Source organism: Cypionkella sp. PAMC25878 (genome assembly GCF_058135695.1).
The window spans coordinates 3102399-3155582 of record NZ_CM176871.1; the positions used below are offsets into that span (position 1 = coordinate 3102399).

Here is a 53184-nt window from a genome sequence, read left to right on the forward strand (position 1 = left end):
GTTTGTCGGTCAAAAGCTTCCAGCCTGCCCAATCGTCTTCGGAACAGCCATCTTCAATCGAGATGATCGGGTAGTCAGCAGCCAGACCTGCGAGGAAATCAACGTTCTCCTCAATAGACAAGGATTTCCCCTCGCCCTTCATCTCATACTTGCCGCCCTTAAAGTATTCGGTGGCTGCGCAATCCAAAGCGAGGAACATATCTTCGCCGGGGCGATAGCCCGCCTTCTCAATCGACTTCAGAATGAAATCAAGCGCATCGCGGGCAGAGTTCAGGTTCGGCGCAAAGCCACCCTCATCGCCGACATTGGTGTTATGTCCCGCCGCCGACAGCTCTTTCTTCAGGGTGTGGAACACTTCCGAACCCATCCGAATGGCCTCACGGATGTTTTCCGCGCCCACCGGCATGATCATAAATTCTTGGATATCAATCGGGTTATCCGCATGTTCGCCGCCGTTGATGATGTTCATCATCGGCACTGGCAACATCCGGGCCGAGGTGCCGCCGACATAGCGGAAGAGCGGCTGCCCGGTGAACTCTGCCGCAGCTTTCGCCACGGCCAAAGACACGCCCAGAATGGCATTCGCGCCCAGACGCGATTTGTTTGGCGTGCCGTCCAATTCGATCATGGTGCGGTCGATGCCGACTTGTTCGGTTGCGTCAAAGCCTACGATTTCTTCGGCCAACTCGCCGTTGACGGCGGCCACAGCCTCCAACACGCCCTTGCCCATATAGCGCGATTTATCGCCATCGCGGCGCTCATTCGCCTCATGCGCGCCAGTTGAGGCACCCGAGGGCACCGCAGCACGTCCCTGCGCGCCGCTTTCCAGCAGCACATCAACTTCAACGGTGGGATTGCCGCGGCTGTCGAGAATCTCGCGGGCATGGATATCAATGATCGTGCTCATGTCAGGCCTCCAAATGGGCGGAAATGGTGCTCTCTTGGGCGTCTTAGCCCAAGGGTGCGTTCAAGGAAAGCGCGTGTTTGCGGGCGCGTTCACGCGCAAAGGAATAAAGCCCCGAGGCGACGATAAGCCCCGAGCCGCACAGGGTTATGACATCGGGCCATTCGTGGAACACAAACGTCCCGATCAACACCGCAAACACCAGCCGGACATAGCGGAAGGGAGCCACCACCGACACCTCGCCCGTCCGCGTCGCACCAATAATCGCCCAATATCCGCCCGTGCCAAACACCAGTGCCCCGATTAAAGCATAGGTTTCCCAGAGGGTTGGCACAGCAACTTCACCTGATCCCGCCATCATCAGCGCGCCGAGCAGCGTGACCGCGATCAGCCCCCAAGCCGAGACTTGCGCGGTCGAGCTTTCCGGTGGGATCTTGCGCGCGGCCAAGTCACGCAGGGTCAGCCCCGCCACGGTGATCAGCACCCAGAGCGCTTCCGGGCGAAATCCGTCCAGTCCCGGACGGATCACCAGCAGAACCCCGGCAAAGCCCACCGCAATCGCCGACCACCGCCGCCAGCCGACCTGTTCTTGCATAAAAAGCGCAGCCGCCATCGTCACCGCCAAGGGCATCGCCTGCAACACGGCGGAAACCGTCGACAAAGGCACGGTGGCAAGTGCGGTGATATAGGCGAAAGTGCCAACCATTTCACCAAGCCCGCGCGCCAAAACCCATGGGTGCAGAGCCTGCTTGGTGAATACCTTTTGCCGCTGCTGCCACGCCATCAGCACGAACACCACGACGCCAAATACGCCAGAGACAAACACAATCTCACCCACCGGCAGGCTGGCGGCGGCCCATTTCAGGAACATATCCTCCAGCCCAAACAGGGCCATCGACACCACCATCAACAGGATGCCGCGTAGGTTATCCGAGGCCAAACTCTATCCCTTCTTGACCGGAACGCCGAGCAGTTCCAGCCGGTGCCCGATCAACCGATAGCCCAACCGCGCCGCGATGCGCTCTTGCAGGGCCTCAATCTCGGGGTCCACAAATTCAATGACTTGCCCGGTGTTCACGTCAATAAGATGATCATGGTGATCGCGCTCTGCATCTTCATAGCGGGCGCGGCCATCGCCAAACTCTAGCCGCTCCAGCAGGCCACATTCCTCAAACAGCTTCACCGTTCGGTACACGGTGGCGAGGGAAATCTTCGGGTCAACCTGTGCAGACCGCGCATAAAGTTCCTCAACATCCGGGTGATCCTCGGCCGCCGCGATCACCCTAGCGACCACGCGGCGCTGATCGGTCATCCGTAAGCCCTTGGCGACGCCGCGCGCGATCAGATCCGACATGACAAGGCCCCCTACATTGCCCGGTTTGTTATGGCGCGTGTAAGGGAAACCGCGCGGTGCTGCCAGCGATTTTGCACGGCTTGACTTCACCCTGCCGCCCCCAGAGGTTGGCGCGAAAATGAGGGCAAGATGCGCAAAGAGCGGCTGGATGGGGTGGGGTTGGCGGCGCTGATCGCGGTGACGTTCCTGTTGGCGGTCAACCAGATCGTGGTGAAAGAGGTCAACCGCGGCCTGCAGCCGGTGTTTTTCGCGGGCGCGCGCTCGGCTCTGGCGATCGTGTTCGTCTTTGCCTGGCTGAAGTATCGCGGGCTTTGGAGCCGGATTCGGCTGACCGATCTTGGCCCGGGGCTGGCGATTGGCGCGGTATTCGCCGCCGAGTTTCTGTGCCTTTTCATGGCGCTTGACCTGACCGCCGTGGGACGTGCCTCGGTGATCTTTTATTCGATGCCGCTTTGGCTGGCCGTGGCCGCGCTATTTCTGGCTGCCGAATGAGCGCATCACCCGGCAGCGTGGAATCGGGCTGGGGCTGGCTTTCATCGGCACGGCTTGGGCGATTCTGTCGAAAAGCCCGTCGGGTCATGCCAGCATTGCGGGCGATATCTTTGCTTTGGTGGGCGCTTGGGGCTGGGCCGGCACCGCGTTTCTGGCGCGCAAAACCCGGCTGCGTGACGCCGGCCCAGAAGCACAACTGTTCTGGATGGTACTGATTTCAGCACCAATTTTACTGGCAGCGGCCCCGTTCTTCGGCCCGCTGATCCGGGATGTAGAGCCCATTCACTGGGTCTGGCTGGTGTTTCAGGCGGGGGTGATTGTTGCCGGGGTGTTCATCACTTGGTTGTGGTTGCTGTCGGTCTATCCGGCCTCGACCGTCGCCAGTTTTTCGTTTCTGACCCCGCTGTTCGCCATCGTTCTGGGCTATTTTATTTTCGACGAAGCGTTGTGTTTTGGCCTCATCATGGCCGCTGGATTCGTCGCGGCGGGAATCGCACTGATCAACCGGAGGTAGTGCGCGGCTTTATCCACAGCCTGTGGAGGAATCAGCGTCCTGCCACGGCATCTGAGCCAAACCATGCAAGCATGCCGTGATACTAGGGTTTTTGCGGCAGTTACGACGCCACATTAAACGCGATTTTGCGGACAGAGCGGCAAAAAGGCTCACATCGGGGTGATGGCAGGGCTAGATATACGCCGCAGGTCAAGCACAAAATCTAGTGTATAAGTGTAAAAAATTCGTTGATGCGGCGCCAGAATTGCGACAGTTTGACGACGCGCCACCCGCAGCCACAAGATGTAGTGCGCCCAGCGGAATGCCCAACCCTATGTTTGTGTCCCTCAACGGGGCCATCGCGCCCGAATTAGGTGGTGCGGCAAGCATGGGACGGCGGGGCGCAGGGATTTTGGGACACAGACGCGGTGCAGCAGACACCGCGCGAAAACATGGGACAGGCAGATGAAAATCGAGCGGAAGTTTACCACCGAAGCAACCGGTGCCTATGGCGCGATGGCGTTTTCGACCACGGTATCGGAAATCCGAAATCCCGATGGCACCGTTGTGTTTCGCAATGAAGCCGTTGAGGTTCCGCAGGGCTGGAGCCAAGTGGCTTCCGATGTTCTGGCGCAAAAATACTTCCGCAAAGCGGGCATTCCGGCACGACTAAAGCGTATGGGTGAAAAGGATATTCCGAAATTCCTCTGGCGTTCGGTGCCCGACGAGGATGCTCTGGCATTGCTGCCAGTGGAGGAGCGTCTGGTCGGCGAAACCTCTGCCAAGCAGGTGTTTGACCGTCTGGCCGGGGCTTGGGTCTATTGGGGCTGGAAGGGTGGCTATTTCACCACCGAGGCCGATGCCAAAGCCTATTATGACGAGATGCGCTTCATGCTGGCCCGTCAGATGGCAGCGCCGAATTCTCCGCAATGGTTCAACACCGGGCTGCACTGGGCCTACGGCATTGATGGGCCAAGCCAAGGTCACTACTATGTTGATCATATGACCGGCGTGCTGACTAAATCTAGTAGCGCCTATGAGCATCCGCAGCCGCACGCCTGCTTCATCCAATCGGTGAAGGATGATCTGGTCGGCGACGGCGGCATCATGGATCTGTGGGTGCGTGAGGCGCGGCTGTTCAAATATGGCTCTGGCACTGGCACCAACTTTTCCTCGCTACGCGGTGAGGGTGAAAAGCTGTCGGGCGGCGGCAAATCCTCGGGCCTGATGGGGTTCCTGAAAATCGGCGACCGTGCGGCTGGGGCGATCAAATCCGGCGGCACCACGCGCAGGGCGGCCAAAATGGTGATCTGCGATATGGATCACCCCGATGTCGAAGCCTTCGTGAACTGGAAAGTCATTGAGGAACAAAAGGTTGCCTCGCTGGTCGCGGGTTCCAAAGCCCATGAGCTGAAGCTAAACGAAATTTTTACCGCAATCCGCCAGTGGGATGGATCAAGCGATGACTCGGTGGACCCGGCAAAGAACCCAGCCCTGAAAGCCGCAATCCGCTCGGCCAAAAAGGCGATGATCCCGGATACTTACACCAACCGCATCCTGCAATATGCGCGCCAAGGCTTCACCAGCATCGAATTCCCCACCTATGATGTCGATTGGGATTCCGAAGCCTACATCACTGTTTCCGGCCAAAACTCTAACAACTCGGTGCGCGTCACCGATGCCTTCCTGACCGCTGTGAAGGACGATGCCGATTGGGCGCTGATCCGGCGCACCGATGGCAAGACCGCGAAAACCCTGAAAGCCCGCGATCTTTGGGATCAGGTTGGCCATGCCGCCTGGGCCTGCGCCGATCCGGGCATCCAGTTTCATGACACCGTCAACGCTTGGCACACCTGTCCAGAAGATGGTGCCATTCGCGGCTCTAACCCGTGCTCGGAATATATGTTCCTCGACGACACCGCCTGTAACCTTGCCTCGATGAACCTGCTGACCTTCTTCAAGGACGGCAAATTTGACTCTGACGCCTATATCCACGCCACCCGCCTCTGGACAGTTACGCTGGAAATTTCTGTGATGATGGCGCAATTCCCGTCGAAGGAAATCGCGCAACTGTCCTATGATTTCCGCACGTTGGGTCTGGGCTATGCCAATATCGGCGGCCTGCTGATGAACATGGGACTGGGCTACGATTCCACCGAAGGCCGCGCCTTCTGCGGTGCGCTGACCGCGCTGATGACCGGTGTCAGCTATGCAACTTCCGCCGAAATGGCTTCCGAACTCGGCGCTTTCAGTGGCTATGCCCGCAACGCCCAGCACATGCTGCGCGTCATCCGCAACCACCGTGCGGCGGCTTATGGCAAGACCTCGGGTTATGAGGCCGTCAACGTCAATCCAGTCGCATTGGATGCCGCCAACTGCCCCGATCAAACGCTTGTGACACTGGCAAAATCGGCTTGGGACGAAGCGCTGACGCTTGGTCAAGCCCACGGCTTCCGCAATGCCCAAACCACCGTGATCGCGCCCACCGGCACCATCGGTCTGGTGATGGATTGCGACACCACCGGCATCGAGCCGGATTTCGCGCTGGTGAAATTCAAGAAACTCGCGGGCGGTGGCTATTTCAAGATCATCAACCAATCGGTGCCTGCCGCCTTGGAGAAACTTGGCTATACCACGAGCCAAGCCGCTGAAATCGTGGCTTATGCCGTCGGTCACGGCTCGATCGGCAACTGCCCCGGCATCAACACCACCGCGCTTGTCGGCCACGGCTTTGGCGCGCGCGAATTGGAGAAGATTGAGGCGGCTTTGCCCTCGGCCTTCGATATCCGCTTCGTGTTCAACCAATGGACGATTGGCGAGGATTTCTGCAAGAAAACCCTCGGCATCCCGGCGGAAAAGCTGTCTGATCCCAGCTTTGATCTACTGCGCCACCTTGGCTTTACCAAATCGCAAATTGACGCCGCCAACGATCATGTCTGCGGCACGATGACGCTGGAAGGCGCGCCGTTTCTGAAGCCCGCGCATTACTCGGTGTTCGATTGCGCCAACCCCTGCGGCAAAACCGGCAAGCGCTATCTCTCGGTCGACAGCCATATCTACATGATGGCCGCCGCCCAGTCGTTCATCTCGGGCGCGATTTCCAAGACCATCAACATGCCGAATTCGGCGACGATTGCCGAGACTTTGGCGGCCTATGAATTGTCGTGGTCCTTGGGCATCAAAGCCAACGCACTCTATCGCGACGGATCAAAACTCTCGCAGCCCTTGGCCTCGGCCTTGGTGGAGGATGACGAGGAAGCCGAAGAAATCCTGACTTCTGGCTCGAATCAAGAAAAAGCCGCCGTTCTGGCCGAGAAAATCGTCGAAAAGATCATCTACAAGGAAATCATCCGCACCAACCGCGAAAAGCTGCCGGAACGCCGCAAAGGCTACACCCAGAAAGCCATCGTCGGCGGCCATAAGGTCTATCTGCGCACCGGCGAATATGGCGACGGCCGCTTGGGTGAGATTTTCATCGACATGCACAAGGAAGGTGCGGGCTTCCGCGCCATGATGAACAACTTCGCCATCGCGATCTCGGTCGGCCTGCAATATGGCGTGCCGCTGGAAGAATATGTCGAGGCCTTCACCTTCACCCGGTTTGAACCTGCGGGCATGGTGCAAGGCAATGATAGCGTGAAAAACGCCACATCGATCCTCGACTATATCTTCCGCGAACTGGCTATTTCTTACCTTGATCGCACTGACCTCGCGCATGTCAAACCCACGGGTGCCTCGTTCGATGAGCTCGGCCGCGGGGTCGAGGAAGGCAAACCCAATCTGTCGGAAATCCCCGACCAAGCCGCCACCCGCGGGCTTGAGGTGCTGAAGCAAATCAGCTCAACCGGCTATCTGCGCAAGCGCCTGCCGTCGGAACTGGTGATGCTGCAAGGCGGGATGGGGGCGACAGCTTTGGCCAATGGCACCGATCCGGTCTCGGCGCTGAACATGCTGATCCCAGAAACCGCGCGCGCGATGGGGGGGACTATCAGTGGCGGCACGGCGCTGGCGACGGGCACCGTGACGATGGACCTGCGGGTGAAAGCCAAAATGCAGGGCTACGAGGGCGACCCCTGCGGCGAATGCGGCAACTACACGCTGGTGCGCAACGGCACCTGCATGAAGTGCAACACCTGCGGTGGGACGAGTGGGTGTAGCTGATCTCGCGTATTTCCTGTCGTGATCTGACAGGCAAAGTTTGTCCATTTTGGCCAGTTTTTTGTCCATCGTGTCAGAGTAAGTTTGTCCATCGGGCCATTTAAGGGCCGATGGCACCAAAAATCCGCCAAATTTCGATGCTGTCGGCGGTGACACCTAAAAAACCGATTACCTCCGCCAGAAAGCATGAAGATGACCAGTTTCTATCCCGAAGAAATGCTTGCTGAGATGTCTCGTGATCTGACAGGCAAAGTTTGTCCATTTTGGCCAGTTTTTTGTCCATCGGGTCAGAGTAAATTTGTCCATCGGCCCATTTAGGAGCCGATGGCACCAAAAATCCCCCAAAGCACGATGCTGAGGGCGGTGACACCAAAAACCACCGATTTGTCCCGCTTGACCTCTGCGAAAATCGGATGCATCCATAGGGCATGAACAGGATCATGCCCTCAAGGCTCATACGAGCGACCTCCATCTGACCCCGCTCGCCGGGGCCGGAAACGGTCGCGCATCCTGAACCCAACCATCCCGCAGAACCGCTTTCCGGTCCCGTCCCATCGCTATGGACTGAGGACGACCCATGACCCACACCAAATTTATCGACGCCCGCTTCTTCGAGGGGGATGTGACGGCGCTGGAAGATCGCCTACGTGAATTCCTGCAAAACTATCGGAAACGGAAAATGGCCCGCGCCCTTATGGTTGCGGATGATTGCAGGCCCGAAATTGATAAACTCGAAATCGACAATTTCGGAGATGACCTGCTGCGGGGCGTGAACATCTCTGTGGCCGAAAATCGCATGATCCGCAGGCGGGCCGCGCTGGTCTATCAGCGCCGCATGGCGGCGTCCGGTCTGGCTCACCTGAAGGCAGATGAGGTCAAGCGCCTGTCGGTCATGAAAGGTGGCGCCATCCTGACACCGCCCGGCAACGAGGCTTGGGCCGACGAACTGGCCGCCACCCTGCATGCAGAGATGCCGTGGATGGCACTGGCGACAGAAACGGCTTGGCACGCCCTCCGCCGCTCAGTTCAGCGCGGCGATCCGGGCCTGCGCCTGCCGCCAATGCTGCTGAACGGCCCGGCAGGCATTGGCAAGAGCGTGTGGGCGCGAAAGCTGGCAGAGCTATGCTCCGTGCCTGACTGCGTCGTGGAGGTCGGGTCTGGTTCTGCGGGGTTCCGGATCTCGGGTCTGGAACGCGGCTGGTCCTCGGCGGCCCCTGGGCGGCCGCTGGAAACCATCCTGCAAACCGGGATCGCCAATCCGATCATGATCGTCGACGAGATCTGCAAGATGCAGGCGCAGACCTCCGAGAAGGGGCAGAACTTTGGGATGGCGAACACCATGCTGGCATTGCTGGCACCCGCAACCAACACGGCGTGGGAATGCCCGTTCTACCGGGTCAAGTTCGACATGTTGCACATCAGCTGGGTGATGACCGCCAACGATGCCGAAAAGGTGCCGATGCCGCTGCTGAACCGTTGCACAGTGGTCGATCTACCGCCCATCGGGTTCCATGATCTGTGCGGTTTCGCCCGAGCGGAGACGGCGCGGCGTGGGCTGTCGGAGGATTCAGCGGAAGCGATCGTGCTTGCGCTGGCACATCCCCTAGCGCGCTCGAAATACATCAGCCTGCGGGGTGTGATCCGCATGATTGAGAAGGCGGAGGTGATGGAGGGGCGGCCGCGGTTGCATTGATGGATGTGACGAGGGGCATGCGAGTATGAAGCAGCGAGAGCTTATGTGGTTGTTTCAGCTAATCTTTCTGTTTCGCCGTTTCTGGATCCAAGCGGCTTTGCTGCGCAAATGCCGTGAAGGATTCACCTTGCGAATCCAGTCTGTTAGTCAGGGTGCATGAGCAGACCGAAGCCCCCGACCTACCGCACCTCGAACTGGCATGACTACAACGCTGCGCTGGCGAGGCGCGGATCTCTGGCAATCTGGTTCGACCCTGAGACACATTGGCTGGCCGCGCCGACCGGCAGGCGCGGTCGTCAGCCCGTGTTCACCGACGCGGCGATCCAGACCTGCCTGACACTGAAGGCGCTCTTCGGGTTGCCGCTTCGGCAAACGACCGGAATGGTTGCGAGCCTGCTTGATCTTACCGGGCTGGACTGGGGTAATCCCCCCCGAAAGTAAGGGGCTGCATAAGTAGAATTTTCTCGCCAAGATGAACGAGGAGATTCTGAATGAAGACAAGCAGATACACTGAGGCGCAGATTCTTGCGATCCTGCGTCAGGCCGAAGGCGGTGTGCCGGTGGCAGAGCTGTGCCGCGAGCATGGCATGAGCAATGCGTCGTTCTACAAGTGGCGGGCGAAGTATGGCGGCATGGATGCGTCGCTGATCAGCCAGATGAAGGCCATCGAGGACGAGAACCGCCGGCTGAAGCGGATGTATGCGGACCTGAGCATGCAAGCCGACCTGCTGAAAGAGGCTCTCGGAAAAAAATGACGCGGCCATCTCAACGCCGCGAGATGGCCGAGAAAGCGGTGGCGCGACACAAGGTCAGCATTGCGCTGGCCTGCCGGGCCTTCGGGGTCAGCGAGACCTGCTATCGCTATGGCCCGAAGTTAAAAGCCGAGAACGAAGAGATCGCCGACCTTCTGGTGGGTCTGACCGACGCCCGCAAGACCTGGGGCTTTGGGCTGTGCTTTCTGCATCTGCGCAACGTGAAGGGCCATCCGTGGAACCACAAACGCGTCTATCGGATCTATTGCGCCTTGGAACTGAACCTGCGGATCAAGCCCCGCAAGCGGCTGAAGCGGGACAAACCTGATGTGCTTGCTGTGCCCGAGGCACCCAACATGACCTGGTCCATGGACTTCATGGCAGATCGCCTCGGTGATGGCCGTGCGTTTCGGCTGCTGAACGTGCTGGATGACTTCAACCGCGAGGGGCTGGGTATCGAGGTTGACTTCTCGCTACCCGCCGAAAGGGTCATCCGGAGCCTGGACCGGATCATCGAATGGCGCGGCAAACCCGGCACCATAAGGGTCGACAACGGCCCGGAATACATCAGTGGCAAGCTGCTGATCTGGGCTGAGAGACAGGGCATCACGATCCAGCACATCCAACCCGGCCAGCCGCAGCAGAACGCCTACATCGAGCGATACAACCGCACCGTCCGGCATGAATGGCTCGACCAATACATCATCGAAACCATCGAGGAGGCACAGGATCACGCCACACAATGGCTATGGACATACAACAACGACCGCCCGAACATGGGCATCGGCGGCATCACACCCGCCCAGAAACTGAAAATGGCCGCGTAAGTTCTACGGATGCACCCCGTTAAAAATGGGGGGATTACCCTGGCAGGTGCCGGACTTCAGCACCCTGTCCCGCCGTCAGAAGACCCTGACGGTCCATATTCCCTACCGCCCTAGCACCGGCGCACTGCGCCTCTTGATCCCCTCACGGTTTGCAGGCAAACCGTAACCGGCCAGTTACTGCGAAGGTCATGCCGCCAGGCATAAATCTGCTGCCGCCTAAGATCATGGCGCTGAATAGCCCCTAGATTTGTAGACGCCTTGCTTGGTAATTTTGGAAGCAAGGAGGACGAGATGTCCGCAAGCAAATTCACAGACGAGTTCAAGCGCGATGCGGTGGCCCAGGTCGAGGATCGGGGCTATCCAGTGCGCGAGGTGGCCGAGCGATTGGGGGTTAGCACCAAGTCGATCTACACTTGGCAGAAGCAGTTTTCACGCCCAGCGAAGGTGATCAAAGAGGTCGATGCGCAGGCTGATGAGATCCGCCGGCTGAAGCGTGATCTGGCTCGTGTTATGGAGGAGTATCCGTCTTGGTCAAGTCGGTTTTGCGGCCCATTTTCTATCGTCGCGCAGCAGAGCATTTGCTAACACAAGAAGCTTTCGCATGACGGCTGTGATCGCGACCTTCTTTTCTTTCCCCGCAGCGATCAGGGCTGCGTATTTCAGCTTCATATCCAAATTGAACCTGATCGCGACAAGTGCGGGCATAAATATCGCATGGCGCAGGTTGGGACGTCCGCCCAAAATCCGCGCCTTGCCCTGCCATTTCCCCGAGCTTTGTGACATCGGAGCAAGACCCGCGAGGCTGCCGACTTGTTTGTTGGTCAGGCTGCCAATCTCGGGCATGTCAACTAAGATCATGAGCGCCGTATTTATACCGATCCCTGGTATGCTGATCAATTGCTCCATCCGCTTTGCCATGTTCTGATCTTTGCTGGCCACTTCCAACATTTGCGCATCGATCTTGCCGATGTCGTCTGCGATCTGGCGCAGCCTTCTGTCGAGTTGGACCTTGATCAACGCTACGGTGCTGGTCGCTCTTCGCGTCTTGGCGGCAGTCCGATCCTTGATCAATGCCCGCCGCGCTGCCAGTAACTCTTTAAGATCATACAGATTTTCCGCCTGTATTGTCTTTGGCGTCAACTGTAACGCCACGCCCATCCTTGCCAGCATTTCGCTGTCAACGCGGTCCGTCTTTGCCAACTTGCCGCTGGCTTGGGCAAACCGGCGTGCCTGCTTTGGGTTCACTTTTACAAAGGACAAAGCCTTTGCCCCAAGTCGCCGTTCAAGCTGTCGATGATATGCACCCGTCGCTTCATATATTACCAAGGGCAATGATGGCAGCGTCTCAAGCCATTTGAGCAATTTGCTATGGCCAACTGTCCCATTTGGAAACTGGCGGTTTGATCCATCTGCAAGCCGATGGACGTCAAGCGTGTCTTTGGAAACATCAATTCCGATGATATCATCCATGTGTCTTTTCTACCTTGTCTTGTCATACGGGCCCAAGGCCCCAGTATCCGTTCAGGTCAAGAGAAAAGACGAAGGCGACCATACTCCTCCACGGTCCAGCACGACCAAGCGGGAAACGATCCGACCCCCGTCGTTGCCCGGCATAAATGCCGTGCCGGGCAACGGCTCCAGTATCGCACAAGAGCTGGATTCAGGATAAGACAAGCGGGAAACGATCCGACCCCCGTCGTTGCCCGGCATAAATGCCGTGCCGGGCAACGGCTCCAGTATCGCACAAGAGCTGGATTCAGGATAAGACAAGCGAGACCTCATCATTCAACAGTGCGAGCCGAGGCATCTGAGAGACGATAAATTAGACGCAATCCTGTCGAAAACTGGAAAAACTTCAGATCTGTTGAAGATCATGCGTCTGCCCTTTTTGGTGGCCTATTGATCTGATCCCCAGATTCTGGGCCGTTTGAATCTGGAGTTTTCCGCTACGCTTTTCTGGCTGGGAGCGGAGCGGAATCGGATGAAGGCCTCGAAGTTCACGGACGCGCAGAAGGCGTTCATCATCAAGCAGGGCGAGGAAGGCACGCCAGTTGCCGAGATTTGCCGCAAGGCTGGGATCAGCCAGGCGACCTATTTCAATTGGAAGAAGAAGTATGCCGGGCTGCTGGCGACCGAAATGAAGCGGTTGAAGCAGCTCGAAGACGAGAACAGCCGGTTGAAGAAGATCGTGGCAGACCTGACGCTGGACCGCGAGATGCTGCAGGACGTTATCCGGCGAAAGCTCTGAAGCCTGACCGGATGCGCGAACGGGTTCGCGGGATGTATGAACCGCCCCGGGTTTGCCGGAGACCTTCAACCTGACTAAGGATGAGGGCTATGGAAAAGAGTAAGACATCAAATCGCTATTCACCTGAGATGCGGGCACGGGCCGTTCGCATGGTGCTGGAGCATCAAGGCTCCTATGAAACGCAATCTGCGGCAGTGTCTGCGATTGCGCCCAAAATCGGCTGTATCCCGGAGACCTTGAGGGTCTGGGTTCGGCAGGCAGAACGTGACAGTGGGGCACGCGATGGTGCCACCAGTGCTGAGCGTGACCGGATCAAGGAACTTGAACGTGAGGTGCGCCAGCTTCGGCAGGCAAACGAGATCCTGCGCAAGGCGTCTGCTTATTTTGCTCAGGCGGAACTCGACCGCCCGTTCAAGCCATGATCGGCTTTATTGATGATCATCGCGTGGTGCATGGGGTCGAGTCGATCTGCAGGGTGCTGCCGATTGCCCCATCTACTTACTATGCCTGTCTCGCTGTGCGTGCCGATCCGGCCAAAGCTTCCGCACGAAAGCAGAGGGATTTGGTCTTGCGACCCAAAATAACGAAAGTCTGGAATGATAACTGGCAGGTCTATGGGGTTCGCAAAACCTGGCGACAGTTGTGCCGTGAAGGTGAAGGTGCCGCGCGTTGCACCGTGGCACGCCTTATGACCAGCATGGGATTGCGGGGCGTTGTTCGCGGAAAGGCTATGAAAACAACGATCCCAGACACGTCAGTTCCATGCCCGCGTGACAAGGTGAACCGCGTGTTCCGAGCGCTAGCACCAAATATGCTATGGGTCAGCGACTTCACCTATGTCTCGACATGGCAGGGATTTGTTTACGTCGCCTTCGTGATCGACACCTTCGCCAACCGCATTGTTGGCTGGAAGGCGTCGCGGTCTGCCAAGACCGACTTCGTTCTTGATGCACTTGAGCAAGCACTTTATGCCCGCCGTCCGGCTCATCGGGGCGGGCTGATCCACCACAGCGACAGGGGAAGCCAATACGTCTCGATCCGATACACCGAGCGTTTGGGAAAAGCGGGCATCGAACCATCCGTTGGCAGCGTCGGCGACGCCTATGACAATGCTTTGGCCGAAACCATAAACGGCCTCTACAAAACCGAGGTCATCCGGCGGCGTAGTTCATGGAAAACCATGGACGAGGTCGAACTGGAAACCCTCAAATGGGTCGATTGGTTCAACAACCGCCGCCTGCTTGAACCCATCGGAAATATACCACCGGCTGAGGCAGAGGAGGCCTTCTATGCAAATCTGAACACACTCGATATGGTCGCGTAATACGGACTAATTGGTCTCCGGCAAACCCGGGGCGGTTCAGTTCATACTCTTTGCGCCATCGATAATAGGTCTGCACCGTCACGCCAATCTGACGAACCGCCTCCTGCACCGACTTGCCCTGACCCTGCAGCACCTCTACCTGCCGCAGCTTCAGCACAATATCTTTCGGCTTCTCTCGCTTTCCAGCCATCCTCTGATCCTCCAAAAAAATGGGATCATCATATCCCAGTTGGTGGACCACTTCAGTGGGGGCACTCCAATGGCGACATCGGATCGAGAATCTCTTCCAAAAGAGCTGGGAATACAGCTGGATCGCCATGTGCCGCTACAAAACAGATACAAGCTATGGCGCGTTCGTCGCCCGCGTTGCGACTGACATTCGATTGAACTGAACGGCAACAGACCCTAACAATGGGCAAGGTACAAATCCCTTATCTCCCGCCATTGTATAGAAAACGCGGCCTTCGGGTCGCGTTTTTGTAGTGGTACGGGGCCAGATTGGGGGCTTGTGCTGCTGCGGGGCATTGGCTATAGCGGCGGCGTGGGTTGTTAGCTCAGTTGGTAGAGCGTCTCGTTTACACCGAGAATGTCGGCGGTTCGAGCCCGTCACGACCCACCATTTTCAATGACTTAGCAGATCACTCGGCCTCTGTGTTCCCAATCCAAGCGGGCGTGTTCCCAATTTCTGGAATCAGCAGCATTGTTGCGGCGTTCATATGTTCACCTTTTGCCCGCCGCGTGTAGTGCTTCGCCATGCGCTCGGAGAGGTGGCCAAGCATAGATTTCACCCGATCAATCCCGCCAAAAATCTCGGGGTTTCGCGCTACGGCATTGGCGATCATCGTCGCGTTGGTGTGGCGCAGTCCGTGGAATGTCGGCTGGAAAGCACCCTCGGCATATTCTGCCACGGTGGCGGGACGCAGCTTCAGCCGGATCAATTCTTTGGTCCACGACGCGCCGAATCCTGAAGGCGTCCAGGGCTTGCCGCGCGAATTGGTCAGCAGGGGTCGCTTGGGGTCCACAATGGCCGCTTTGCGCCGTGCTGCGCGCTCGATGTCGATGATGGCCAGCACGACTGGATGCAGCGGCACCGGCACCGCCGTGCCTGTCTTGCCTTGCGACAGATACCACACGCCACCATCGACGGTGTGATCTTGCAGGCGAAGTAGCACATTGCCGCGGCGCTGGCTGGTATAGACCGCAGCCAGCACCACCTTGACGATCTCAGGCTTGCCCTTCTCGATCAGCGTGGCGAGATCTGCCTCTGGCCATGGTTCGTAAGATCCTGCGCTTTCGACGCGCTCGATCTTGCGGCAAGGGTTCACATCGGCAAAGCCGCGCGTGCGACCCCAGCCAAATACACTGCTGATGTCATCGAGGCGGCGGTTCGCAGTGGCGGGGCGATCTGACAGGCTGTCATAGAGCGCTTGCACATGGATCGGGCGAATCGCAGAGGCTTCGAATTTCCCCCATCGCTCGCCCATCAGATCCAGCGCCAGATTGCGGCCCGATTTCGACGCTGCCGGCAGGCGCTTGTATTTCTCGCTGAGGCGATGTTGGCGCACTAGCTCGGCCACGCCAGTGGGGCTTGCAAGAGCATTTGGCGCCATGCCGAACACCGCCTGGTGTGCTGCATCATAGGCGGCGCGGTATTCTGCTGAAAAGGGATGCGGCAGCGGCATGCGGGTCTCTTTGCCATCGCGCACGACGCGGAAATAAAAATACTCCCGATAGCCGCCGCGCTGCTTTCTGATGACGTAGTCTTCTAGCCGTAAATCAGCCGCCACGGCTTGCCCTCAATATCGGATCGTCATCATCTGCGGTGCCAGATCCGATTCCGTCCAGCTTTTTCTCGATCTCGGCCCATTTCCAGCGCAGCGTGCCACTGGGGATGCGCTTGGGTTTGGGAATATATCCGAGCTTCACCCAGCTGTGGATTGTCGCCTCGCTGGCATCCAGCAGTTCGCACAGCGTGCTGATCGAGACATAGCCGATCAGGCGCGGCACAGCCTCGCTTTGCTGCGGCAGGTTGACGATCGTGGCGTGTGGGTGCTGGCCCATTATCGCTGATCCTCGCTGTTGGCGGTTATTTGTGCGGCGGCAGCCCATCTGGCATCGACAATGGCCCAGTAGAGCCGACGCGCTTCTTCGACGGTGCGGCGCACGATCTCGGCTGGCGGGATGGGATAGAGTCCCCATCCGCCGCAATCGTTGCACTCGACAAATACGTGCCGATGATCGGTGATGGGGCCATAGCCATTGCTTTGGCCAATAATTCCCTCACGGCGCAGCGCGCATGCTGGGCAGGGCTCGCAGTTGCCGTGAAGGGTGTGGTCAGTCATTTGTTCGCCGTCTCCAACAGCACGTCGGCGTGGCAGGGCGTGTCGGGCTTGCACCAGCAGGCGAGGTTCTTGCCGCGCAGCTCGGCTCGGATAGCCGCTACAAGGGCGGATTGCTCTGGGCGCGAGAGATAGTCGCGGAACAGGCTGACCAGATATTCCTGGCTGCCGTCGCCATCTTGCCCCGCTTGATAGGGATTACCCCATCGTGTGCTACGGTCGACCTTTGCGGTGTTCTCTGGCATCCGCCAGCCTTTGGCGCGGGAAAGCTTAATCCGTTGAGGCATCTTGGCCTCCAATGTGATCTCGATCGGAAGCGGGCGGCGCGAATGGAGCGGAAAAGAGCATGATCCACATCAGGCGGATGGGCGCGATGAACACTGCGACGGCGCAACCCAACACCAGCGCGCGGCCAATGATTTCGACGCCCGTCATGCTGCCACCTTGGGGAACTGCGACCATTCCACGCCATCCAGTAAGCGGCCTGCGCGTTTCTTGCCGACGCGAGTCATCAAACACGGGGTGAGTTCACCCCATCGCCGTTGAAGATCGGCGGGAACATTGATCGTGTTTTGAAACAGGTGGCCTTCGTTGGTGACGATAACGGCAGCGCGTGTCGGCTGACTGCCATCCATGTATTCCCCCCACTGCTTGAACAGGATCGGCACGCCAGCGGCTACGCATTGATCGCGCAGGGATCGCGCCCAGTCGGGGTGCATCGGGCGGGCATGGGGGCCGCTCTCGCCGCCGACGATCACCCAATGCGGGCAACCCGGAGGGCCATCAAGGCCACCAGTGCCGCGCAGCGCGTCAAGGATGACGGAGGCCCGCAGGTCTGGACGTGCTATCGCAATTTCGGTCAAATCCACCGGCCCCAGCAACGGCTCGGCGCTGATGAAGCGGATGGCGGCGGGGGTGGCCAGTAGGTGGGGGATGCGCAGATCGGCGCTGGCTTGGTCACTGACTGAGGTGCCGAGCCAGACGTTTGGCAGGGGCCAGTGATCGCGCTGTGCTTCAGAAGTGCCTTGCGCGAGGATCTCTGTCGGCAATACCGCAGCCCATCTTGCCGAATAGTTCAGATACTCCCGCGCGCTCTCGGGGCGTTTGGTCAGCACCTGAAACGTGTGCTGCGAGGCCAGCGCCATGACTGCGAAAACCTTGTCGATCCATTCATCCGGCACCGAGGGGTGAAACAGATCGCCGTGGGCGCACACGAAGATCCTGCGGGGTTTCTTCCAGCGCAGGGGTTGATCCAGCCATCCCTCGTTGAAGCGCACCTCGCCGGTGAACTTGGATTCGCCCGCCGCGTTCTTGCGGGCAAGTCCGTTACGGCTGGGGTGGTTGCCGATGGCGGGCCAGCTGGTGATCAGGTGGGCGGCGTAGCAATGGCGGCACCCCTCATCCGTCTTTCGCCATCACCACCCTGCAAAACAAGCTGCTCTGGCTGGATACGATCCCGGCCTTTTTGCAGGGCACGATCACCATCACCTCCGGCGCTGGCTTGCTCGCTGGTCTGATCAACCCCGTATAAGGAGCCGCAACGTGGCCAAGATTACCAACCCCTCCAAGCGCCCGCTTACGCTCAACACGGGGCACGTTGTCCCTGCGGGTGGCGAGCTGACAACCACCAATGACGTTCTGCGCAGCACCGACAATGCGCCGATGCTGGGTGGCCTTGCCCGGTCCGGGCAGATCTCGCTCGAGTACGACCCCGAAATCGACCCTGACGGTATCGCAGTTCCGCTGACTGTCATCGAGGCGCGGCCGGAAGCTGAGGCGCAGGCCGAGGCAGATCGCCAGCTTGCGATCGCGGCAGAAGAAAATGCGGCCGGTTTGAAGGCTCTTGCTGAAAAGCTGGAAGCCGATGCCGCTCCGCGCAAGAAGTAACCACCCCAACCCCACCACATAAAGGGAGCCTGACATGGCTGCTATTTCCTACATCGGGGCGGTTGTTGCCGTCTCCGCCGCTACGCCCGCGACCGAGGACGCCTCGGGCTTCGGCGCTCTGACCTATACCACTGTCGGTCAGATGATCAGCTTCGGTGAAACCGGAGACGAAGCCGAGGACATCACGATCCCGCTGCTGGCAGGGCGCACCCTGCACGTCAACGGCGCCAAGAACGGCGGCTCGCGTGCCTTCGCGTATCAATATGAGGTCGCCGATTCCGGTCAGGTCATCCTGCGCGCGAACAACAACAGCAACGTCACCGTCTCGGTCAAGATCACCGACCCTGACGGCAAGATCGAATACTTCCACGGGCGCGTTGCCAACATCAAACGCACCGAGCGCACCTCGTCTGCCTACAAGGGCGAGGCTGGCGAGTTCCGCGTAAATAGTAACGTGATCACCGTCTAAGCCATTCGATCCGACTTCGGTTGGGCCGATAGGGCAGAGGCGACATGGTTCACCGTCTCTGCCCGCCATGAACCAGAACCCAAGGATATGAGATATGGATTTCTCGACCATCAACGCCAAAGCCGACGCCGAAGAAGGCGCGATCCTGCACTTCGCGCACCCGCAGCTGGGCCACCCGCTCTACACGGGCGAAGGCGCGGACAAGCTGGGCGTGCTAATCAACGCCGATCTGCCACACGAACCTGTCACCGCCCTTGTGCGCGGCATGGAAAGCGCGTCGGTGCGAGCCGAAGCCATTCGTATGGAAAAGGTGCGGATCAAGACGGGCAAGAACGACGAAGCCGGGATGAACTTCCTCTGCTCGCTGATCATCGAAATCAGCGGCGTCATGGATGGCGCGCGGGTAATCACCGCGACCCCGGCTGATCTGAAATGGTTCTTCGGTCGTTCCGATGATCTGGGCAAACAGGTGCTGAACTTTGCGCAGGAAGCGTCCAATTTTTTCAAGGACGCCTCGCACAGCTAAAACTGGCGGCGAGGCAATACGGCTTTCTGCATTCCAAGCCCAAGCTGTTCAAAGACACGCGCGGTGCAATACTGAAGGAGTTGGGCAGGCCTTTGGGTCTGCCTGACATTCCAGCCGGAAACTACCTGCTGACGGCCCTATTCGATGCGGGGCCGTCAGAGCAGCACCCGATGGGCGATGAGGTCGGGCTGTCGTGGGTGTCGCTGGACGCCTTCGGGCGTGCCACGGGTGCTATCAGCGAGGCTTGGGAATACCAAGCCCTGCATGACATGAGCGCTGCTTATGTCGCTGCCAAGATTGAAGGTGCGGACGTGTTTGCGATCCCGCCGGTTGAGCAGGATTAGGAGGCACCTCAGAACGACCGGTTAAGCCCGCTTAAGCTGTCCGGCTTGCGCTAGATGGTAGGGCCTCACAAGCGGATCAGCCGGAATATGCCACTCTCGACTGAGTTTGTGGATCATTTCTACGGTCAATGCGCGCCGCTTATTCAGCACCTCAGACGCACGAGGGGCTGACCCTAAGAGAGCCGCAAAGTCAGCTTGGCTATGACCGGCACTTTCCATATGCGCGCGGATGACTTCAACCGGGTCAACTTCCGGCATGGGAAAATTCTTGTCCTCGTAGTGCTCAACGAGGTCAACAAGCACGTCGAGTTCGTTGCCGTTTTCAGTGCCAACTTCTGCGCCCCAGAGGGCTTCAATGCGGGCTAGAGCAGCGTGGTGATCTGCTTCGGTTTTGATGGGTTTGATGTCCATTGTGTGGTGACCAATGATGTATATGGGAAGTGGTAGGGTTTGGTAGCTGGGCCAGATAGATTGGATGTTGGTAGGTTCCTTAGAAGATTGATACGGTTAGCGCATCAACGCGATCATACTCGGCATGGGTGCCGAGGAACTTGATGAAGGCAATCCCTCGAATGAAGTCGAAGGCGCAGATTAGGCGGAAGTCCCCACCACCGATCTCAAAGCGCACACGCTCACCGTTGAGAACGCGCGCCTTTGAAAAGGTGGCCTGAACGTCATTTGTCGTTGCCCAAGTGGCAGCTGCGGTCACGCGATACCAGTGTTCCAAAGAAGCGCGCGCCAACGGGTGAGTGTTTCCAAAGGTGATAAGTGTGTGGCGCGCAATGATCCGCATGGCTGATATCCTGTTCCCGTATTGGGAATATGCGCCTTGCGAGAGGTGATGTCAATACGTTTTCTCAAAATGGGAAAATACAGTGGGGCCTGTCTACCCGGAACAGGTGCGAACACGGGGGGGGGGGGGGGGGGGGGGGGGGCGATCATGCACGGCGTGCGCAAGATTGGTGATTACTACCGGAACCGGATCGGAACTATTGGAGAACGTTAAAGAACCAGCCCGCAGTACTCACACTTTTTTCAACGCACTATATGTTGTGTCAAGTGACCTTATTCCTCGACAAAGGCGCGCTATCTAGGGGCGAAACCGGGTCAGGTCAAGCAATCTTTGTGCTTGTCAAAGCGCGTAGATGTGCCACCGTAACAGGGTGAGATGCATGGAAAGGAGGCTGAGTATCGGTACTAAGCAGGGTTACTTGGGGCGGGAAACAGCCAAGCATGTTCTTCTTTAAGCACCTCGAACCTCCGAGCCAGCTCTGTAGGATCTTGCTTGGGGTCCTTATAGCCCGCGATGATTTCACCCATTTCGGCGAGGATCTCCCCTGATCGACGCATACGAAATTCATAGTCAGTTTGCGGGTCAGGCTCGGGATACTTTTCGTCCAATATCTCCACGACTAGGGAGTTTACAGACGCTTCGCCAGCAGCAGCCTTCACCCGCTCGTAAAGGGGAGTGGGAATGCGAACCGTATATCGGGTGTAGCCATCATCTCTGCTCATGCGGCTTCATCACGGGATTCGTGTAAAAAGTCAACAAAGAGGATTGACCACGAATTTCGTGAGGCATATATGTTGTTCACGAACCTCGTGAAAGGAGTGCCATGTTTGAGAATGATGAAATGACGCGCATTACCATCGCTGTCCCCGCAACGTTGCGGGCGCTGATGAAGGCGAGTGCGGCGAAGAACGACAGATCGTTCAGCGGTGAGATTGTTCATTGCTTGAAGATCGGGTCCGGGTGGAAACCGGACGGTGCGGCAGCGGGGGGTTCGTTTGGCGACCAAGCCCCCGCTGCCGGAAGTGAAGCCGCCGCGCACTAACGCGGCAAAACCTCAACACGCTGACGAAAGGACTCATCAGCATGTCTATCTATGAACGTAACATCGACGGCGGCGCATTTGAAGCCACCGCGAATATCAATCCTCTCCTATTCGAAAGCGAACATCTGGTTCGTCAGATCGACTTGGACGGCGGATTGTGGTTCGTCGGCACTGATGTTTGCAAGGTTCTCGGGCTTGCAAACCCGCATTCTTCACTTGCTCTGCTCGATGAAGACGAAAAGTGGGTCCATACTATGGATACCCTTGGCGGCAATCAATCGCTGACAATCGTATCTGAGGCTGGCGTGTACCGGCTGGTGTTCAAATCTCGCAAGCCTGTCGCTGAACGTTTCAAGCGGTGGCTGGCCCATGAGGTTATTCCATCTATCCGCAAGACGGGCAGCTACGGCGCTAAGGCCGAGGTCATGGTGGATACCGACGCGCGACCCTTCCCGCATTGGTCGATGGAAGAAATGCGGACCAAGCGTGGTATCGTTGACATGAACCGGATGCTTTACGGCATCATGGCTGCGCAATGGATCGCACCGCAACTCGGGTTCCCCGTGCCGCCCGTTGAACTGGTGGAAAATGGCCGTCAGATGCGGATGGTTCTCGTCCCGCAGGTGGATGGCGAACAATGAGTGGCCCGGAAATCGTAGACGTTGACGCCAACGGAGAGCGTCTGGACGGCGCATCGATGCTCACTGCAACCAGAAAGGCAATTCGCGCTGGTTTCATGGTCAATGTACCAATCTTGCGCCGGTATCCTGATGGACGCTTGGTCGATGGCCACGAGGCGCGCATAACGGCCAAAGGCATGGCCGTTGCTTCGCGGGAAATGACCAAGGGCGAAGTTCGCCACTAAAACAAATCGGCCCCCGGCTGCGCTGGCACGCGACCGAGGGCCTCAACCCCAACAGGTCAGTCCTTGGATGCTGCAACAAACTCGCGGATTTGCCTCTGCTTCTGGTCAACTTCGGTCACCAAAATGTTGCGATATTTTACGAGGTCAATTTCTTCCGAGAAAAAAGCGTCAGCATCAATGTTTGGGTGCCGACGCGCGAGATACTCGCGAAACACTTCCCGATCATGCTTCGCACCTAGAAGCCTCGGGTCGTCTTTCGGGTATAGGTCCGGATACCTCGCCGGGCTTTGCGAATAGTAGTAGGCGGCCTTCGTGAAAAATAAATCTCTTTCATTGGAGAGGTCATCCGGTAGGGCCTGTTCCAGCAGGTCAACTATGAATGAATTCATAGACTTGCCTGATATCTTGGCGGCATCAGTGACGCGTTGCTTGAGGTCGGCCGGGAGGCGGATGCCGAGGGGGGCTATATCCCTTACGCGCGTGGAATCGGTTTTCTTTTCTGACATGCTCACTGTGTAGCAAGTTTTCTATTGACGGCAATAATAACACTGTGTAGTCATTTGTGTAGCTACACAGTGTAGGAGGTTGTATGCAAAGACAGGGTCACCCACCGTTAGGAGTTCGGATGCCCGCCGATCTAAAGGAGTGGATTAAAGAAAAGGCAAAGCGCGAGGGGCGCTCGGCAAACAACTTGGTCGTCCACCTTTTGAATACGATCAGGTCGCAGGCGGAGGCCGCAGACCAAAAATAAAGGCCGCCAGAGGGTGCAACCTCCAACGGCCTTCGATGAAACCCCATCTGCAAAGAAAGGCTCTGCGCATGAATATGCCAGCAAACCCAGCCATTTTCAATGGCGACGTTATCACTATGTCCAGCCGCGAAATCGCCGAACTCTGCGACAAGCGCCACGACCACATTTTGCGTGACATCGAGAAGATGCTGCAAGATATCGACGCCCCCAACTTTGGGGCGGTTGATTTTGAGGGCAAGTATCAGGACAGCAAGGGGGAGTGGCGCAAAGAATACCGCCTACCCCGCGATCTGTCTGTGACACTGATCACTGGCTACCGCGCCGATCTGCGGTATCGGGTGGTGAAGCGGCTGGAAGAATTGGAAGCCGAGAAGGCTAAAGGTGCGTTTCAGATTCCGCAAACCTTCGGGGATGCACTTCGCCTTGCGGCTGATCAGGCCGAACAGATTGAAGCAATGAAGCCAGTTGTCGCCGCGATGGAGCGTTTGGGGGCGTCGGAAGGTTCGGTTATCCCGCGTGTGGCGGCAAAGGCGCTGGAAGTGCAGGAAAAAAAGTTCTTCCAGTGGCTTTATGCGCACAATTGGGCGTTCAAGCAGGGCAAGACGTGGCAGGGATATGCCGAGAAGATCAAGCAAGGCTATCTCGAACACGAGACGATCACCTACACCGTGGAGGAAACAGGGCAAGAACGCACCAAGGTTCAGTTGAAGATCACGCCGAAGGGCATGGCGCGGCTGGCGCAGATTTTCACCAAGGAAGGGGGTGCAGCATGATCCGCCTTTCCGACCTGTTCCGCGATCCGCGTATCGCTAAGGCATTCCGCCGTGCCGAGCGCGACAACGGCGAGGCCTTCGCGGTGCCGGAAGCCCCGAAGCCCGTCAGCCCGATGGGCGCATTGGTGGAGGAAATGGCATGAACCGCCGTCAACTCTTGAGTGCAGCCCCGCTGGCCGCAGTCGTTGCTGCCATCCCCGCGATTGCATCAGCGGGTGCTGATACGCCGATATCTATACTGTTCGCTGAATGGCAAAGGCTGATTGCGCTGGCCAGCGATGAGGGGCTTCCCGAAGCTGATTTCCAAATTCTTTATGAGAACTGTCGCGAAATCGAAACGAAACTGATCATTTTGCCAAGTGAAAACGCAGCCGATCTGGCGCGCAAAATCTTCGCTTTCACAAACGATGGCGACCACACGCTGGACGGACCAAATGCGGAGCCGATCTGGAAAGAACTGCGCAGTCTGGCGCTGTGAGTATACGAAATATAGCAAAGCGCGGGGCGGCTCAGGTCGCCCCGTGATGCGGTTAGGGGATCGGTGCGCCGTTCACGTCGAAGGCCTCAACGATTTCGACAGAAATTGTGAGAGGCTGTTTTGCTTCGATAGGTAATTGCGGCCCATAGAGTAGCACCGTTGAAGTTTCAGAAGGCTCAATGCCGCCAGGTACATCCGTTTTGCGGCTCTTAGCCTTACCCCAAGGCACAGTTCTGCCTTTTCCGACTACCGTCACGTTGTAGCGTAGCGCTGCAATAGCCACCAACCCTTCGTTTTCTACTTCGCACTCAACCAGCATACGCGAAGGCGTCTCATGTTCTGTGAGACGACAATTCACCGCCTCGAGCGCAGATGCGCTGGTTGGCACAAGCAAGAACACACCCAAAAGCAACCTGACCATACTGAGCTACTCCCCAACTCTTGGACAGATTTCCGGGTGAGTTAAGCTACTGCCTGCCTCTGCTGATCGGTTTCGATTGCGTTGAAGTAGACCACGGCGGGCGGTTGTCCGCCATGGGCGGCGTGGGGCCGCAGGTGGTTGTAGAAGGTGATCCAGTGCCCGACGCCGGCTTTGGCCTGTGACCCGGTTTCCCAGGCGTGCAGGTAAGTGATGTCGGCGCACCAGACTTGGTTGGGCCGGTCGATCCGCAGCCCACCCAGCAGATAGGGGTAAGTCTTGTGCCCCTTCGCAGGCCTGCTGGTGTTGGGTTTTTGGTAGATCGGCATCAAGCGCATAAGGCGCATCAGACGCCGGATGCGCTTTTCGTTCACGGCATGACCTTCATTCTGCAGGTGCCATGTCATTTGCCGGACGCCATAGAAGGGCGTCTCCAGAAACTGCTTGTCGGCCAGCAGCATCAAGTCGAGGTTCATCGCAGTCTCTCCTTGCGGCGCGTAGTAGAACGACGACCGCGAGATCGATAGCAGTCGACACTGCGCCCCGACCGACAGCGTGGGGTGGGTCCGTTCGATCATGCCACGCCTCACTTCCCGGTCCAGGGCTTGAGCTTTCTTGCCAAAAAATCGTTGGCGACCGCCAGTTCTCCGATCTTGGCATGCAGCTCGCGGACCGTATCCTCGGCGACCTCAGCGGTGGCGACCGCCTTGCTGCCGCGCTCAAAGATGCCCGTGGCACCTTCCAGAAGTGCCTTTTTCCATTGATGGATCATCGTCGGATGGACCTCATAGGCGGTCGCCAATTCCGACACCGTGCGCTCACCCTTCAACGCCTCCAACGCCACACGCGCCTTGAAGGCTGCGTCATGGTTCCTGCGTTTCGACATCTCTGTTCTCCTCGTGCTTGGAGACCAGCAGACTTCAGATCGTAGCTTCCGTCACTGTCCGATTTTCGGGGGGTAGCTCATACGTCCCTCCATCAATGGAGCGGACGATGCGGGCCTTTGCAAAATCCAGCAAGGATAATCTCGATGAGCAGCTTTGCCGAACTTGACTTGGTGGCGGACACCTCTGGGCTTCTAAAGGGTGAACTAGGTCTCGATTCAATCACACGCAAAGCCAAAACGACTGAAGCCGCAACTGTCAAAATGGCCGACCGGATTAACGATGCAGCGCGCCGAGCCGCAGTTGGTTTGGGAGCGATGGCCGCAAGCTTTGCAACCATGAGGACGATCAGCGCAGCAGTTGATGCCGCGCGTGATTTCAATGCAGAAATCGCCAACACCGCAACTCTGATCGCAGGAACGCCACAGCAAATTAAGGAGCTTGAGGAGGCGGCTCGGGGCATGGCGCGGACCTTCGGCACAGATGCGGTGTCTCAGGTAAAGGGCTTCTATGAGGCGCTGTCTGCGGGTTCTGCGACCGTTGCAGATGCTGCGCTTGTCATGGATGCGGCCAACAAGCTGGCGGTTGGTGGCCAAACTCAGGTTGCTACTGCAGTCGATGTGCTGACAACGGCAATGAACGTATACACCAAAGAGGGACTGACTGCCGCATCTGCATCTGATGCTCTTTTTGTCGCGGCCCTTGCTGGTAAGACCACAATCGGCGAATTGTCCGAGGCGCTTGGCCGCGTTTTGCCGTTGGCGCAAAACCTTGGAGTCAGCTTCGATGAAGTCAACGCAGCAGTAGCGGCTCTGACCAAGGGCGGCATTGCCACCAGTGAGGCCGTCACGGGTCTGCGCGCGGCAATGACGGCCGTGCTTGGTCCATCGAAAGAAGCGCGCGATCTTGCCAAACAGCTTGGTATTGATTTCAGCGCAGCAGGCCTGAAAGCAAAAGGCTTCTCTGGCTTCATGGCTGATGTGGTTCAAAAGACCGGCGGCAGTTCAGAGGCCATGCAGAAGTTGTTCGGGTCGGTCGAGGCCACCACTGTCGCGCTTTCCATGGCGGGTGCTGCAGGCGGCTTCATGTCTGAAATCATGGTCCAGATGGCAGAAAAGCTGGGGGCTACGCAGGCAGCTTATGACAAAGTCGCCGACAGCCTTAGCGGTCGCCTGAACATCGCCACAGCGCAATTCAGTGATCTGTTATTGCACCTTGGCATGATGATCTTGCCCCCTCTGGTGACGCTGATGGAGGCCGCGGCGGCAGTTGCTACGCTGGTCAGTGACAACCTCGAACGGCTCTCAGTTTATGCCGCCGTGGCTGCCGCTGCACTTGTGATTTCAATGACGCCAGCCATCATCGCGGCGACGCGCCTCGGCATCGGGTCCGTTAACGGCGGCGGGGCTATCACCCTAGGCGGCGCTCTGACGCAAGTACGCATCACCCGCTCTGGCGCAAACACATTCGACGCCGGCAGCGTCTCCATCATGTGGGAGTAAGCCATGCCCAACACCTTTGACATCAGCACGGGCGTTTTCACCGCTGATCCTGATTATGTCGCGCCCTCCTTCCCTGAGCAGATCGCGAACAAGCGTGCGGGAGCAACCCTGCCTCGGTCCAGCTTCTGCATCGCCTTGCGGCAGGCCGGGGTGCTGTCAACTGCGGATGCCATCGCAGCGGCCAAGGGCGACTGGCCTGCATCTTTCGCGTCAGCGTTGTCCGGTATGCCGCAAGGTGATCAGGACGATGCTCAAATCCTCTGGGCTGCGGCGACACAGATCGAGCGCAATCACCCGCTGCTTGCCATGATGCAGGCGGTCATTGGCTGGTCGGATGAACAGATCGACGCGCTGTTTGGGATCGAAGCATGACACATGAAAGCAAACCCATGATTGAAAATTCCGACCGTGGCATCACGATGGCGAAGCCTTTGGCTCTAACCATCGTTCTCAGTTTTTCTAGCCTTATTTGGTACGGCAGCGCAACGATCTCGAGCCTGAGCAATACGACGCAGGCTGTCACTACGGCGCTCACAGTCATGCAGGCATCCAACGCCCAAGTCGAAGGCCGGGTGCGGATCCTCGAGAACAACGCCGCTGCTGGCCTCGCCCGCTATGACGCGCTCAAGCAATCGCTGGATGAGGTCAAAGAGCAGCAGCGCGAAACCAACGATCTGCTGCGGCAGATTCTGCAGGGTGGCAAGAAATGACCCGCGCCATGTTTTACCGGGCTGTCAGGCCGATGTTTCATGGCATCCTATCACAGGCTCAGGTGGACGGCATAGAGGCTCTGCTTGCCGCCACCGAGGGCCTGCCGATCACGCACCGCGCCTACCTGATCGCGACGGCGAAGCATGAGACCGCCGATACAATGCAGCCCATCGCCGAATATGGCAAAGGCCGTGGCAAGCCCTACGGCAAGCCGGGGCGGCACGGGCAGGCACAGTATGGGCGCGGCTATGTGCAACTGACATGGGATGAGAACTATGAGCGGGCGGACAAGGCTTTGGGCCTGAACGGCGCACTGCTGAAAGATTTCAACCTTGCCATGCAGCCGACTATCGCCGCGAAGATCCTCGTGCGCGGCTGTATCGAAGGCTGGTTCACAGGTAAGCGGCTTTCCGACTTCCTCCCCGGCGATTATCGCGGCGCGCGGCGGGTGATCAATGGCACCGATAAGCAGGACATGATCGCAGGCTATGCGCGCGAATTTGAGGCGGCGCTGCGGCTGTTGCCGGAATTAGTGGCCATCCAAACCCCGGAAATTGCACCAACTACGCCAAAAATACCAACGATTGTTGGAAATTCTAGTGGCCAACCTACCCCCTCATTCTTCGCCCGCTTGATCGCGTGGCTAACTGGCAAAGGAGCCTGACCATGTGGGATAAAGCCCGCCTGACGTTTTACACCGCCACCGCTCTAGGCGCTGTCGCGGCTCTCGCTGCGCATCTGGGGTATGCTGCCTATGACGCGGCATCGAATACCGTAGACCTTGGCCCGATCAACCTCAACGCTCTTGCGGCGCTGATCGTGGGCGTGATTGGCGCTCCGGCTTTGGCTGCCATTGCGCTGGTGAAGGGCTGGGGGGCGCGCAAATGATCAAGCGCCACAGTGGAATGATCGTATCGGATTGGGACGTGACACCTTTTAGCCATCGCGCTGAAGGATATTGTCCGCAGCCCGATGTTGACGAAAGCCGACATGATCGGGTTAGCGCCTTGCTTGGTCCGGATGGTAAGCCGCTGATGGTGGGCTACGCGCGGCCTGCGCTGGGGTTTGATCTGCGACCGCGCAATGGGGGCCGCAAATGATCCTCTCAGCCATCATCGCCAAGGCCATCCCCTACCTGCTCGGCCTCGTAGGGCTGTTGGGCGTCTATTGGCGCGGGCATCACAATGGCGCAGTCAAAGCCACGCGCGAAGTGATGGAAAGCTACCGGAAAACAGCAAAGGCGATTGACCATGCAGATTTGGGCACTGGGGCTAGCGATATTGAGCGTGTGCGGCGGCTGCGTGAGTTCGCGGATAAGCGATGATGCGCTTGCCTCCGCTCTGGACGCGCCCTTGCGGCGGTGTGCGGGCGCGCTTTCGGGCGAGGACATGCCAACCGCGCGGGAATTTTGTTTGCCCGTGGTGGCGATTTATGAAGCCGCAAGGCAGTAGGAGTTAGCTATGCAATACGGTTTTGGCATCAGCCTGACAATGCAGCGCCCTGCGGCGGGGGGCGGGGGGGGGGGCCAACTCTTGCTGTTCTGCCGACAACCCCGACGGCGCGCTGGCATCCGCAATTCTCGTCGGTATCCCTGACAGGCGGGCGCGTTGTGTCTGCCTCGGATATTCAAGGGCTTGCTGGGCTTACCGAAGGCGGCGTAGGCATTGGGCCGAAGGGAATGACGGATCTGAATGGCCGCAAGTTCTGGCGGTTCGAGGGCGCTGAATTTCTCAATGTCGCCACGGCACTTGCCGCAGCAGACAATAGGGCCTTTGCTGTATTCATGGTTGGCCGGGTTCACCGCGCTAGTCCTGTCCCAGTTAATAACATATTTGGGCTTGGCAATGTTGCTGCGGGTACGGTTGTTAATACGGGTAATGCCGAAATGACTTCCGCAGTTGCAGCTAATAGCGCGCCTCTATTACGGTCGCACGGAAGCGCAGGGTCTCTAGATGCCACTAACGCGCCGTGGATGGTTTGCGGGGCGCAGCTACAAGTTCTTGGCGTTGTATCTCGCACAACTGCCAACGGAGGAATACGTCTAGCAACTGTATCTGTCAGGACGTCGGGGTTGCCCATTTCTGACGGCTCTTGCACAACGCATTAGCGATGGTGACCAGCTTTCTGGCGACGGCGGTGATGATGACCTTGTGCGGTTTTCCGGCCTTGCGGAGGCGATCTGCGAAGGATCTCAGGCTTGGGTTATGATGTGCCGCGACCAAGGCTGCTTGGAACATCACATGCCGCAGGGCACGGCGACCACCGGCGATGGCCCGTTTCCCGCGAAGTGTTCCGCTGTCATGCGCGACCGGAGCCAATCCGGTGAGTGCGGCAGCTTCTTCGCCGGTGATGGTGCCGATCTCAGGCATTTCGGCGATCAGCATTGAGCTGGCAACCGGGCCTATCCCCGGGATGGAGCGGAGAACGGTGGCCATTTCCGACAGGTGATCATCGCTTGCGATGGCCCGGGTGATCCTGTCTTCCAGTTCCTTGATCAGGATATCGAAACGTTGCTTCAACTCAGTGTCGATGTCCTCGAACATTGCGGCGGTGCCGAGTTTCTGAAGCGCGCGGAATTGGGCCAGCAGCCGTTTGCGCATCTCAACCAGCTGGGCTCGTTTTGACGTCAAAGCTCTAAGAAGGCGCAGCTTTTCGGCGGGACGACGGCGGCCTGCTTCGGGCCGGAAAGCGAAAAAGCGGGCGATGAGTTCCGCATCTATCCGGTCGGTCTTGGCGCGCGTGCCGCGGCTTTGCGCAAACGCTTTCACCTGAGCGGGGGGCACCTGGCGGGCTGCAACGCCTTCTACCTCCAGAAGCGCCCAGAGCTGCCATTCTTGACCGCCACTCGACTCAAAACAGACGACGGCATCTCTGTCCCGGGCAAGATCCGCCACAACAGCATGACCTGCCGGAGCGTTTGGCACTCTGCAGCGATGCCCGTCGGGCAGGCAATGAAGGTCCAGCCAGTCGCGGCTAACATCTATGCCGATGATGCGGCCATGTGATAGATTATCCATGCTCTCTTCCTTCTGGTGCGCGGTCCTGAAAAGGCCGCAATCAACTGTTCGAGACGATGAAGAGAGGCGGTGCCGACAGGCTAGAAAACGTGGTCTTGCCACAAGGGTCAGACGTCGCGCACCACCCCGCCATCGGCCCTGGCCGGGACCGGTGACGGGGCCAGTTTAGCAGAACGCAGATACAGAAGGGTCAGGACCTATTGATTTTGCAACGCAGCCGTGATTCAGGCTCCGCAAGGAGACTGAGCAATGAGCAACCTTTACTGGCTGACGGACGAGCAGATGGCTCGACTTAAACCCTTCTTTCCCAAGAGCCACGGGGTGCCGCGTGTCGATGATCGTCGGGTCTTGAGCGGCATTATCTTCATCAATCGCAATGGCTTGCGTTGGTCTGACGCGCCGAAGGAATACGGCCCGGCGAAGACGCTTTACAACCGTTGGAAGCGATGGGGCGACATGGGCGTCTTTGCCCGGATGATGGAAGGGTTGGCCTCCGAGGCGGCGGTCCCGAAGACGGTGATGATCGACGCGACCTATCTCAAGGCGCACCGCACGGCTTCAAGCCTTGGGGTGAAAAAGGGGGGCGCGGTCGTCTGATTGGCCGGACCAAAGGTGGCATGAATACCAAACTGCATGCCGTCACTGACGAAAACGGCCGACCGATCCGCTTCTTCATGACCGCAGGTCAGGTCAGCGATTACACCGGCGCTGCGGCCTTACTGGGCAGCTTACCCAAAGCGACGTGGCTGCTGGCTGACCGGGGTTATGACGCCGACTGGTTCCGAGACGCCCTGAAAAACAAGGGGATCACGCCTTGCATCCCCGGCCGGAAGTCACGCGCGAAGCCTGTCAAATACGATAAACGCCGATACAAACGCCGCAATCGGATTGAGATCATGTTTGGCCGTCTCAAAGACTGGCGGCGGGTGGCAACACGTTACGACAGATGCCCAAAAGTCTTCCTCTCCGCCGTCGCTCTCGCCGCAACCGTCTTGTTCTGGCTTTGACGATCAATGAGTCTGGACCCTATGCAACCTGATGTTTTCTATGATTCTGAGCGACTTGTATCGCGGATTAAACGCTATGTTCGCCATCGGTTCACGTCTTGGTAGGTTCCCCGAACCAAGGAGCGGTTTGTAGATTCACCCCGCCCCCTGAAACGCAAAAGCCCCCGCCTGTTACAGCGAGGGCCTAGCGGGCTGGCAGGAATCGGCCACAGCCATCGTTGGCGCAATGCTCTCCTGCTGAGTGGGGCGAACCCCTGCCGCGTTTCCGCGACCTGCCTAGTGAACGCTATCCGCGCTCTGGGCTGTTGCGCCACGGGAGGGCTAGCCTCCGTATTCTTGCAGCGTGAGGTTTACAACGTCTCACAAGGCAATAGGCGCAACAGGCCAGAAAGCGGTTGCACGGATACCCGCCGTGCCGGGTAGATTGGCTGAGTTTGAGGCGCATGGTCCATAGGTGGCCACCATCACCATTGCCGTCTCTTTGGCGCACCAAACGTCTCCACAGCATCCCTGTGGTCGCCGGGGCTATGGCTGCCCCACTGAGCCTTCGCTCGCCTATCACCCTAGGCGCGGGGTTTGTTTGCGCACGATGTAGGATTCGAACCTGCGATGCGGTTGATGGCAATCGCCCGCATGGCCACTTTTGACGGTGACTGCAATGGGCCAACTCTGCCAATCGCGCCCGCCCACCATAGCCCATCTCAGCGCGCGGGGGAATCCCCTACATGATCACCCACCACCAGCACGCCCCGCCGCCGATGATGGCGGGGATGATCCACCAGCTTGTCATAGCCCGTAAGCGATGCCATATGCCGGAGTGTCTGCTCCAGTGACACGATACACCGCACCAATGGGTGTCGGGTGTGTGCTGTCGCCCTGATAGTAGGTTGCGCTGCCAGCATCGGCGACATCCTCAAAAATGGTTGCGCCTGCCACTTGGATCAGATCAGTGCTGATGATCGACAGCTTGCCATCGTAGGATTGACCTGCGTTTGTCAAGGTGTCAGTGAGAAACTGTGCCGCCCGGATGAGTGGGCGATACGCATAAATTTCTGTACCTGCGCTGGCGATATTTGCCATTACTCGCACCGTCCACCCTCGCTGCAAAACGCCTGTTGTTGTGGTGTTCAAGTAGGCCACTATATTTGCATAATGCTGCGCGGCAGTTAGCCCCCCGGACGCAAAATCATTTCGCCCGATCTCAAAAGCCAAGGCGTTTTGACCGCCAGACAATGACATTGCCGCCCAACTGCTAACTGCATCGCGCTTTGTAACAAGGTTAGAAACTTGGTTGCCTGACGCACCCATGTTGACCACGCGCCAGTTTGCTGGGATGCGGTTTGCGCCCGGTTCGGAAAGTATCATCCCGGAGGATATGCCAGAAGTTACCGCTGTTGTGCCTTGGGTGATGCTATCGCCCTCAAGCACGATCTGGTTAACAATTGTTGCAATATTATAGTTAGCTTGAAACGCAGCCTGAATGGCGTCTTGCTGGCCGTTAGACAGTGTGCCCGAGTAAACTGCCATCTCGTAAAGGTCGAAGCAGCCCCAATTGCCCGAGGTGCTGGGGCTGAATGGGTAGCGGCCAATCTCAGCGCCATTGATGCCACTAGCCGCGATACTTGACTGGGCTAGGTTCACCGTAGCTTTATCGTTTATTGCTAGGGTCCAGACTCATTGATCGTCAAAGCCAGAACAAGACGGTTGCGGCGAGAGCGACGGCGGAGAGGAAGACTTTTGGGCATCTGTCGTAACGTGTTGCCACCCGCCGCCAGTCTTTGAGACGGCCAAACATGATCTCAATCCGATTGCGGCGTTTGTATCGGCGTTTATCGTATTTGACAGGCTTCGCGCGTGACTTCCGGCCGGGGATGCAAGGCGTGATCCCCTTGTTTTTCAGGGCGTCTCGGAACCAGTCGGCGTCATAACCCCGGTCAGCCAGCAGCCACGTCGCTTTGGGTAAGCTGCCCAGTAAGGCCGCAGCGCCGGTGTAATCGCTGACCTGACCTGCGGTCATGAAGAAGCGGATCGGTCGGCCGTTTTCGTCAGTGACGGCATGCAGTTTGGTATTCATGCCACCTTTGGTCCGGCCAATCAGACGACCGCGCCCCCCTTTTTCACCCCAAGGCTTGAAGCCGTGCGGTGCGCCTTGAGATAGGTCGCGTCGATCATCACCGTCTTCGGGACCGCCGCCTCGGAGGCCAACCCTTCCATCATCCGGGCAAAGACGCCCATGTCGCCCCATCGCTTCCAACGGTTGTAAAGCGTCTTCGCCGGGCCGTATTCCTTCGGCGCGTCAGACCAACGCAAGCCATTGCGATTGATGAAGATAATGCCGCTCAAGACCCGACGATCATCGACACGCGGCACCCCGTGGCTCTTGGGAAAGAAGGGTTTAAGTCGAGCCATCTGCTCGTCCGTCAGCCAGTAAAGGTTGCTCATTGCTCAGTCTCCTTGCGGAGCCTGAATCACGGCTGCGTTGCAAAATCAATAGGTCCTGACCCTAGACACGTCTCGTTTACACCGAGAATGTCGGCGGTTCGAGCCCGTCACGACCCACCATTTTCAATAGCTTAGCGCAGCATTTGACCCGGTGGTTCCCAATGGCAATCCGGAACGGCGTTGCTGTGGATCAGCTGATTTCTGCATATCGGCGGTTCGGGCGCGCATGAGTGTTGGCGCGATAGCCTGTTCCCCATATGGTTGCACAATATTTGGTCGGCACGTGTATGGCAGCAGGAGTCATCATGACGGTTTACGCAGGCAGCAACTCTCCGGACACTTTGTTTGACGGGGCGGGCGATGATATTATGCGCAGCTGGCTGGAGGGCAATGCGACCGGAGATTTCGGACCCGTCAGCGATGCTGATCTGCTGGTGGCGGATCAGGGGCAGGATACGTTGTTGGGGGGGGCTGGCAACGACGCGCTGTATGGCGGTGCCGAGAATGACAATCTGCACGGCGGCACCGGTGAGGACACGCTGTATGGTGGCGCGGGCAATGACCTGATCCAAGGCGGCACCGACAATGATTTGATCTTCGTCGGCGCGGATGAGGGGGCCGACAGCATTGATGGCGGCTCTGGCTTGGATTTTTTGGTGTTTGACCGCAGCGGCTCGGCTTTGGCGCTGAATTTCTCGATTGCAGAGCCGGGAATCGCGCAAAGCTTGGCGGATGGCAGCTGGTTTTTTGGCATCGAGCGGATGCTGTTTCGCGGTGGTGAGGCGGCGGACTTCGTTGGGGGCGGCGCCTATATGGATCAGCTTTTCGGCAATGGCGGCAGGGATGTGTTGCGCGGCGGTGGCGGCGTGGATGAGCTTTATGGCGGTGTGGGCGGGGATAACCTTTATGGCGGCGGCGGCGATGATCTGATGGTGGGATCGGGCGGCACCGACGCGCTTTATGGCGCGGCAGGCAATGATCAGCTTTATGGGGGTGCTGCGCGTGACATGCTGCATGGCGGGGAAGGGGCCGATGCTTTGGCCGGGGCCGCGCAGAACGATAGGTTGTTTGGCGATGGCGGCGCGGATTCCTTATGGGGCGAAGATGGCGATGATCAGCTTTACAGCGGTTTGGGCGATGATCAGGCCGTGGGCGGCGCGGGTGATGATTTCCTGAGCGGTCAGGGCGGCAATGACAGCCTGTGGGGTGAGGTCGGCAATGATACGCTGGAGGGTGGCAGCGGAGAGGATTATCTTTACGGCGGGGCGGGCAATGACGTGGTCTATGGCCGCGACGGCGAAGATCTTCTGTTCTCGGACAGCGGCGATGGCATTGATCTGCTGAACGGCGGTGCGGGTCTGGACTACGCCTATGTCAACCGCAGCGCCGCGACGCAGGCGATCAGCTTCAGTCTTGCGGCCTCGGTGACATTGTCGGATGGCACCGAGCTGACCTCGATTGAGCGGGTGTTTTTCACTGCGGGCGCGGGGGATGATGCGCTTGCAGGCGGGCGTTACGATGATGTGCTGGTGGGCGGGGTTGGCAATGACACCTTGGTCGGGGGCATGGGGGCGGATACGCTGACCGGGGACAGCGGTGCGGATATGTTTGATTTTGTGGTGCGGCCGCTGGCGACCATGGTGGATGTGATCAGTGATTTCGAGGTGGCAGATGATACGATCCGGCTGGATCATCTGGTGTTTACTGGAACTGCGGTGGGTTCGCTGGCGACTACCGCTTTTGTCAATGGCAGCGTGGCGTTGGATCAAGATGACAGGGTGCTCTATGACGCCACGACGGGCGCGCTGTGGTATGATCGTGATGGCACCGGGGTCGCAGTGGCTGTGCAGTTTGCACAAGTTACGGCGGAGTTTGGTCTGACGGCGGATGATTTCACCATCCTCTAAGGGTTGCGCGATCACGCACAGAAGCCGCGCGCAAAGCGATCTATGGTGCGACGATGGTTGGGCCTATCTTTGCTTCAACAGATGGAGGCGAATATGAGTTGGAATCCTTTGCTGGATGCGTCGATCCCGATGGGCGATCAGGTCGATGCGATTGAGGCGCTGATCATTCCGCGTGCGCGGGATTTGGGCGGGTTTGAGGTGCGTCGGGCCTTGCCCTCGGCGCAGCGGCAAATGGTCGGGCCGTTTATTTTCTTTGACCAGATGGGGCCTGCCGAGTTTCTGACCGGCAAGGGCGTCGATGTACGTCCGCATCCGCATATTGGTTTGTCCACCGTGACCTATCTGCTGCAAGGCCGGATGCACCACCGTGACTCGCTAGGCAGCGATGCATGGATCACGCCGGGAGAGGTCAATCTGATGCAGGCGGGGCATGGCATCACCCATTCCGAGCGCACCGATGGCGCTTTGCCGCAGACGTTGTTTGGTTTGCAGACCTGGCTCGCCTTGACCAAAGCACAGGAGGATGCGCCGCCCGCGTTTCACAATCTGGGCGTGGATGCGCTGCCGTTGTTAGAGGCAGAGGGCAAGCAGGTGCGGTTGATTCTGGGCTCGGCTTGGGGGGCGAAGGTGCCTTTGGATCTGTCATCGGAGACCTTCTATGCCGATGCGACGCTGTCGCCGGGGGCGTCGCTGCCTCTGCCGGATGAGCATGAGGATCGTGGGGTATATGTGCTGCAAGGTGAGCTCAGCCAAGGTGGGCAGACCTATGGCGTGGGTTCGATGCTGGTGTTCCGGCCCGGTGATGGCATCTCGGTGAAAGCGGGGGCAGAGGGCGCGCGGATCATGCTGCTGGGGGGGGCCACGATGGATGGGCCACGCCATATCTGGTGGAACTTTGTCGCCTCCAGCAAAGAGCGGATTGAGGCCGCGAAAGAGGCGTGGCGGGCGGGGGATTGGGCGCATGGGCGCTTCCAACTGCCGCCTGCGGACCACGATGAATTCATCCCGGCACCAGATCATTGAAAAACCCAGATCGTTGAAAAACATCGGTGAACCTGCTTGACGCCGCTTGGCCCCTTGCGTAATACCCCCACACGCCCGGGCAACCGGGACGATGCGCGGTGGTAGCTCAGTTGGTTAGAGTACCGGCCTGTCACGCCGGGGGTCGCGGGTTCGAGCCCCGTCCACCGCGCCACTTCAAAGCCCCCGCAAGGGGGCTTTTTGGTTTTCCGGGGGCAAGTCCCGAGTTGGGACCATGATCAAGGGCGTTTGGAATCAAGGGTTTGGGTTTTGGCGTTAGGAGATCATTAAGGATTCACTCCGGCCGCTTATCCAGATCGCGCTGTTTCTCACATTGCTTGCGCAGGCGCAGATGGCCCGGTAATCCCCCCATTTTTAACGGGGTGCATCCGTAGAACTTACGCGGCCATTTTCAGTTTCTGGGCGGGTGTGATGCCGCCGATGCCCATGTTCGGGCGGTCGTTGTTGTATGTCCATAGCCATTGTGTGGCGTGATCCTGTGCCTCCTCGATGGTTTCGATGATGTATTGGTCGAGCCATTCATGCCGGACGGTGCGGTTGTATCGCTCGATGTAGGCGTTCTGCTGCGGCTGGCCGGGTTGGATGTGCTGGATCGTGATGCCCTGTCTCTCAGCCCAGATCAGCAGCTTGCCACTGATGTATTCCGGGCCGTTGTCGACCCTTATGGTGCCGGGTTTGCCGCGCCATTCGATGATCCGGTCCAGGCTCCGGATGACCCTTTCGGCGGGTAGCGAGAAGTCAACCTCGATACCCAGCCCCTCGCGGTTGAAGTCATCCAGCACGTTCAGCAGCCGAAACGCACGGCCATCACCGAGGCGATCTGCCATGAAGTCCATGGACCAGGTCATGTTGGGTGCCTCGGGCACAGCAAGCACATCAGGTTTGTCCCGCTTCAGCCGCTTGCGGGGCTTGATCCGCAGGTTCAGTTCCAAGGCGCAATAGATCCGATAGACGCGTTTGTGGTTCCACGGATGGCCCTTCACGTTGCGCAGATGCAGAAAGCACAGCCCAAAGCCCCAGGTCTTGCGGGCGTCGGTCAGACCCACCAGAAGGTCGGCGATCTCTTCGTTCTCGGCTTTTAACTTCGGGCCATAGCGATAGCAGGTCTCGCTGACCCCGAAGGCCCGGCAGGCCAGCGCAATGCTGACCTTGTGTCGCGCCACCGCTTTCTCGGCCATCTCGCGGCGTTGAGATGGCCGCGTCATTTTTTTCCGAGAGCCTCTTTCAGCAGGTCGGCTTGCATGCTCAGGTCCGCATACATCCGCTTCAGCCGGCGGTTCTCGTCCTCGATGGCCTTCATCTGGCTGATCAGCGACGCATCCATGCCGCCATACTTCGCCCGCCACTTGTAGAACGACGCATTGCTCATGCCATGCTCGCGGCACAGCTCTGCCACCGGCACACCGCCTTCGGCCTGACGCAGGATCGCAAGAATCTGCGCCTCAGTGTATCTGCTTGTCTTCATTCAGAATCTCCTCGTTCATCTTGGCGAGAAAATTCTACTTATGCAGCCCCTTACTTTCGGGGGGGATTACCGGTTGACTTAAACCGGTGGCATCCTACGCTATCCCTATGAGCGCGGAATTGAAATATTGCGACGGAACCATCATCGCAGTTGGTGACAGAGTGGCATTGGGAAACGGACAACTTGGGACAGTAGTCGAGCTATATGCTGATGTGGACTCGCTATTCACGCTGGAAAAATCGTCGTCATCACTTGGCACCCCGGGTTTACTTATCGAGACTGACAGCGGTGCCTCCGTAGTTCTTAGCAACCTTCAAGCAGATGATCTTTATCCAGTCCGAAACTAACGATCAAAAAGTCGACCAGATTGCTACGCTGCAGATTGCGATCACTTCCATGTATTGCGCGCCGACAAGGGCTCAGCTTTGGCCTCAAAGCCCCGTCACCCGTCCCACCCGCACTGGGGCATTGCTTGGGGCGGTTCTGCCAGCTGCCGCCTCACCACTTGCCTGAACTTCAGTTGTAAGCCGCTCAGCGAGATGTCTGATAAGTCTTTGACTACGAACATAACCCTGCAATGGCAGTGCCATCACGTTAGGTCTGACTTTGATCTTGCGGAAAATTTGGCTGGGGCGGGAGGGATCGAACCTCCGTATGTCGGTACCAAAAACCGATGCCTTACCGCTTGGCGACGCCCCAACTGCGGCGGTTATTAGCGAAGCCATCGGGGGGGTGCAAGGGGGTTTTTGCGAAAATCTTCATGTGGTTGTCAGGCGCGGGCTTGGCGGCGTATGAGGGGGCATGGAACAGGTTGATGTCATCGTTTTGGGGGCCGGGGCGGCGGGGATGTTCGCGGCAATTGAGGCCGGACGGCGCGGGCGGCGGGTGCTGCTGGTCGACCATGCCAAGGCGGCAGGCGAGAAGATTCGCATCTCGGGCGGCGGGCGGTGCAATTTCACCAATCTCGGGATCGCGCCGGATCGGTTCATCTCGCAGAACCCGCGCTTTGCTTTGTCGGCGCTTAAGCGGTTCACCCAGTGGGATTTTATCGCGCGGATGGATGGCGCGGGGATTGCTTGGCATGAGAAGGCCTTGGGGCAGCTGTTCTGTGACGGCTCGGCCAAGCAGGTGGTGGATCTGTTGCTAGGCGATATGGCGCGAGTTGGGGTGGCTTTGTGGCTGGGCTGTGGGGTGACGGCGGTGCGGCAGGCTTCTGTGGGGTTTGAGGTCGATACTGCGCGGGGGGGGGTGCGGGCGGCGTCGGTGGTGGTGGCGACCGGGGGCAAGTCGATCCCGAAGATGGGGGCGAGCGGGTTTGGCTATCAGGTGGCGGAGAGTTTTGGGTTGCGGCTGGTGGAGACTCGGCCCGGGTTGGTGCCGCTGACCTTTGCGGCGCAGGAACTTGACTGGATGGTGCCCCTGGCGGGGGTGTCAGTGCAAGGGCGGGTTTCGGTGGGCAAGACCGGGTTTGACGAGGCGGTTTTGTTCACCCACCGCGGGTTGTCGGGGCCGGCGGTGTTGCAGGCGTCGAGCTATTGGCGCGAGGGGGGCGAGGTGAGCTTGGATCTGGCACCGGGGCGGGATGTGGGGGTGGAACTCGGGCAGGCCAAGCGGCAGCAGGGCAAGATGGCGCTGAGAACGGTCTTGGGCAGGATCGTGCCGGAGAAGCTGGCGCGGCATATTGAGGCCAGCTTGGGGATCACCGCGCCCTTGGCGGAGTTGGGGCGGGGTGAGTTGGAGCGGGTGGCGGGGCTGCTGCGGGACTGGCGGCTGCGGCCGGTCGGGTCGGAGGGGTATCGGACGGCGGAGGTGACGTTGGGGGGCGTCGATACCGATGGGCTGGATGGACGCACCATGATGGCGCGCGGGGTGCCGGGGTTGTTTTTTGTCGGCGAGCTGGTGGACGTGACCGGCTGGCTGGGGGGGTATAATTTTCAATGGGCGTGGTCGTCGGGATGGGCTGCGGGGCAGGTGGCCTGAGGCGGTCCCAACTCGGGACCATTTTTTGTTGTTTTATATCAGATAGATGACTTGGTGCCGTTAAGGGATTTTTAACGCTTATCGCTAAAATCTGTCTAAAATTGTCATCCTCTGTGCGCAAATATCCTGGGGGTGCGGGGGCTAGCCCCCGCTCCCGATGCCCACAAAGAGCACAAGCTTAGACGTGCAGCGGATCGGCCTTGGCCAAGCGGTCAAACGCCATCAGGCTGGCGACCAAGGCGGCCATCTTGTTGAGTGGGATCATGTTGGGGCCATCGGAGGGCGCGGTATCCGGGGCTTCGTGGGTTTCAATAAACACCCCAGCGATGCCCAAAGACACTGCTGCGCGGGCGATCACCGGGGCAAATTCCCGTTGACCGCCGCTCGATCCGCCAAGGCCACCGGGTTGCTGCACCGAATGGGTGGCGTCCATGATCACCGGATAGCCGGTGCGCACCATGATCGGCAGGCTGCGCATGTCGGTGACAAGGGTGTTATAGCCGAAACTCGCGCCGCGCTCGGTCAGCAGGATGCGCTCATTCCCGGTCGAGGCGACCTTTTCGGCGACATTGGCCATATCCCACGGTGCCAGAAACTGGCCCTTTTTGATGTTCACCACGGCCCCGGTTTCGCCTGCGGCCAGCAACAGATCGGTTTGCCGACACAAAAACGCCGGGATCTGAATCACATCGACGACATGTGCCGCCTCGCGCGCCTGTGCGATGTCGTGAATGTCGGTCAGCACCGGGATGCCAGAGGCGCGTATAGCCTCCAACACCTTCAGCCCTGCGGCCATCCCCATGCCACGACGGCCCGTGAGCGAGGTGCGGTTGGCTTTGTCATAGCTGGCCTTGAAGACATATTGCGCGCCGAGAGCGGCACAGGCCTCGGTCATCACGCCCGCAATCATCTGGGCATGGTCCAGACTTTCCAGCTGACAGGGTCCTGCAATCACCAGCAAGGGCTGATCGTTGCCGACGCGCAAGCCCCCGATGTCGACCTGTTTCATTGCGTTAGGCGTCATCCCGAAGTTACCTGCTCATACAGGATCGCGATGGTCATGGTGATCATCAGATAAATCCCGATCAGGATCAGCATCACCACCAGAGTGCTTTCAAAGGCGCGTGGATAGGCGGCCTCGTCGGCGGCGACCGGGTTGACCGAGACGGAAAGGTAACGGGTCTGCCGATTGGCCTCACTGCGCGCCAGTTCGGTGGCTTGCAGCGATTGCGCCAGCATCAACTGCCGGGTTGTGACCTCGGCCTGTGCCACCAGCAATTCGGACTGCACGCGGGCCAAAGATTGGCCGCTTGCGTCATTCTCGGTCAGCTTGGCGCGCAGTTGCGCGATCTGATCGTTCAAAGTGGTGATGCGGCGCTTCACAGGCTCCATCCGCGCTTGGTTGGGGCTGGCATTGGATTCCATCTGCGCCAGCGACAGCCGTTCAGTGGTCAGCTGGGTTTCCAACTGACCAATCTGCGCCGAGATTAGGCTGATTTCGACCTCGGACGACAGAACCTTGGTCTTTTCTTGCAAGCTGACCACCCGTTCATTGGCTTCCGTCAGCTTGACCTCGGCATCATCATAGCTTTCGCGTGCGCCCTTCATCTGATCATCGCGCACCCTCGCTGTCATCAGATCAACGCGTTCTTCAGCATAGCCGAGCAGCGCTTGCGAGAATTTCACCGCGACCTGTGGATCGGCGGCAATCACTTCCATCTTCACCACGCCTTCGGTGGGGTCGTAAGAGATTTTTACAAATTTATGGTAAAGCTTATAGGCCGCCCCCTGCGTGGCATCGGGGGCAAGCCGTTGCAGTGGATCCATGTTCGGGGCCGAGAAATGCGCGCGAAAGCCGAGGTCATGGTCCAAGCGTTCCATCGCGTCTTGGCTTTGCAGGTAGCCCTGCACGGTGATCGAATCCTGCGAAGTGGCCATCGCCGAGCCCTTCAGCATCGAGCTGAGGCCAGAGGGGGCTGCATCGTTCTGCTGGATGACGAATTCGGTGCGGCTGGAGTAGAGCGGCGTCGCGATGGTGTAATAATAGATCGCGGCAAGGATAGTGGGCAGCCCGACGAACACGAACAAACGCGCGGCCAGCAGCAGCGATTTCTTGCGGCGGCGTGCGACAATATCGCGCTGGATTTTGCCAACTTCGGCGAGATGCGCCCGCTCAATTTGTTCTTCGGTGGAGGGCAGTTGGATCGGTTTGATGGTTTGCGGCAGTTGGATGCCATCGCCGCCGGGGGTGACGGTCAGCGCGCGTGAGCCTGAGGGCGGCATTGGCGGGCCATCGCCGGAGGAGACCAGTTCCAGCACCGAATTGGCTTGAAACGGGTCAATGCCGGCGTTGCGCAGCAGCCGCACGGCGTCAAAGTCGGATGTGGCGGGCAGGCCGTGCTTTTGGGCGAGGCGGCGGGCCATGCGCAACTGCCGACCCGTCAGCCCCTCTTGCCGGATGGTGTCGATATCGGCGGGGGCGCTTTTTTGCGCAGGTTTTTCGGCACCGGGGAAGGTCATGCCAGCAAAGCCGTCTTCCTCATCGGTGGGAAAGAAGGCGCGATCGCCGACGCGGGGTTGCACTGGGGGGGCGGGTTTGGCGGCGGCGGATGTTGGGGCAGGGCTGGCTTTGGCGGCCGCCGTGGTCAGCGGCAAGGGCGCCGGGGCCTCAACTGGATCGGGGCGGCGGGTGCGGAAGCGCTGAACACTAAGTTTGGTAGTCATAAAGCCGCTTCGCCTCTTCTAAAGTTTCAAACATATACAACTGACCATTGCGCAACACAGCGGCCGAGCGGCAGAATTTCTCCAGCGTCGAGGGTTGGTGCGACACCACCACCACGGTGGCATTTTTCAAGCGCTGGCGCAGCACTTGCCCCGCTTTGCGGTTGAATTCAACATCGGTCGAGGACGGCATGCCTTCGTCGATCAGATAGATGTCAAACTCCAGCGCCAGCATCAGCGCGAAGGAAAACCGCGAGCGCATGCCGGATGAAAACGTACCGACCGGCATGTCGAAATATTCGTCGATATTGGACAGCCAGCGGCAGAAGCTTTCGATATAGTCCGGGTCCAGCCCGTAAAGCCGCGCGATATAGCGGGCGTTTTCGGTGGCGGTGTGTTTTGACAGGATCCCGCCCATGAAGCCCAGAGGGAAAGAGATCCGCGAGGTGCGCATGATTTTGCCCTCATCGGGTTTCTCAAGCCCCGCCATCATGTTGATGATGGTGGTTTTGCCGGTGCCGTTGCGGGCAAGGATGCCCAGAGAATTGCCGACTTCAACGGTGAATGAGGCGCGGTCAAGGATCACCTTGCGCGACTTACCTGTCCAAAAGGACTTACTGACATTCTCGAACGCGATCATGGCTGCCCTGACGGGTCTGCCTCCTGCCTGTGCACATCGTTATCGGCCAGTGACCCAGCCCTACCGAAGAAATGTTAACGCTTGGTTCTTGTTGACGCACAAGAGCCGAATACGGGTCTAATCCGGGTTTGAGGCATCATTATGTCGCATCCATGGACAATGGCGCAAGGTGGGGCAGTATTGGGTGGGGAAAATGTGGGCGCGCACGCGGATGTGATGCGTGGCGTGGTGCGGGCGGATAAGGTGGGGCGGCGAATCCTTGCGGTGAGATGTTGTGGTGATGCGGTGGATGTTGGCGGTGCTGTTGGCGGTGATTGGTGCAGGCGCAGAGGCGCGACCGGGGCCAGCGTCGTGTGATGGCAAATATGCGGCGGTGGGCGAGATGTTGGATGCGTCCTTCGGGCGGTTCGGCACGCTTTACGCGGGCAGCGTGGATGTGGGGATCGGTCACGACGTAGGGGCGACGCTCGACCTTTATCGGCTGTGGCATGGCTTGCCGGATTATGGATTTCGCAGCGGCGCGGATTTGTACAAGCCCGCTTGGATGCAGCATCAGCCGCAGGGCGGGCCGTGGGAATATCCGGCGAACCAGCCGGAATGGGCGGATTTTGCGCTGAACCATGCGCTGCCCTATGCGTTGGCGCCGAATGAGACTTACCTTTCGGCGGGCCCGCGTGACTGGGTGGCGAGCACGTTGGATGTGCTGACGGTGCCTGGGCCTAGCCCGGATTGGTGGTTCAACCCCGACCGCGCCAAGGATTTGAGCGATACCGAGGCGGTGATTGCGTGGCACGCGCGGCGGTCTGATCTGGTGGACTGGCTGCTGGGGGCGGCTGTGCACTCGGCCTATCCGATTTACGCGGCGGATCAGATGCGCAAAGAGCAGGACTGGCGGCGGGACAATGACAAGGGCTGGGAAGCCACGCCGCAATTTGACAGCTTGGGCGCGCGCTATTGGGCGCAGTATCGCCGTACGGGCGGGACGGAATGGGCAGTCCTCGCCATGCTGTTTCCGTTGGCCGAGGATCAGGCCGAAACAGCCGACGGGCTTTACAATATCTGGCTGGTGCGCACGCTGAATTGTGTGGCCTCCCCGGCGGAATATGCCGCTTTCGCGACGGTGTATTTTGAACGCAGCACCCGCAATGTCTGGGACGCTGATCTGCCAAAGCCGGATGATCCGATCAGACTTTTGCCGATCCCGATGCAGGATGCGATGATTGACCAAGCGGCACGCGGCTTTCTGGCGCGCAAGACCGCCGCCGGATATTGGTACCGTAAACTGCGGCAGGTTGAGGAGACGCCGCAAGACTTGGCGGCTTTGGCGGCGCTCCAACGCAGCAGGCGCGACGCGGCGTCTTATACGTTGAGCGAAGTGCGCCTGATGTTTGTGGATAGCATGGATGCGTTGACTGATCTGCTGGCAGAAAACAGGTCTGTGCAGTACGCGCGCGCGATTGATCTGCTGTCTGCGGCGCATCTTCGGGTATTGGCGTCGGATAAAAGGCTGCCGCAGCAGGTAAGGGTCAGTCTGGCGCGGGTGGCGTTTCTACGCTTGCTGGCTTTGGGGCGTATCCCCGAAGCCGAGGCGGCCCTACGCGACTATCTGACACTCTATCCAACCGCGCGCTTTGACGCCGAGGCCGAGATGGCGAAGGCATCAGAGCCAGAAGTCAAACTCGCCTTGGCGGCACTGACGATGCCGCTTTCGGTGCGGTATTACGGGCATTGGGCTTGGGATATGACTAAAGTTCCGGGCTTTGGAAATTATTTCGGCACAGTTGGTCAATATAGCGCCAATCTGCCGGATTGGCTGCGCACCGGCGGCGGCTTGCAGGTGGATGTGCAGCGTCTGCTACAGGTCGGGCAGTTTTGGTTCTCGCAGAAGGGCTATACGGAACGGGGGATGCGCAGGCAGCATGATCGAGAGATGGAAATTAGCCTGCCCGAGCCGCGCTTTGTCGGCTTTCCGCCGCAAGGGCCGAATGACCCCGGTGTGCCGTTTGGGCGGTTGGTGGCGTTGGATGAGTTGGCGCGGCTCGGGCCGGATACGGGGCTTTCGCAGCGGTTGAGTGAGGTGGTGATCGCTTGGGCGGATGCCGGGTCGGATACCATCCCCGAGATGATCTTGCAGCAGAACGGCGCGATGCCGCAGGCTTTGCGCCAGATTGTGCAGTTGAACCGCTACCGGACGCGCGGCGATGTGGCGGGCGCGTTTGCGGGCAAGGCGGCGTTTCGCTTGCTGCACGACCGCTTTCCGCTCAGTGCCGCCGCGCGGGCGACACCATATTGGTACAAATGTACCAGTCCCTATTGCGACCGTTAGCGACGGGTCAGGCGCGCGAGCAGCAAGGCGGCGGCTCCGGCGAGGAGCGACAGCGCAAGGCCAAGGCGGGCGGCTTCGGCCATGCCGCCGCCGGGCAGGGCGGTATCTAGGGCAAGGACCGGGACGGTGAAGCCGAGGCCGAGCAGCATGGCGATCAGCAGCAGCTCACGCAAAGCGATGCCTTGCGGCAGGGTGCGGTGGGTGAAGCGTGCGGCAAGCCAGCAGCCAAGCAGAAAGCCCAAGGGTTTGCCGATCCAGAACGCGGCGAGGGTGGTCAGGGTGGTGGGGGCGAAGGCCGAAAGATCAATGCCGCCACGGGTCAGGCCGAACAGGAATAGCACCAGCGCGAGCGGGCGCACCAGCAGGTGGGCGAGGCGGTTGAGCGGGTCGTGCAGAAAGTTTTCCGCCTCGGCAAAGAAACCGAAAGAGCGGTCGGCGTGCGGGATGGCCGGGATCACGGGCAACAGGCCAAGCGCCGGGGGTAGGCCAGCCGCCGCGACGCCGATGAAGGAGATTGCTCCGGCAAGGATATAGGGCCAAAGCATCAGGCCACGGCGGCGGGCGGCCTCGGATGCGTTCAGGCGTTGGCGGCGGCCATAGAGAGCCCAGACGCCAAAGCTGGCGAACAGCGGCAGCGCGAGCCAGCCCAAGCGGAACAAACCCCCGCTGGGGTAGGACAGGCCCAACACCAAGAGGCCGAGAAAATCGCAAGCGATGGTGACCAGCAGCAGCACATGCAGCGCGGGGTGGTTTGGTCCGAACACCCGGCGGCCCAAGACGTAGCCGAGCACCACATCCGAGCCGAGCGGGACTTGCCATCCGATGGCGAGGCTGGATTCGGCAGCGGTCTCGATCAGCGCGCCGGTGAGGATCCAGATCAGGGCGGCTCCGATCGCGGCGCCAATCACGCCGCCGAGGGGCACCAGCGATTGCGGGCCAGAAAGCGCGCCGCGCTCTAGGATCAAAGCCTCCCACAATTCTTTGCCGACGAAGAACATGAACAACGCCATCAGCCCATGTGAGGTCAGCGAGGCGGGGGTCAGGGCCGGGCTTTGCAGCGACCATTGCGTCAGCCACGCGGGCAGTTGATCAAGGACAAAGGCAGGGGCGTGCAGATCGGCGATGCGCCATTCGATGAAATCATAGTAACCTGCGGCATCAAGGTTAAGCCAAAGCGTGGCCGCAAGGATGCCAAGGCACAGGGCGAGGGCGAAATGGCGCACGAAGGGCGAGACACGATACATAGCGGGATTCCGGGGAGGCGCGGGGTTTATCCCTCACTAACTGGGGGGCAGCGGCGTCACAATCGGGATTTGGCGGAAGTCTGCGAGTGTTGCTGCGCTGTTGCGGTGCGGCATTTGTGGCGGTAGCGATGGGAAAACGGAGGATGTGATGCAAAGTCTCGATCAGGCCTATGCGGCGATGCAGGCGGGGGACGCCTCGGCGGGGTTGCGGTTTTACCGGCTGTTGGCGGATGCCACCTTGTTTTTGCTGCTGGAGCGCGAGGCGGAAGGTGAGCGGGTGGATCCTCGGGTGTTCGATCTGCCGGATGGGCCGGTGCTGCTGGCCTATGATTCCGAGGAACGGTTGGCGGTTTTCGGGCAGGGGCCGCAATCTGGTGCGGGCCTGCCTTATGCAGCACTTCCGGGGCGGTTGATTGCGCAGCAGATGCTGGGGCAGGGGCTGTCTTTGGGGCTGAACTTTGGCACGGGCGCTGCGTCTGAGGTGCTGTTGCCGCCGGAAGCGCTGCGCTGGCTCTGTGAGATGCTGGAGGCGGCTCTGGTGGAGGTCGAGGCGACACCTGTGCAGTTTTTTGCCCCCAAGGGTTTGCCGGAGGCGTTGAGCGATGCGCTGACCTTTACGTTGGGCGGGGCGGCTGGGTTGGCGCGGGCGGCGTTGCTGTCTGGGGTGTGGTATAGCGACGGGCGGTTGGGGCATATGCTGGCGGTGATTGATGCGGCTCCGGGCGCGGAGGAAGCCTTGGCGCGGGCGCTGTCGGAGGCTTTGGTATTCTCGGGGCTGGAGGCGGGGGAGTTGGATGTGACGTTCCTGAGTTCCGGCGATGCGGCTGTGGTCGAGCTTGCGCGGGTGGCGATTGTGTTTGAGGTGCCGGAACTGGTGGCGCAGGCCGCGGTAGAGCGGGCGGCGCCGGGGATGGATGGGAAGCCGCCGCGCTTACGGTGAAGGCTGGGGGTTTCACACCCCCAGACCCCTGTGGGATATTTGAGCACAGAGGATGATAATTTTAGTCAAACTGTTTGGAATGGATTTGGGGTATTATATTACCGTATATCGTAACTTGTTGAATTTACTATTTATTATATTCGTCCTGCCGCTTGACGCTGCGCGCTGGTTCAGCGATAAGCCGCCATCCGAAATGCGAGAGGTGACTCTCGCCCTCTCTCTTATGGGTTCAAGATGAAAACCTTCTCCGCTACGCCTGCGGACATTGACAAGAAATGGATCCTGATCGACGCCGAAGGCATCGTTCTGGGCCGTCTTGCAACGATCGTGGCTTCTATCCTGCGCGGCAAAAACAAGCCGACCTTCACCCCCCACATGGACATGGGTGATAATGTTATCGTCATCAACGCGGACAAAATCCAGATGACCGGTAACAAGCGCAACGACAAGATCTACTACTGGCACACCGGCCATCCGGGCGGCATCAAGCAGCGCACCGCCAAGCAAGTCTTGGAAGGTGCTCACCCCGAGCGCGTCGTGATCAAAGCTGTTGAGCGTATGATCACCCGCAACCGTCTGGGCCGCGTTCAGATGACCAACCTGCGCGTTTACGCGTCGGCTGAGCATCCGCATGAGGCGCAACAGCCCACCGTTCTGGACCTTGCGGCCCTGAACCCGAAGAACACCCGGAGCGCATAATCATGTCCGATATCAAATCTCTCGACGATCTGAAATCGGTAGTCAGCGCTGCGGCTCCTGCTGCACCGGCTGCCATTGTGCGTGTGGCTGTGCGTGACAAGTTGGGTCGCGCCTATGCAACCGGCAAGCGCAAGAACGCTGTTGCACGCGTCTGGATTAAACCGGGCTCGGGCAAAGTGGTTGTGAACGGCAAAGAGATGGCGGTCTATTTCGCGCGTCCGGTGCTGCAAATGATCCTGCGTCAGCCGTTCACCGTGGCTGGAGTTGAAGGCCAGTTCGACGTGATGGCAACGGTTGCTGGTGGTGGTCTTTCGGGCCAAGCTGGCGCTGTGAAACATGGCGTTTCCAAAGCCTTGCAGCTTTATGAGCCCGCTCTGCGTGGCGCGTTGAAAGCCGCTGGCTTCCTGACCCGCGACAGCCGTGTGGTTGAGCGTAAGAAATACGGCAAGGCGAAAGCCCGTAAGTCGTTCCAGTTCTCGAAGCGTTAAGCTTTACGATCTTGGATTGTGCAAAGGCCCGTGGGAAACCACGGGCCTTTTGTATTGGCCGCGCGGTCGGGCATCTTGGGGCAGGGCATAAAAAAACGGGCCGGAAAAACCGGCCCGAGGTTGGGGAACACGGAGAATGGGGTTAGGCGCGCCAGAACGGCTTTTCAGCCTCGACCTCAGCATGACTTTCAGACAGGCCAATGTCGCGCAGCATGTGTCTCGGCATCTGCGCCAACTGCTTTCGGGTGCGATAGCGCAACTCCCATGCCGCGACGGTCAGCGCCAACGATACCAGCACGCGCGACAGTGGCGGCAAAGGTTGGGCGTTCAGAGCGAGGGCTTGGTTATACGACATGGCTTCATCCGATTGTATTGATACAAGATGCAGATACCTGCTATGATTGATACAATGCAGGGCCGCGAATCGCCAGAGGAACATTGTTATGAATACAATCTGGGTGCCTGATTTGGCCGGCGACGAAGGACCGAAGTACTTATCGCTGGCGCGCGCGTTGCGAGACGCGATCCGCACCGCGACTTTGCCACAGGGCACACAATTGCCGACGGTCCGCGATTTGGCCTATCGCTTGGCTGTGACGCCGGGGACGGTCAGCCGGGCCTATCAAATCGCCACGCAGGAAGGTCTGCTCGAGGCGACGGTGGGGCGCGGCACGTTTGTCGCGGCGCGCAAACCAAGGCTGGGGCCGACGCAGCCTTTGTTCACTGACCGCGATCCGGGAGTGGATGACGGTCGGGTCGATCTGCGCTCGCCGCAGCTGCCGGATGTCGGGCAAGTGGCGATATTTGGCGATATTCTGCGCAAGGTTTCTCTGAGCGTCGGCGTGGAATGGCTTGATTACACGCATCAAAGTGGCGAGCGTCCGCTGCGCGCGGCGGTGGTGGGCTGGCTGGCCAACCGGGTGCTGGGGCCGATCAGCGAAGATGATGTGATGCTGACGCATGGCGGGCAAAGCGGCATTGGTTTGATCTTGGACTGCTGCTTGCGCGGCGACCGTCCGGTGGTGCTGATCGAGGATCTGGCCTATCCCGGCTTTCGCTATGCGGCGCGTGCGGCGCGGGCCGAAGTGATCGGGATTGAACTGGACGAGGAAGGTATCCGCCCGGATGCGTTAGAGGCCGCCTGCAAACGCTATGGCGCGCAAGTCTTGTGTCTGACCCCTAGCGCACAAAACCCAACCACGGCCCGGATGAGCCAAGAGAGACAATCGCAAATTGTATCCATCGCGCGGCGCTATGATCTGCAAATTATCGAGGATGAGTGCTATTTCTATTCGGGCGCGCCCGATCCGGCTTTGCGGGCTTTGGCGCCGGAACGGGTGTGGTATGCGGGCAGCCTGTCGAAATCCATCTCGGCGGCATTGCGCTTTGGCTATGTGATCTGCCCGACCGGGATGGGGCCGACGGGGCGGTTGGCTGCCCAACATTCTTTTTTTGCGCTGTCTAAGCCTTTGGCGGAATTTGCGCTGGAATTGTTCAACTCGGGCGCTGCGGATGAAATCCGCGCATCGGTTGAAGCAGAATTTTCGGAACGTTTGCAGATGGTTGTCAACCGCTTGGGCGCGTTTGATCTGTCGTGGCAGAAAGGAATTCCCTTTGCGTGGTTGCGGCTGCCGCAGGGTTGGCGGGCCTATACCTTCACCCGGATGGCCGAGGAGCAGGGGGTTTTGCTGCGCGCGGCGGATCAATATGCGATGAGCAATGGGCGCGCGCCGAATGCGGTGCGGCTGGCGATTGCGGGGGGAATCCCGCGTCAACAGTTGGATGCGGGCCTCGCAGCGATGGGCTACATGCTGCCGCGACCACCGAACGATATGGGCGTGTGAATGTGTGGCTTTCTGGACTCGGCTTGGTACAATCCTCTTGGCAGGAATTGACCGAAGGGAGGTCATCGCGCAAGATTCTAGGATCGAGCAGGTAAGCCAGACATATAAAAGAAAGGCCCGAAAATGGGACTTCAAACCACGTTTCACGCGCCGGGAGCGGGCGCTGATTTCCTTGGGATGCGCAAGTCGCGCGCCGGATCAACCGAGATTGTCTATGATGATGGCCTGAAGCAACGGCTGGTCTGGCGGGTGTCGGAGGGGGCTGGCGATCAGGGGATCTCGGATGCGTTACAGGCGGCGGTGGGCGCGCAAAGGGTGCTCGCCTGTCTGTATGAGGAGCTTAAAAAGCGGGCAATTCAGATCGAACGGATCTGAATTCATCCTGTTTTCCTTGCGCGATGGTCCCTTGGCGGCAATGATCGGTCAGGATTTGCGATCAGATAAGACTTGCGCGGTTTCGCGGGATCGGCTTAATTTGATCAAAAGACGCAAAGCTGTGCCAATCAAGGCGCAACAGGGGGACTGGGATGCAATCGAAACCAAAGGTGCGCTTCAGGGGATCTGAAGCCGCCAACGGGCTGTTGATGATCAGCCCCACCGCGATTTACGCGATTCTGCTGTTGGCCGCGCCCTTGGCGATGATCTTTGCCTACAGCTTCATGACCGATGGTTATCTGAAGATTATCCCACATTTTCAACTGTGTAACTACATCGGAGAATGTCACTCCTACAAAGATGTCAACGGCGTGATGACCGAGTCTCAGACCTACAAAGGCGTTTGGTCGGACCCGCTGGCGCTGACGCTGATGTGGCGGTCGCTGCTGATTTCGATGGTGGTGACGGCGGTGACGGTGCTGCTGGCGTTTCCGGTGGCCTATTACGTCAGCTTTTACGTCGCGCCTTCGAAAAAGTCGTTGTGGCTGTTTTTGATCACCATTCCGTTCTGGACCAGCTATCTGATCCGGGTGTTCTTGTGGAAGGTGATTTTGGGCACTGGCGGGCCGATCAACTTCGGGTTGCTGGAGCTTGGCCTGATCCAAGAGCCGATCACTTGGTTGCTGTACAATGTCAATTCGGTGGTGATTACCCTCGCGCATGCCTATGCGCCATTCGCGATCCTGCCGATTTTCGTCTCGCTAGAGAAGATCGATCGTTCGTTCCTAGAGGCGGGGCGTGATCTGGGCGAAAGCCCGTTCATGACCTTCTGGCGGGTGACGCTGCCTTTGGCGATGCCGGGGGTGATTTCCTCGGTGCTGATCGTGTTTATTCCGACCATTGGCGATTATGTGACGCCCAGTTTGGTTGGCGGGCCAGAGGGCAAGATGGTCGCCAACCTTGTCGAGTTGAATTACAAAAAGCTGGACAATTATCCGCTGGGATCGGCGCTGGCGGTGTC

The 53184-nt window shown here is 59.0% G+C and carries 59 protein-coding genes, 3 tRNA genes, 6 pseudogenes and 1 other annotated feature (2 of these 69 running past the window's edge); of the genes and pseudogenes, 40 read left to right on the forward strand and 28 right to left on the reverse strand.

From position 1 onward, the window contains the following. The 3 genes in view from eno to ACS5RD_RS15170 are tightly spaced (at most 43 nt apart) and all read right to left on the reverse strand, a layout consistent with a single transcriptional unit that may run on beyond the window. A protein-coding gene (gene eno, locus ACS5RD_RS15160; RefSeq protein WP_054008641.1) for a phosphopyruvate hydratase crosses the window boundary here: on the reverse strand, window positions 1-907 show its 5' portion. 371 nt of this gene lie to the left of the window's left edge; only the first 907 of its 1278 coding nucleotides appear in the window; it begins with the start codon at window positions 905-907; its stop codon lies off the left edge, out of view. Between the two features lie 43 nt (window positions 908-950). Further along, window positions 951-1844 (reverse strand): DMT family transporter, encoded by an 894-nt coding sequence (locus tag ACS5RD_RS15165; RefSeq protein ID WP_489928107.1) that lies wholly within the window; start codon window positions 1842-1844, stop codon window positions 951-953. A 3-nt stretch (window positions 1845-1847) separates the two neighbouring features. Then, window positions 1848-2258, reverse strand: a complete 411-nt coding sequence (locus ACS5RD_RS15170; protein ID WP_304924772.1) for a Fur family transcriptional regulator — start codon at window positions 2256-2258, stop codon at window positions 1848-1850. 129 nt (window positions 2259-2387) lie between these two features. Between ACS5RD_RS15170 and ACS5RD_RS15175 the strand changes: the two genes are divergently transcribed. From ACS5RD_RS15175 to ACS5RD_RS15185, 3 genes are all read left to right on the forward strand, one after another. Further along, entirely contained in the window at window positions 2388-2750 is a 363-nt protein-coding gene (locus ACS5RD_RS15175; protein WP_489928108.1) for an EamA family transporter, read from the forward strand. A 118-nt stretch (window positions 2751-2868) separates the two neighbouring features. Further along, window positions 2869-3264, forward strand: a complete 396-nt coding sequence (locus ACS5RD_RS15180; protein WP_489931385.1) for an EamA family transporter — start codon at window positions 2869-2871, stop codon at window positions 3262-3264. A gap of 444 nt (window positions 3265-3708) precedes the next feature. Then, window positions 3709-7404, forward strand: coding sequence for a vitamin B12-dependent ribonucleotide reductase (locus ACS5RD_RS15185; RefSeq protein WP_489928109.1), 3696 nt, complete (start codon window positions 3709-3711; stop codon window positions 7402-7404). Between the two features lie 97 nt (window positions 7405-7501). Here the strand turns inward: ACS5RD_RS15185 and ACS5RD_RS15190 are convergent, their stop codons facing one another. Then, complete coding sequence (locus ACS5RD_RS15190; protein WP_489928110.1) at window positions 7502-7858, reverse strand: hypothetical protein; 357 nt, start codon at window positions 7856-7858, stop codon at window positions 7502-7504. Window positions 7859-7978: 120 nt separating this feature from the next. On the opposite strand from ACS5RD_RS15190, the gene ACS5RD_RS15195 reads away from it, so the two are divergent. From ACS5RD_RS15195 to ACS5RD_RS15215, 5 genes and pseudogenes are all read left to right on the forward strand, one after another. Further along, window positions 7979-9094: an AAA family ATPase gene (locus ACS5RD_RS15195; RefSeq protein WP_489928111.1), complete on the forward strand. Its 1116-nt coding sequence runs from the start codon at window positions 7979-7981 to the stop codon at window positions 9092-9094. A 156-nt stretch (window positions 9095-9250) separates the two neighbouring features. Next, a pseudogene (locus tag ACS5RD_RS15200) lies at window positions 9251-9523 on the forward strand (transposase); the annotation flags it as partial. Between the two features lie 62 nt (window positions 9524-9585). Then, window positions 9586-10673 (forward strand): IS3 family transposase gene (locus ACS5RD_RS15205; RefSeq protein ID WP_489928006.1). Its coding sequence is split into 2 segments (ribosomal slippage): window positions 9586-9841 and window positions 9841-10673, totalling 1089 coding nucleotides; the frame shifts between segments, so codons are not numbered across the junction. A 19-nt stretch (window positions 10674-10692) separates the two neighbouring features. Further along, window positions 10693-10818: pseudogene (locus ACS5RD_RS15210) on the forward strand (transposase); the annotation flags it as partial. A gap of 146 nt (window positions 10819-10964) precedes the next feature. Next, window positions 10965-11192, forward strand: a pseudogene (locus ACS5RD_RS15215) (transposase); the annotation flags it as partial. 12 nt (window positions 11193-11204) lie between these two features. Here the strand turns inward: ACS5RD_RS15215 and ACS5RD_RS15220 are convergent. After that, window positions 11205-12143, reverse strand: coding sequence for an IS110 family transposase (locus tag ACS5RD_RS15220; RefSeq protein WP_489927673.1), 939 nt, complete (start codon window positions 12141-12143; stop codon window positions 11205-11207). 511 nt (window positions 12144-12654) lie between these two features. Here ACS5RD_RS15220 and ACS5RD_RS15225 point away from each other — a divergent pair. Together ACS5RD_RS15225 and ACS5RD_RS15230 are read left to right on the forward strand one after the other, a co-directional pair. Then, window positions 12655-12956: pseudogene (locus ACS5RD_RS15225) on the forward strand (transposase); the annotation flags it as partial. Between the two features lie 54 nt (window positions 12957-13010). Further along, a protein-coding gene (locus ACS5RD_RS15230) for an IS3 family transposase (protein WP_489928112.1) occupies window positions 13011-14245 on the forward strand; the annotation gives its coding sequence in 2 pieces (ribosomal slippage) (window positions 13011-13305 and window positions 13305-14245; 1236 coding nt in all). Then, window positions 13298-13414 (forward strand) — a sequence feature (AL1L pseudoknot). (Overlaps the previous gene by 117 nt.) Before the next feature lie 7 nt (window positions 14246-14252). Here the strand turns inward: ACS5RD_RS15230 and ACS5RD_RS15235 are convergent. Beyond that, window positions 14253-14435 (reverse strand): annotated as a pseudogene (locus tag ACS5RD_RS15235) (helix-turn-helix domain-containing protein); the annotation flags it as partial. Between the two features lie 353 nt (window positions 14436-14788). Between ACS5RD_RS15235 and ACS5RD_RS15240 the strand changes: the two are divergent. Beyond that, window positions 14789-14864, forward strand: a tRNA-Val gene (locus tag ACS5RD_RS15240). A 19-nt stretch (window positions 14865-14883) separates the two neighbouring features. On the opposite strand, the gene ACS5RD_RS15245 is transcribed toward ACS5RD_RS15240, so the two are convergent. Genes ACS5RD_RS15245 through ACS5RD_RS15270 form a run of 6 tightly spaced genes read right to left on the reverse strand, consistent with a single transcriptional unit; the run spans window position 14884 to window position 17954 of the window. Next, window positions 14884-16032 (reverse strand): tyrosine-type recombinase/integrase, encoded by a 1149-nt coding sequence (locus ACS5RD_RS15245; protein ID WP_489928113.1) that lies wholly within the window; start codon window positions 16030-16032, stop codon window positions 14884-14886. After that, window positions 16022-16306 carry a helix-turn-helix transcriptional regulator gene (locus tag ACS5RD_RS15250; protein ID WP_489928114.1) on the reverse strand — a complete coding sequence of 95 codons (285 nt, stop codon included), beginning with the start codon at window positions 16304-16306 and terminating at the stop codon, window positions 16022-16024. The genes ACS5RD_RS15245 and ACS5RD_RS15250 overlap by 11 nt, the downstream gene beginning before the upstream one ends. Beyond that, window positions 16306-16587: a hypothetical protein gene (locus ACS5RD_RS15255; RefSeq protein ID WP_489928115.1), complete on the reverse strand. Its 282-nt coding sequence runs from the start codon at window positions 16585-16587 to the stop codon at window positions 16306-16308. The genes ACS5RD_RS15250 and ACS5RD_RS15255 overlap by 1 nt, the downstream gene beginning before the upstream one ends. After that, entirely contained in the window at window positions 16584-16871 is a 288-nt protein-coding gene (locus ACS5RD_RS15260) for a DUF4326 domain-containing protein (protein WP_489928116.1), read from the reverse strand. Before ACS5RD_RS15260 ends, ACS5RD_RS15255 begins: the two co-directional genes overlap by 4 nt. Then, on the reverse strand, window positions 16855-17019 hold the full coding sequence (locus ACS5RD_RS15265) for a hypothetical protein (RefSeq protein WP_489928117.1): 165 nt from the start codon (window positions 17017-17019) through the stop codon (window positions 16855-16857). Before ACS5RD_RS15265 ends, ACS5RD_RS15260 begins: the two co-directional genes overlap by 17 nt. Further along, window positions 17016-17954 (reverse strand): phage Gp37/Gp68 family protein, encoded by a 939-nt coding sequence (locus tag ACS5RD_RS15270; protein WP_489931386.1) that lies wholly within the window; start codon window positions 17952-17954, stop codon window positions 17016-17018. The genes ACS5RD_RS15265 and ACS5RD_RS15270 overlap by 4 nt, the downstream gene beginning before the upstream one ends. Window positions 17955-18126: 172 nt before the next feature. Between ACS5RD_RS15270 and ACS5RD_RS15275 the strand changes: the two genes are divergently transcribed. The 4 genes from ACS5RD_RS15275 to ACS5RD_RS15290 all read left to right on the forward strand — a co-directional run bounded on the left by ACS5RD_RS15275 (window position 18127) and on the right by ACS5RD_RS15290 (window position 19810). Then, entirely contained in the window at window positions 18127-18471 is a 345-nt protein-coding gene (locus tag ACS5RD_RS15275) for a hypothetical protein (RefSeq protein ID WP_489928118.1), read from the forward strand. Between the two features lie 34 nt (window positions 18472-18505). Then, window positions 18506-18940 carry a hypothetical protein gene (locus ACS5RD_RS15280; RefSeq protein ID WP_489928119.1) on the forward strand — a complete coding sequence of 145 codons (435 nt, stop codon included), beginning with the start codon at window positions 18506-18508 and terminating at the stop codon, window positions 18938-18940. Between the two features lie 94 nt (window positions 18941-19034). After that, a complete protein-coding gene (locus tag ACS5RD_RS15285; protein WP_489928120.1) occupies window positions 19035-19466 on the forward strand; it encodes a hypothetical protein in 432 nt (143 codons plus the stop codon). A gap of 92 nt (window positions 19467-19558) precedes the next feature. Continuing rightward, entirely contained in the window at window positions 19559-19810 is a 252-nt protein-coding gene (locus ACS5RD_RS15290; RefSeq protein WP_489928121.1) for a hypothetical protein, read from the forward strand. Between the two features lie 21 nt (window positions 19811-19831). Here the strand turns inward: ACS5RD_RS15290 and ACS5RD_RS15295 are convergent, their stop codons facing one another. From ACS5RD_RS15295 to ACS5RD_RS15305, 3 genes are all read right to left on the reverse strand, one after another. After that, on the reverse strand, window positions 19832-20221 hold the full coding sequence (locus ACS5RD_RS15295) for a helix-turn-helix domain-containing protein (RefSeq protein WP_489928122.1): 390 nt from the start codon (window positions 20219-20221) through the stop codon (window positions 19832-19834). Window positions 20222-20300: 79 nt separating this feature from the next. Beyond that, the gene (locus tag ACS5RD_RS15300; RefSeq protein ID WP_489928123.1) at window positions 20301-20603 is read right to left on the reverse strand and encodes a type II toxin-antitoxin system HigB family toxin; all 303 of its coding nucleotides are present in this window, start codon (window positions 20601-20603) and stop codon (window positions 20301-20303) included. Window positions 20604-21007: 404 nt separating this feature from the next. Further along, window positions 21008-21325 (reverse strand): hypothetical protein, encoded by a 318-nt coding sequence (locus ACS5RD_RS15305; RefSeq protein WP_489928124.1) that lies wholly within the window; start codon window positions 21323-21325, stop codon window positions 21008-21010. Between the two features lie 119 nt (window positions 21326-21444). Here ACS5RD_RS15305 and ACS5RD_RS15310 point away from each other — a divergent pair, with 119 nt between their 5' ends. The 3 genes from ACS5RD_RS15310 to ACS5RD_RS15320 are packed head-to-tail and all read left to right on the forward strand — an operon-like array spanning window position 21445 to window position 22510. After that, window positions 21445-21645, forward strand: a complete 201-nt coding sequence (locus tag ACS5RD_RS15310) for a hypothetical protein (protein ID WP_489928125.1) — start codon at window positions 21445-21447, stop codon at window positions 21643-21645. Window positions 21646-21686: 41 nt separating this feature from the next. After that, window positions 21687-22286 (forward strand): BRO-N domain-containing protein, encoded by a 600-nt coding sequence (locus ACS5RD_RS15315; RefSeq protein ID WP_489928126.1) that lies wholly within the window; start codon window positions 21687-21689, stop codon window positions 22284-22286. Beyond that, the gene (locus tag ACS5RD_RS15320) at window positions 22283-22510 is read left to right on the forward strand and encodes a hypothetical protein (protein ID WP_489928127.1); all 228 of its coding nucleotides are present in this window, start codon (window positions 22283-22285) and stop codon (window positions 22508-22510) included. Before ACS5RD_RS15315 ends, ACS5RD_RS15320 begins: the two co-directional genes overlap by 4 nt. Before the next feature lie 56 nt (window positions 22511-22566). On the opposite strand, the gene ACS5RD_RS15325 is transcribed toward ACS5RD_RS15320, so the two are convergent. Next, the gene (locus ACS5RD_RS15325) at window positions 22567-23016 is read right to left on the reverse strand and encodes an Arc family DNA-binding protein (RefSeq protein WP_489928128.1); all 450 of its coding nucleotides are present in this window, start codon (window positions 23014-23016) and stop codon (window positions 22567-22569) included. A gap of 119 nt (window positions 23017-23135) precedes the next feature. On the opposite strand from ACS5RD_RS15325, the gene ACS5RD_RS15330 reads away from it, so the two are divergent. The 4 genes from ACS5RD_RS15330 to ACS5RD_RS15345 all read left to right on the forward strand — a co-directional run bounded on the left by ACS5RD_RS15330 (window position 23136) and on the right by ACS5RD_RS15345 (window position 24512). Then, window positions 23136-23261 (forward strand): hypothetical protein, encoded by a 126-nt coding sequence (locus tag ACS5RD_RS15330; protein ID WP_489928129.1) that lies wholly within the window; start codon window positions 23136-23138, stop codon window positions 23259-23261. Window positions 23262-23329: 68 nt separating this feature from the next. Next, window positions 23330-24034 (forward strand): Rha family transcriptional regulator, encoded by a 705-nt coding sequence (locus ACS5RD_RS15335; protein ID WP_489928130.1) that lies wholly within the window; start codon window positions 23330-23332, stop codon window positions 24032-24034. Next, window positions 24031-24177 (forward strand): hypothetical protein, encoded by a 147-nt coding sequence (locus ACS5RD_RS15340; RefSeq protein WP_489928131.1) that lies wholly within the window; start codon window positions 24031-24033, stop codon window positions 24175-24177. The genes ACS5RD_RS15335 and ACS5RD_RS15340 overlap by 4 nt, the downstream gene beginning before the upstream one ends. Then, window positions 24174-24512 carry a hypothetical protein gene (locus ACS5RD_RS15345; RefSeq protein WP_489928132.1) on the forward strand — a complete coding sequence of 113 codons (339 nt, stop codon included), beginning with the start codon at window positions 24174-24176 and terminating at the stop codon, window positions 24510-24512. Before ACS5RD_RS15340 ends, ACS5RD_RS15345 begins: the two co-directional genes overlap by 4 nt. Window positions 24513-24564: 52 nt before the next feature. On the opposite strand, the gene ACS5RD_RS15350 is transcribed toward ACS5RD_RS15345, so the two are convergent. Together ACS5RD_RS15350 and ACS5RD_RS15355 are read right to left on the reverse strand one after the other, a co-directional pair. Further along, a complete protein-coding gene (locus ACS5RD_RS15350) occupies window positions 24565-24933 on the reverse strand; it encodes a hypothetical protein (protein WP_489928133.1) in 369 nt (122 codons plus the stop codon). A 41-nt stretch (window positions 24934-24974) separates the two neighbouring features. Beyond that, window positions 24975-25816: pseudogene (locus ACS5RD_RS15355) on the reverse strand (IS3 family transposase). A gap of 144 nt (window positions 25817-25960) precedes the next feature. Here ACS5RD_RS15355 and ACS5RD_RS15360 point away from each other — a divergent pair. The 6 genes from ACS5RD_RS15360 (at window position 25961) to ACS5RD_RS15385 (ending at window position 29351) form a co-directional block, all read left to right on the forward strand. Continuing rightward, complete coding sequence (locus ACS5RD_RS15360; RefSeq protein WP_489928134.1) at window positions 25961-27316, forward strand: phage tail tape measure protein; 1356 nt, start codon at window positions 25961-25963, stop codon at window positions 27314-27316. Window positions 27317-27319: 3 nt separating this feature from the next. Next, window positions 27320-27688, forward strand: a complete 369-nt coding sequence (locus ACS5RD_RS15365; RefSeq protein WP_489928135.1) for a hypothetical protein — start codon at window positions 27320-27322, stop codon at window positions 27686-27688. Further along, on the forward strand, window positions 27685-28026 hold the full coding sequence (locus tag ACS5RD_RS15370) for a hypothetical protein (protein ID WP_489928136.1): 342 nt from the start codon (window positions 27685-27687) through the stop codon (window positions 28024-28026). The genes ACS5RD_RS15365 and ACS5RD_RS15370 overlap by 4 nt, the downstream gene beginning before the upstream one ends. Beyond that, window positions 28023-28691, forward strand: a complete 669-nt coding sequence (locus ACS5RD_RS15375; RefSeq protein ID WP_489928137.1) for a hypothetical protein — start codon at window positions 28023-28025, stop codon at window positions 28689-28691. The genes ACS5RD_RS15370 and ACS5RD_RS15375 overlap by 4 nt, the downstream gene beginning before the upstream one ends. A gap of 2 nt (window positions 28692-28693) precedes the next feature. Further along, window positions 28694-28915: a hypothetical protein gene (locus ACS5RD_RS15380; RefSeq protein ID WP_489928138.1), complete on the forward strand. Its 222-nt coding sequence runs from the start codon at window positions 28694-28696 to the stop codon at window positions 28913-28915. A 208-nt stretch (window positions 28916-29123) separates the two neighbouring features. Next, on the forward strand, window positions 29124-29351 hold the full coding sequence (locus ACS5RD_RS15385) for a hypothetical protein (RefSeq protein ID WP_489928139.1): 228 nt from the start codon (window positions 29124-29126) through the stop codon (window positions 29349-29351). A gap of 733 nt (window positions 29352-30084) precedes the next feature. On the opposite strand, the gene ACS5RD_RS15390 is transcribed toward ACS5RD_RS15385, so the two are convergent. Continuing rightward, window positions 30085-31044 (reverse strand): IS110 family RNA-guided transposase, encoded by a 960-nt coding sequence (locus ACS5RD_RS15390; protein WP_489928140.1) that lies wholly within the window; start codon window positions 31042-31044, stop codon window positions 30085-30087. Between the two features lie 249 nt (window positions 31045-31293). On the opposite strand from ACS5RD_RS15390, the gene ACS5RD_RS15395 reads away from it, so the two are divergent. Continuing rightward, window positions 31294-32051, forward strand: a protein-coding gene (locus tag ACS5RD_RS15395; RefSeq protein WP_489927796.1) for an IS5 family transposase whose coding sequence is annotated in 2 segments (ribosomal slippage) — window positions 31294-31612 and window positions 31612-32051 — 759 coding nt in all. Because the reading frame shifts where the segments join, the coding sequence is not laid out codon by codon here. Between the two features lie 786 nt (window positions 32052-32837). Here the strand turns inward: ACS5RD_RS15395 and ACS5RD_RS15400 are convergent. After that, a complete protein-coding gene (locus tag ACS5RD_RS15400; protein ID WP_489928141.1) occupies window positions 32838-33692 on the reverse strand; it encodes an SGNH/GDSL hydrolase family protein in 855 nt (284 codons plus the stop codon). Between the two features lie 43 nt (window positions 33693-33735). Beyond that, a protein-coding gene (locus tag ACS5RD_RS15405) for an IS5 family transposase (protein WP_489927796.1) occupies window positions 33736-34493 on the reverse strand; the annotation gives its coding sequence in 2 pieces (ribosomal slippage) (window positions 33736-34175 and window positions 34175-34493; 759 coding nt in all). Window positions 34494-34798: 305 nt separating this feature from the next. On the opposite strand from ACS5RD_RS15405, the gene ACS5RD_RS15410 reads away from it, so the two are divergent. From ACS5RD_RS15410 to ACS5RD_RS15420, 3 genes are all read left to right on the forward strand, one after another. Then, on the forward strand, window positions 34799-36400 hold the full coding sequence (locus ACS5RD_RS15410) for a calcium-binding protein (protein WP_489928142.1): 1602 nt from the start codon (window positions 34799-34801) through the stop codon (window positions 36398-36400). A gap of 93 nt (window positions 36401-36493) precedes the next feature. Next, window positions 36494-37423, forward strand: a complete 930-nt coding sequence (locus ACS5RD_RS15415; protein WP_489928143.1) for a pirin family protein — start codon at window positions 36494-36496, stop codon at window positions 37421-37423. Window positions 37424-37518: 95 nt separating this feature from the next. Continuing rightward, window positions 37519-37595 (forward strand) — tRNA-Asp (locus ACS5RD_RS15420). A 223-nt stretch (window positions 37596-37818) separates the two neighbouring features. On the opposite strand, the gene ACS5RD_RS15425 is transcribed toward ACS5RD_RS15420, so the two are convergent. Together ACS5RD_RS15425 and ACS5RD_RS15430 are read right to left on the reverse strand one after the other, a co-directional pair. Then, a protein-coding gene (locus ACS5RD_RS15425; protein ID WP_489928006.1) for an IS3 family transposase occupies window positions 37819-38906 on the reverse strand; the annotation gives its coding sequence in 2 pieces (ribosomal slippage) (window positions 37819-38651 and window positions 38651-38906; 1089 coding nt in all). Window positions 38907-39530: 624 nt separating this feature from the next. Beyond that, window positions 39531-39605: transfer RNA gene (locus ACS5RD_RS15430), tRNA-Gln, on the reverse strand. Window positions 39606-39707: 102 nt separating this feature from the next. Between ACS5RD_RS15430 and ACS5RD_RS15435 the strand changes: the two genes are divergently transcribed. Further along, window positions 39708-40886: a BaiN/RdsA family NAD(P)/FAD-dependent oxidoreductase gene (locus ACS5RD_RS15435; protein ID WP_489928144.1), complete on the forward strand. Its 1179-nt coding sequence runs from the start codon at window positions 39708-39710 to the stop codon at window positions 40884-40886. Between the two features lie 178 nt (window positions 40887-41064). Here the strand turns inward: ACS5RD_RS15435 and kdsA are convergent, their stop codons facing one another. Genes kdsA through ACS5RD_RS15450 form a run of 3 tightly spaced genes read right to left on the reverse strand, consistent with a single transcriptional unit; the run spans window position 41065 to window position 44247 of the window. Further along, window positions 41065-41895 carry a 3-deoxy-8-phosphooctulonate synthase gene (gene kdsA, locus ACS5RD_RS15440; protein ID WP_489928145.1) on the reverse strand — a complete coding sequence of 277 codons (831 nt, stop codon included), beginning with the start codon at window positions 41893-41895 and terminating at the stop codon, window positions 41065-41067. A gap of 11 nt (window positions 41896-41906) precedes the next feature. Next, a complete protein-coding gene (locus tag ACS5RD_RS15445; RefSeq protein ID WP_489928146.1) occupies window positions 41907-43610 on the reverse strand; it encodes a KpsE/RkpR family capsule polysaccharide export protein in 1704 nt (567 codons plus the stop codon). After that, window positions 43594-44247: an ABC transporter ATP-binding protein gene (locus tag ACS5RD_RS15450; RefSeq protein ID WP_054006153.1), complete on the reverse strand. Its 654-nt coding sequence runs from the start codon at window positions 44245-44247 to the stop codon at window positions 43594-43596. Before ACS5RD_RS15450 ends, ACS5RD_RS15445 begins: the two co-directional genes overlap by 17 nt. Window positions 44248-44527: 280 nt before the next feature. Here ACS5RD_RS15450 and ACS5RD_RS15455 point away from each other — a divergent pair, with 280 nt between their 5' ends. Next, complete coding sequence (locus ACS5RD_RS15455) at window positions 44528-46573, forward strand: hypothetical protein (RefSeq protein WP_489928147.1); 2046 nt, start codon at window positions 44528-44530, stop codon at window positions 46571-46573. Here the strand turns inward: ACS5RD_RS15455 and ACS5RD_RS15460 are convergent. After that, the gene (locus tag ACS5RD_RS15460; RefSeq protein WP_489928148.1) at window positions 46570-47817 is read right to left on the reverse strand and encodes a Na+/H+ antiporter NhaA; all 1248 of its coding nucleotides are present in this window, start codon (window positions 47815-47817) and stop codon (window positions 46570-46572) included. The genes ACS5RD_RS15455 and ACS5RD_RS15460 overlap by 4 nt on opposite strands. Window positions 47818-47965: 148 nt before the next feature. Here ACS5RD_RS15460 and ACS5RD_RS15465 point away from each other — a divergent pair, with 148 nt between their 5' ends. From ACS5RD_RS15465 to rpsI, 3 genes are all read left to right on the forward strand, one after another. Next, complete coding sequence (locus tag ACS5RD_RS15465) at window positions 47966-48757, forward strand: SseB family protein (protein ID WP_489928149.1); 792 nt, start codon at window positions 47966-47968, stop codon at window positions 48755-48757. A 234-nt stretch (window positions 48758-48991) separates the two neighbouring features. Then, window positions 48992-49456, forward strand: coding sequence for a 50S ribosomal protein L13 (rplM, locus tag ACS5RD_RS15470; RefSeq protein WP_054006148.1), 465 nt, complete (start codon window positions 48992-48994; stop codon window positions 49454-49456). Window positions 49457-49458: 2 nt separating this feature from the next. Then, on the forward strand, window positions 49459-49944 hold the full coding sequence (rpsI, locus tag ACS5RD_RS15475; protein ID WP_054006147.1) for a 30S ribosomal protein S9: 486 nt from the start codon (window positions 49459-49461) through the stop codon (window positions 49942-49944). 142 nt (window positions 49945-50086) lie between these two features. On the opposite strand, the gene ACS5RD_RS15480 is transcribed toward rpsI, so the two are convergent. Beyond that, window positions 50087-50299: a DUF1127 domain-containing protein gene (locus ACS5RD_RS15480; protein ID WP_054006190.1), complete on the reverse strand. Its 213-nt coding sequence runs from the start codon at window positions 50297-50299 to the stop codon at window positions 50087-50089. Between the two features lie 88 nt (window positions 50300-50387). Here ACS5RD_RS15480 and ACS5RD_RS15485 point away from each other — a divergent pair, with 88 nt between their 5' ends. From ACS5RD_RS15485 to ACS5RD_RS15495, 3 genes are all read left to right on the forward strand, one after another. Beyond that, window positions 50388-51788 (forward strand): aminotransferase-like domain-containing protein, encoded by a 1401-nt coding sequence (locus tag ACS5RD_RS15485; protein ID WP_489928150.1) that lies wholly within the window; start codon window positions 50388-50390, stop codon window positions 51786-51788. 123 nt (window positions 51789-51911) lie between these two features. Continuing rightward, a complete protein-coding gene (locus tag ACS5RD_RS15490) occupies window positions 51912-52163 on the forward strand; it encodes a hypothetical protein (protein WP_489928151.1) in 252 nt (83 codons plus the stop codon). Between the two features lie 152 nt (window positions 52164-52315). Beyond that, window positions 52316-53184, forward strand: the 5' portion of a protein-coding gene (locus ACS5RD_RS15495; RefSeq protein WP_489928152.1) for an ABC transporter permease. 79 nt of this gene lie beyond the right edge of the window; 869 of the gene's 948 nt are visible here — the first part of the coding sequence; it begins with the start codon at window positions 52316-52318; its stop codon lies off the right edge, out of view.

Excerpts from the sequence above, each read along its gene's own strand:
- ACS5RD_RS15170 (WP_304924772.1), bottom strand. The coding sequence starts at position 2,258 with ATGTCGGATCTGATCGCGCGCGGCGTCGCCAAGGGCTTACGGATGACC.
- ACS5RD_RS15175 (WP_489928108.1), top strand. The coding sequence starts at position 2,388 with ATGCGCAAAGAGCGGCTGGATGGGGTGGGGTTGGCGGCGCTGATCGCG.
- ACS5RD_RS15185 (WP_489928109.1), top strand. The coding sequence starts at position 3,709 with ATGAAAATCGAGCGGAAGTTTACCACCGAAGCAACCGGTGCCTATGGC.
- ACS5RD_RS15190 (WP_489928110.1), bottom strand. The coding sequence starts at position 7,858 with ATGAGCCTTGAGGGCATGATCCTGTTCATGCCCTATGGATGCATCCGA.
- ACS5RD_RS15195 (WP_489928111.1), top strand. The coding sequence starts at position 7,979 with ATGACCCACACCAAATTTATCGACGCCCGCTTCTTCGAGGGGGATGTG.
- ACS5RD_RS15220 (WP_489927673.1), bottom strand. The coding sequence starts at position 12,143 with ATGGATGATATCATCGGAATTGATGTTTCCAAAGACACGCTTGACGTC.
- ACS5RD_RS15250 (WP_489928114.1), bottom strand. The coding sequence starts at position 16,306 with ATGGGCCAGCACCCACACGCCACGATCGTCAACCTGCCGCAGCAAAGC.
- ACS5RD_RS15255 (WP_489928115.1), bottom strand. The coding sequence starts at position 16,587 with ATGACTGACCACACCCTTCACGGCAACTGCGAGCCCTGCCCAGCATGC.
- ACS5RD_RS15260 (WP_489928116.1), bottom strand. The coding sequence starts at position 16,871 with ATGCCTCAACGGATTAAGCTTTCCCGCGCCAAAGGCTGGCGGATGCCA.
- ACS5RD_RS15265 (WP_489928117.1), bottom strand. The coding sequence starts at position 17,019 with ATGACGGGCGTCGAAATCATTGGCCGCGCGCTGGTGTTGGGTTGCGCC.
- ACS5RD_RS15280 (WP_489928119.1), top strand. The coding sequence starts at position 18,506 with ATGGCTGCTATTTCCTACATCGGGGCGGTTGTTGCCGTCTCCGCCGCT.
- ACS5RD_RS15285 (WP_489928120.1), top strand. The coding sequence starts at position 19,035 with ATGGATTTCTCGACCATCAACGCCAAAGCCGACGCCGAAGAAGGCGCG.
- ACS5RD_RS15295 (WP_489928122.1), bottom strand. The coding sequence starts at position 20,221 with ATGGACATCAAACCCATCAAAACCGAAGCAGATCACCACGCTGCTCTA.
- ACS5RD_RS15300 (WP_489928123.1), bottom strand. The coding sequence starts at position 20,603 with ATGCGGATCATTGCGCGCCACACACTTATCACCTTTGGAAACACTCAC.
- ACS5RD_RS15305 (WP_489928124.1), bottom strand. The coding sequence starts at position 21,325 with ATGAGCAGAGATGATGGCTACACCCGATATACGGTTCGCATTCCCACT.
- ACS5RD_RS15310 (WP_489928125.1), top strand. The coding sequence starts at position 21,445 with ATGACGCGCATTACCATCGCTGTCCCCGCAACGTTGCGGGCGCTGATG.
- ACS5RD_RS15315 (WP_489928126.1), top strand. The coding sequence starts at position 21,687 with ATGTCTATCTATGAACGTAACATCGACGGCGGCGCATTTGAAGCCACC.
- ACS5RD_RS15320 (WP_489928127.1), top strand. The coding sequence starts at position 22,283 with ATGAGTGGCCCGGAAATCGTAGACGTTGACGCCAACGGAGAGCGTCTG.
- ACS5RD_RS15325 (WP_489928128.1), bottom strand. The coding sequence starts at position 23,016 with ATGTCAGAAAAGAAAACCGATTCCACGCGCGTAAGGGATATAGCCCCC.
- ACS5RD_RS15330 (WP_489928129.1), top strand. The coding sequence starts at position 23,136 with ATGCCCGCCGATCTAAAGGAGTGGATTAAAGAAAAGGCAAAGCGCGAG.
- ACS5RD_RS15335 (WP_489928130.1), top strand. The coding sequence starts at position 23,330 with ATGAATATGCCAGCAAACCCAGCCATTTTCAATGGCGACGTTATCACT.
- ACS5RD_RS15340 (WP_489928131.1), top strand. The coding sequence starts at position 24,031 with ATGATCCGCCTTTCCGACCTGTTCCGCGATCCGCGTATCGCTAAGGCA.
- ACS5RD_RS15345 (WP_489928132.1), top strand. The coding sequence starts at position 24,174 with ATGAACCGCCGTCAACTCTTGAGTGCAGCCCCGCTGGCCGCAGTCGTT.
- ACS5RD_RS15350 (WP_489928133.1), bottom strand. The coding sequence starts at position 24,933 with ATGGTCAGGTTGCTTTTGGGTGTGTTCTTGCTTGTGCCAACCAGCGCA.
- ACS5RD_RS15360 (WP_489928134.1), top strand. The coding sequence starts at position 25,961 with ATGAGCAGCTTTGCCGAACTTGACTTGGTGGCGGACACCTCTGGGCTT.
- ACS5RD_RS15365 (WP_489928135.1), top strand. The coding sequence starts at position 27,320 with ATGCCCAACACCTTTGACATCAGCACGGGCGTTTTCACCGCTGATCCT.
- ACS5RD_RS15370 (WP_489928136.1), top strand. The coding sequence starts at position 27,685 with ATGACACATGAAAGCAAACCCATGATTGAAAATTCCGACCGTGGCATC.
- ACS5RD_RS15375 (WP_489928137.1), top strand. The coding sequence starts at position 28,023 with ATGACCCGCGCCATGTTTTACCGGGCTGTCAGGCCGATGTTTCATGGC.
- ACS5RD_RS15380 (WP_489928138.1), top strand. The coding sequence starts at position 28,694 with ATGTGGGATAAAGCCCGCCTGACGTTTTACACCGCCACCGCTCTAGGC.
- ACS5RD_RS15385 (WP_489928139.1), top strand. The coding sequence starts at position 29,124 with ATGATCCTCTCAGCCATCATCGCCAAGGCCATCCCCTACCTGCTCGGC.
- ACS5RD_RS15390 (WP_489928140.1), bottom strand. The coding sequence starts at position 31,044 with ATGGATAATCTATCACATGGCCGCATCATCGGCATAGATGTTAGCCGC.
- ACS5RD_RS15410 (WP_489928142.1), top strand. The coding sequence starts at position 34,799 with ATGACGGTTTACGCAGGCAGCAACTCTCCGGACACTTTGTTTGACGGG.
- ACS5RD_RS15415 (WP_489928143.1), top strand. The coding sequence starts at position 36,494 with ATGAGTTGGAATCCTTTGCTGGATGCGTCGATCCCGATGGGCGATCAG.
- ACS5RD_RS15435 (WP_489928144.1), top strand. The coding sequence starts at position 39,708 with ATGGAACAGGTTGATGTCATCGTTTTGGGGGCCGGGGCGGCGGGGATG.
- kdsA (WP_489928145.1), bottom strand. The coding sequence starts at position 41,895 with ATGAAACAGGTCGACATCGGGGGCTTGCGCGTCGGCAACGATCAGCCC.
- ACS5RD_RS15445 (WP_489928146.1), bottom strand. The coding sequence starts at position 43,610 with ATGACTACCAAACTTAGTGTTCAGCGCTTCCGCACCCGCCGCCCCGAT.
- ACS5RD_RS15450 (WP_054006153.1), bottom strand. The coding sequence starts at position 44,247 with ATGATCGCGTTCGAGAATGTCAGTAAGTCCTTTTGGACAGGTAAGTCG.
- ACS5RD_RS15455 (WP_489928147.1), top strand. The coding sequence starts at position 44,528 with ATGCGGTGGATGTTGGCGGTGCTGTTGGCGGTGATTGGTGCAGGCGCA.
- ACS5RD_RS15460 (WP_489928148.1), bottom strand. The coding sequence starts at position 47,817 with ATGTATCGTGTCTCGCCCTTCGTGCGCCATTTCGCCCTCGCCCTGTGC.
- ACS5RD_RS15465 (WP_489928149.1), top strand. The coding sequence starts at position 47,966 with ATGCAAAGTCTCGATCAGGCCTATGCGGCGATGCAGGCGGGGGACGCC.
- rplM (WP_054006148.1), top strand. The coding sequence starts at position 48,992 with ATGAAAACCTTCTCCGCTACGCCTGCGGACATTGACAAGAAATGGATC.
- rpsI (WP_054006147.1), top strand. The coding sequence starts at position 49,459 with ATGTCCGATATCAAATCTCTCGACGATCTGAAATCGGTAGTCAGCGCT.
- ACS5RD_RS15480 (WP_054006190.1), bottom strand. The coding sequence starts at position 50,299 with ATGTCGTATAACCAAGCCCTCGCTCTGAACGCCCAACCTTTGCCGCCA.
- ACS5RD_RS15485 (WP_489928150.1), top strand. The coding sequence starts at position 50,388 with ATGAATACAATCTGGGTGCCTGATTTGGCCGGCGACGAAGGACCGAAG.
- ACS5RD_RS15490 (WP_489928151.1), top strand. The coding sequence starts at position 51,912 with ATGGGACTTCAAACCACGTTTCACGCGCCGGGAGCGGGCGCTGATTTC.